This is a genomic window from Paenibacillus sp. Pae15 (assembly GCF_024519685.1).
Classification (GTDB): Bacteria; Bacillota; Bacilli; order Paenibacillales; family NBRC-103111; genus Paenibacillus_G; species Paenibacillus_G naphthalenovorans.
The window spans coordinates 57,672-104,092 of record NZ_JALJRM010000019.1 but is presented as its reverse complement, the minus strand read 5'-3'; the positions used below and the strand labels follow the sequence as shown (position 1 = coordinate 104,092).

Annotated in this window: 48 protein-coding genes and 1 pseudogene (1 of these 49 only partly in view); 13 read left to right on the top strand and 36 right to left on the bottom strand. The window is 51.4% G+C overall.

Annotated elements, in window-relative coordinates:
* The first annotated feature begins 181 nt into the window (after positions 1–181).
* Genes NR121_RS16550 through NR121_RS16540 form a run of 3 tightly spaced genes read left to right on the top strand, consistent with a single transcriptional unit; the run spans position 182 to position 3,172 of the window.
* Positions 182–1,045, top strand: coding sequence for a histidine racemase CntK family protein (locus tag NR121_RS16550; protein ID WP_054818834.1), 864 nt, complete (start codon positions 182–184; stop codon positions 1,043–1,045).
* Position 1,046: 1 nt separating this feature from the next.
* Complete coding sequence (locus tag NR121_RS16545; RefSeq protein WP_054818833.1) at positions 1,047–1,865, top strand: class I SAM-dependent methyltransferase; 819 nt, start codon at positions 1,047–1,049, stop codon at positions 1,863–1,865.
* Positions 1,862–3,172 (top strand): opine metallophore biosynthesis dehydrogenase, encoded by a 1,311-nt coding sequence (locus NR121_RS16540; RefSeq protein ID WP_256831497.1) that lies wholly within the window; start codon positions 1,862–1,864, stop codon positions 3,170–3,172. The genes NR121_RS16545 and NR121_RS16540 overlap by 4 nt, the downstream gene beginning before the upstream one ends.
* A gap of 121 nt (positions 3,173–3,293) precedes the next feature.
* Here NR121_RS16540 and NR121_RS16535 read toward each other — a convergent pair.
* The 10 genes and pseudogenes from NR121_RS16535 to NR121_RS16485 all read right to left on the bottom strand — a co-directional run.
* Positions 3,294–3,536 (bottom strand): annotated as a pseudogene (locus NR121_RS16535) (CobW C-terminal domain-containing protein); the annotation flags it as partial.
* Between the two features lie 448 nt (positions 3,537–3,984).
* Positions 3,985–4,506 (bottom strand): TetR/AcrR family transcriptional regulator, encoded by a 522-nt coding sequence (locus tag NR121_RS16525; RefSeq protein ID WP_256831496.1) that lies wholly within the window; start codon positions 4,504–4,506, stop codon positions 3,985–3,987.
* Between the two features lie 174 nt (positions 4,507–4,680).
* The gene (locus NR121_RS16520; protein ID WP_256831495.1) at positions 4,681–5,541 is read right to left on the bottom strand and encodes a hypothetical protein; all 861 of its coding nucleotides are present in this window, start codon (positions 5,539–5,541) and stop codon (positions 4,681–4,683) included.
* An 81-nt stretch (positions 5,542–5,622) separates the two neighbouring features.
* Positions 5,623–5,949, bottom strand: coding sequence for a sensor histidine kinase (locus NR121_RS16515; RefSeq protein WP_256831494.1), 327 nt, complete (start codon positions 5,947–5,949; stop codon positions 5,623–5,625).
* A complete protein-coding gene (locus NR121_RS16510; protein ID WP_256831492.1) occupies positions 5,922–7,019 on the bottom strand; it encodes a sensor histidine kinase in 1,098 nt (365 codons plus the stop codon). Before NR121_RS16510 ends, NR121_RS16515 begins: the two co-directional genes overlap by 28 nt.
* Positions 7,016–7,669 (bottom strand): response regulator transcription factor, encoded by a 654-nt coding sequence (locus tag NR121_RS16505; protein ID WP_054818831.1) that lies wholly within the window; start codon positions 7,667–7,669, stop codon positions 7,016–7,018. The genes NR121_RS16510 and NR121_RS16505 overlap by 4 nt, the downstream gene beginning before the upstream one ends.
* A 407-nt stretch (positions 7,670–8,076) precedes the next feature.
* Positions 8,077–8,634: an elongation factor P gene (efp, locus tag NR121_RS16500; protein WP_054818830.1), complete on the bottom strand. Its 558-nt coding sequence runs from the start codon at positions 8,632–8,634 to the stop codon at positions 8,077–8,079.
* Between the two features lie 99 nt (positions 8,635–8,733).
* Positions 8,734–9,807 carry a M24 family metallopeptidase gene (locus NR121_RS16495; protein WP_256831491.1) on the bottom strand — a complete coding sequence of 358 codons (1,074 nt, stop codon included), beginning with the start codon at positions 9,805–9,807 and terminating at the stop codon, positions 8,734–8,736.
* Between the two features lie 3 nt (positions 9,808–9,810).
* Positions 9,811–10,257 carry a type II 3-dehydroquinate dehydratase gene (gene aroQ, locus NR121_RS16490; RefSeq protein WP_054818829.1) on the bottom strand — a complete coding sequence of 149 codons (447 nt, stop codon included), beginning with the start codon at positions 10,255–10,257 and terminating at the stop codon, positions 9,811–9,813.
* A 107-nt stretch (positions 10,258–10,364) separates the two neighbouring features.
* A complete protein-coding gene (locus tag NR121_RS16485) occupies positions 10,365–10,877 on the bottom strand; it encodes a YqhR family membrane protein (RefSeq protein ID WP_074729867.1) in 513 nt (170 codons plus the stop codon).
* A gap of 164 nt (positions 10,878–11,041) precedes the next feature.
* On the opposite strand from NR121_RS16485, the gene NR121_RS16480 reads away from it, so the two are divergent.
* Complete coding sequence (locus NR121_RS16480; protein WP_256831490.1) at positions 11,042–11,971, top strand: DUF1385 domain-containing protein; 930 nt, start codon at positions 11,042–11,044, stop codon at positions 11,969–11,971.
* Positions 11,972–12,009: 38 nt separating this feature from the next.
* Complete coding sequence (locus NR121_RS16475) at positions 12,010–12,291, top strand: hypothetical protein (protein WP_062408995.1); 282 nt, start codon at positions 12,010–12,012, stop codon at positions 12,289–12,291.
* A gap of 47 nt (positions 12,292–12,338) precedes the next feature.
* On the opposite strand, the gene NR121_RS16470 is transcribed toward NR121_RS16475, so the two are convergent.
* Both NR121_RS16470 and mntR read right to left on the bottom strand, forming a co-directional pair.
* Positions 12,339–13,346: a patatin-like phospholipase family protein gene (locus tag NR121_RS16470; protein ID WP_062408996.1), complete on the bottom strand. Its 1,008-nt coding sequence runs from the start codon at positions 13,344–13,346 to the stop codon at positions 12,339–12,341.
* Positions 13,347–13,459: 113 nt separating this feature from the next.
* Positions 13,460–13,882 (bottom strand): transcriptional regulator MntR, encoded by a 423-nt coding sequence (mntR, locus tag NR121_RS16465; protein ID WP_054818827.1) that lies wholly within the window; start codon positions 13,880–13,882, stop codon positions 13,460–13,462.
* Positions 13,883–14,098: 216 nt separating this feature from the next.
* Between mntR and splB the strand changes: the two genes are divergently transcribed.
* The gene (gene splB, locus NR121_RS16460; RefSeq protein ID WP_062408997.1) at positions 14,099–15,157 is read left to right on the top strand and encodes a spore photoproduct lyase; all 1,059 of its coding nucleotides are present in this window, start codon (positions 14,099–14,101) and stop codon (positions 15,155–15,157) included.
* Between the two features lie 6 nt (positions 15,158–15,163).
* Here splB and NR121_RS16455 read toward each other — a convergent pair whose 3' ends face one another.
* The 10 genes from NR121_RS16455 to NR121_RS16410 all read right to left on the bottom strand — a co-directional run bounded on the left by NR121_RS16455 (position 15,164) and on the right by NR121_RS16410 (position 25,093).
* Complete coding sequence (locus tag NR121_RS16455; protein WP_062408998.1) at positions 15,164–15,871, bottom strand: cytochrome c biogenesis CcdA family protein; 708 nt, start codon at positions 15,869–15,871, stop codon at positions 15,164–15,166.
* 25 nt (positions 15,872–15,896) lie between these two features.
* The gene (locus NR121_RS16450; RefSeq protein ID WP_062408999.1) at positions 15,897–16,700 is read right to left on the bottom strand and encodes a metal ABC transporter permease; all 804 of its coding nucleotides are present in this window, start codon (positions 16,698–16,700) and stop codon (positions 15,897–15,899) included.
* A gap of 50 nt (positions 16,701–16,750) precedes the next feature.
* Positions 16,751–17,533: a metal ABC transporter ATP-binding protein gene (locus tag NR121_RS16445; RefSeq protein WP_054818825.1), complete on the bottom strand. Its 783-nt coding sequence runs from the start codon at positions 17,531–17,533 to the stop codon at positions 16,751–16,753.
* A 30-nt stretch (positions 17,534–17,563) separates the two neighbouring features.
* On the bottom strand, positions 17,564–18,610 hold the full coding sequence (locus tag NR121_RS16440) for a metal ABC transporter solute-binding protein, Zn/Mn family (protein WP_054818840.1): 1,047 nt from the start codon (positions 18,608–18,610) through the stop codon (positions 17,564–17,566).
* A 277-nt stretch (positions 18,611–18,887) separates the two neighbouring features.
* Entirely contained in the window at positions 18,888–20,867 is a 1,980-nt protein-coding gene (gene metG, locus NR121_RS16435; protein WP_062409000.1) for a methionine--tRNA ligase, read from the bottom strand.
* Between the two features lie 444 nt (positions 20,868–21,311).
* Positions 21,312–21,524: a membrane protein insertion efficiency factor YidD gene (yidD, locus tag NR121_RS16430; protein ID WP_082660780.1), complete on the bottom strand. Its 213-nt coding sequence runs from the start codon at positions 21,522–21,524 to the stop codon at positions 21,312–21,314.
* A 75-nt stretch (positions 21,525–21,599) separates the two neighbouring features.
* Positions 21,600–21,809 carry a hypothetical protein gene (locus tag NR121_RS16425; protein ID WP_054818824.1) on the bottom strand — a complete coding sequence of 70 codons (210 nt, stop codon included), beginning with the start codon at positions 21,807–21,809 and terminating at the stop codon, positions 21,600–21,602.
* Between the two features lie 67 nt (positions 21,810–21,876).
* On the bottom strand, positions 21,877–22,953 hold the full coding sequence (gene mreB, locus NR121_RS16420; protein WP_062409001.1) for a rod shape-determining protein: 1,077 nt from the start codon (positions 22,951–22,953) through the stop codon (positions 21,877–21,879).
* The gene (locus NR121_RS16415; RefSeq protein ID WP_217437283.1) at positions 22,947–24,404 is read right to left on the bottom strand and encodes a sensor histidine kinase; all 1,458 of its coding nucleotides are present in this window, start codon (positions 24,402–24,404) and stop codon (positions 22,947–22,949) included. The genes mreB and NR121_RS16415 overlap by 7 nt, the downstream gene beginning before the upstream one ends.
* A complete protein-coding gene (locus tag NR121_RS16410; protein WP_062409002.1) occupies positions 24,401–25,093 on the bottom strand; it encodes a response regulator transcription factor in 693 nt (230 codons plus the stop codon). Before NR121_RS16410 ends, NR121_RS16415 begins: the two co-directional genes overlap by 4 nt.
* A gap of 694 nt (positions 25,094–25,787) precedes the next feature.
* Here NR121_RS16410 and NR121_RS16405 point away from each other — a divergent pair.
* The gene (locus tag NR121_RS16405) at positions 25,788–26,129 is read left to right on the top strand and encodes a hypothetical protein (RefSeq protein ID WP_054818823.1); all 342 of its coding nucleotides are present in this window, start codon (positions 25,788–25,790) and stop codon (positions 26,127–26,129) included.
* Positions 26,116–26,583, top strand: coding sequence for a type II toxin-antitoxin system VapC family toxin (locus NR121_RS16400; RefSeq protein WP_054818822.1), 468 nt, complete (start codon positions 26,116–26,118; stop codon positions 26,581–26,583). Before NR121_RS16405 ends, NR121_RS16400 begins: the two co-directional genes overlap by 14 nt.
* 350 nt (positions 26,584–26,933) lie before the next feature.
* Here NR121_RS16400 and NR121_RS16395 read toward each other — a convergent pair whose 3' ends face one another.
* The 8 genes from NR121_RS16395 to NR121_RS16360 form a co-directional block, all read right to left on the bottom strand.
* Positions 26,934–27,728 carry an ABC transporter ATP-binding protein gene (locus NR121_RS16395; protein WP_062409004.1) on the bottom strand — a complete coding sequence of 265 codons (795 nt, stop codon included), beginning with the start codon at positions 27,726–27,728 and terminating at the stop codon, positions 26,934–26,936.
* Entirely contained in the window at positions 27,728–28,642 is a 915-nt protein-coding gene (locus NR121_RS16390) for an ABC transporter permease (protein WP_054818821.1), read from the bottom strand. Before NR121_RS16390 ends, NR121_RS16395 begins: the two co-directional genes overlap by 1 nt.
* A gap of 68 nt (positions 28,643–28,710) precedes the next feature.
* The gene (locus NR121_RS16385) at positions 28,711–29,760 is read right to left on the bottom strand and encodes an ABC transporter substrate-binding protein (protein ID WP_256831488.1); all 1,050 of its coding nucleotides are present in this window, start codon (positions 29,758–29,760) and stop codon (positions 28,711–28,713) included.
* 353 nt (positions 29,761–30,113) lie between these two features.
* Complete coding sequence (chrA, locus tag NR121_RS16380) at positions 30,114–31,337, bottom strand: chromate efflux transporter (RefSeq protein ID WP_062409007.1); 1,224 nt, start codon at positions 31,335–31,337, stop codon at positions 30,114–30,116.
* 94 nt (positions 31,338–31,431) lie between these two features.
* Positions 31,432–31,695 (bottom strand): hypothetical protein, encoded by a 264-nt coding sequence (locus NR121_RS16375; RefSeq protein ID WP_139170788.1) that lies wholly within the window; start codon positions 31,693–31,695, stop codon positions 31,432–31,434.
* 182 nt (positions 31,696–31,877) lie between these two features.
* The gene (locus NR121_RS16370) at positions 31,878–32,696 is read right to left on the bottom strand and encodes a YihY/virulence factor BrkB family protein (RefSeq protein ID WP_062409009.1); all 819 of its coding nucleotides are present in this window, start codon (positions 32,694–32,696) and stop codon (positions 31,878–31,880) included.
* Positions 32,697–32,788: 92 nt separating this feature from the next.
* The gene (locus NR121_RS16365) at positions 32,789–33,583 is read right to left on the bottom strand and encodes a C39 family peptidase (protein ID WP_256831486.1); all 795 of its coding nucleotides are present in this window, start codon (positions 33,581–33,583) and stop codon (positions 32,789–32,791) included.
* 158 nt (positions 33,584–33,741) lie between these two features.
* Complete coding sequence (locus tag NR121_RS16360; protein WP_256831484.1) at positions 33,742–35,244, bottom strand: tagaturonate epimerase family protein; 1,503 nt, start codon at positions 35,242–35,244, stop codon at positions 33,742–33,744.
* A 264-nt stretch (positions 35,245–35,508) separates the two neighbouring features.
* Here NR121_RS16360 and NR121_RS16355 point away from each other — a divergent pair, with 264 nt between their 5' ends.
* Positions 35,509–36,444, top strand: a complete 936-nt coding sequence (locus tag NR121_RS16355) for an MraY family glycosyltransferase (RefSeq protein WP_054818820.1) — start codon at positions 35,509–35,511, stop codon at positions 36,442–36,444.
* Positions 36,445–36,546: 102 nt separating this feature from the next.
* Here NR121_RS16355 and NR121_RS16350 read toward each other — a convergent pair whose 3' ends face one another.
* Positions 36,547–37,611 (bottom strand): AbrB family transcriptional regulator, encoded by a 1,065-nt coding sequence (locus NR121_RS16350; RefSeq protein WP_054818819.1) that lies wholly within the window; start codon positions 37,609–37,611, stop codon positions 36,547–36,549.
* 338 nt (positions 37,612–37,949) lie between these two features.
* Here NR121_RS16350 and NR121_RS16345 point away from each other — a divergent pair, with 338 nt between their 5' ends.
* From NR121_RS16345 to NR121_RS16335, 3 genes are all read left to right on the top strand, one after another.
* Positions 37,950–39,065 (top strand): aminopeptidase, encoded by a 1,116-nt coding sequence (locus NR121_RS16345; RefSeq protein WP_062409012.1) that lies wholly within the window; start codon positions 37,950–37,952, stop codon positions 39,063–39,065.
* A 193-nt stretch (positions 39,066–39,258) separates the two neighbouring features.
* Entirely contained in the window at positions 39,259–39,366 is a 108-nt protein-coding gene (locus NR121_RS16340; RefSeq protein WP_082660782.1) for a sporulation protein YjcZ, read from the top strand.
* Between the two features lie 59 nt (positions 39,367–39,425).
* Complete coding sequence (locus tag NR121_RS16335) at positions 39,426–39,527, top strand: sporulation protein YjcZ (protein ID WP_137670296.1); 102 nt, start codon at positions 39,426–39,428, stop codon at positions 39,525–39,527.
* Between the two features lie 252 nt (positions 39,528–39,779).
* Here NR121_RS16335 and ndk read toward each other — a convergent pair whose 3' ends face one another.
* From ndk to NR121_RS16310, 5 genes are all read right to left on the bottom strand, one after another.
* Positions 39,780–40,223: a nucleoside-diphosphate kinase gene (gene ndk, locus NR121_RS16330; protein ID WP_062409013.1), complete on the bottom strand. Its 444-nt coding sequence runs from the start codon at positions 40,221–40,223 to the stop codon at positions 39,780–39,782.
* 79 nt (positions 40,224–40,302) lie between these two features.
* Positions 40,303–42,996, bottom strand: coding sequence for a pyruvate, phosphate dikinase (ppdK, locus tag NR121_RS16325; protein ID WP_062409014.1), 2,694 nt, complete (start codon positions 42,994–42,996; stop codon positions 40,303–40,305).
* Between the two features lie 217 nt (positions 42,997–43,213).
* Positions 43,214–44,509, bottom strand: coding sequence for a UDP-N-acetylglucosamine 1-carboxyvinyltransferase (gene murA / locus NR121_RS16320; RefSeq protein WP_062409015.1), 1,296 nt, complete (start codon positions 44,507–44,509; stop codon positions 43,214–43,216).
* Between the two features lie 34 nt (positions 44,510–44,543).
* The gene (locus tag NR121_RS16315) at positions 44,544–45,311 is read right to left on the bottom strand and encodes an FHA domain-containing protein (protein WP_235594314.1); all 768 of its coding nucleotides are present in this window, start codon (positions 45,309–45,311) and stop codon (positions 44,544–44,546) included.
* Positions 45,312–45,436: 125 nt separating this feature from the next.
* A complete protein-coding gene (locus NR121_RS16310) occupies positions 45,437–46,084 on the bottom strand; it encodes a DUF2087 domain-containing protein (protein ID WP_256831499.1) in 648 nt (215 codons plus the stop codon).
* A gap of 214 nt (positions 46,085–46,298) precedes the next feature.
* On the opposite strand from NR121_RS16310, the gene NR121_RS16305 reads away from it, so the two are divergent.
* Positions 46,299–46,421: the 5' portion of an LTA synthase family protein gene (locus tag NR121_RS16305; protein ID WP_137670292.1), read on the top strand. Its footprint extends 1,392 nt past the window's final position; the window shows 123 of its 1,515 coding nt (coding positions 1–123); its start codon is at positions 46,299–46,301; the stop codon falls past the right edge of the window.

Genomic DNA, 46,421 nt, shown 5'->3' with positions numbered 1-46,421 from the left:
TAATTACTTCGACAAACCGTTAGGAAGATCCTGTTAGTTATTCATGCCGCCGTAGAAAAAAAACGTTGACGCACTGCCAATATTTTACTATGATGATGTCGAGTTTATTCGTAATTATTACTAATTTTCAAATTCTGGACGAAGTCGTCCACATTCTGCACCATATCGGAGGGTTGTTCCAATGAATCAGGAGATTGATTTCGTCAAATGCAGTCCCGCAAGCAACATGACGATTCTTATCATGGGCGAGTTGCCCGCCGATCAGCATGCCCACATCGCCTCCCAGATCATGGACTATAGCCATCTCTGCGCGGAGCAAGTCGGTTTTGTCGAAAAGCCGACCCTTCCCGGCTGTGCCGCCAAACTTCGGATGGCAGGGGGCGAATTTTGCGGCAATGCCTGCCTTGCACTCGCGGCGTGTCTAGCGTCGGAGCGAACGCTGCGGCCAGGCGAAACTCTGGAAATGCCGCTGGAGGTGTCGGGCGCGGAGTTTCCCGTGTTTTGCCGCGTGGAGAAATTGGACAGGGACTATATGTGCGAAGCCGGCATGCCGATTCCAACCGCGGTAGAGAACGCCGTCATCCCTTTCGAAGGTTTGCTGCTGGAGCTGGGTATCGTCCGTTACGGCGGCTTCTTCCATCTGGTCATCGACAACGAGCGCTTCGCGCTTGAGCCGGCTGCAGCCGAACGACTGGCGAAATTGCTTGGCGTCGTGTCGGGGGATAACTTGGTCGGCGTCATGCTGTACCGTCCCTCCTCGCGCGAGCTTGCTCCGCTGATCTACATCCCCGCGCTCGGCAGCTTGATCTGGGAGCGAGGCTGCGGCTCGGGAACGGCTTCGGTGGGTTGTTACCTGGCCTGGAACGGCCGCGACTCTGTAGACGTGCCCGTGCATCAGCCAGGAGGCATCATTCATGTACACGTTAGCTGGAACGGAGGGGAGATCACCGGCGTGACCATCGAATCCGCCGTCGGCATCGTCGCCAGAGGCAAAACTTATGTCGACGATTGCATCCAATATTCATTACAAGGAGGAAACGGATAACATGGAACTTCTATATCGATCATTGCTGCAATTTCGCGACAAATTCGTACAGGCAGCCGCGCAATATGACGGCATCTCCCGCAACAATCATGAGCTGCAGCAAACAATAGACGACTATTCCGCCTTCATCACCGATGCGAACAATCAACGGTTATGGGCGGAGCTTAACCCCGGAGACGTTCAGGAGCTCCATCCGCTTGTGATGCAACTGCGGGACATATCGGCGCGTTGCGTCGCCATTATGGAAAAATATCGCGCGCTCAAGCTGCTGCATGGCGGTGATGACAGGCATGAGTACTTTCATCACATTGAGGCTTCCATCGAAAAGGAATTCGGGAGCTTCACGGTAACCGCCGATTCCAAGATGTTGTTGATTGGCTCGGGTGCGTTCCCGATGACGCCGTTGCTGATCGCCAAACGAACAGGCGCCGAGGTGATTGGTATCGACATTGACCGGGAAGCCGTGGATTTGGGCAGGAAGGTCGTCGAACGACTCGGCCCGTATCTGCCCATCCGGCTGGAGAACGTTCCGCTGGAGCGGCTGCATGATATCGGCACGGTTACGCACATCATTATCAGTTCCACGGTGTCCGTCAAATACGAGCTCCTCGACCTGCTGCATGAGGCGACTCAGCCGGAAGTCGTCGTAGCTATGCGATACGGGAACGGCTTGAAGGCGCTCTTCAACTATCCCATGGAGGAAGTGGATGACGGCAAATGGCAGCTCAATGAAACGACGGTACGGCCGGGACATGTATTCGATGTGGCGTTGTACCGCAAAGCGCCGGCTCCGGCCCCGGCAAGGGAGGTCTTGAGATGAACCTTCTTCGCAGCGTTCTCATCGCAGGAACAGGCCCCGCAGCCGTACAACTTGCCGTGCTTCTCAAGCGATTGCGGAACAGCCACGTGGGCATCGCCGAACGAAAGTCCGTTCTCTCCGCTCCATTCTTCGATGCGCTTCGCTGGAACGGCGGGACGGTTGCCGTCGAAACAAGCGGTCCGCAACATAAAGCGCTTCAAGGCGAGTGCCGCGTGGACGCCGTGTTCCAGGATTTGGGAACCATTGAGGAACAGTGGGATACGCTCATATTGGCGGTAACGGCGGATGCTTATGTGTCCGTGCTCGCGCAGCTACCGCCACGGCTGCTGCACAGCTTGCGCTGCGTTGCGCTTCTCTCCCCGACTTTCGGCTCGGGCGCGCTCATCCGCCATTATCTGAAGGAACAAGGCTGCGACGCCGAGGTGCTCAGCTTCTCCACCTACCTGGGGGACACGCGACGGACGGGCGATAAGCCGCCAACCCATGTTCTGACGACGGCAGTCAAACGCAAGGTGTATGCGGGAGCGGCGGGATGGCCCTCCGAGTCCGTGGAGACGTTCCGGCGATTGTACGAAGATGCGGGCATCGCGCTGGAACCGCTGGATTCGGCGCTTGCGGCCGAGACGCGCAACATCTCGTTGTACGTGCATCCGCCTTTGTTTATGAACGACTTCTCGCTCGGCGTCATTTTCAGCGGCCAAGCCATTCCGAAGTTTGTGTACAAGCTGTTCCCGGAGGGCCCCATTACGCCCACTCTCATACGGGAAATGCTGGAGCAATGGAAGGAGATATCCGCTCTCGCCCGGATGCTTCGCTTGGAGCCGCTCAACCTGCTGCAATTCATGGTCGACGATAATTACCCGGTCAGGCCGGAAAGCTTGTCCCGCCAGTACATTGACGGTTTCCCCGAGCTAGATCCCATCCATCAGCAATATTCGTTATACGTTCGTTACGCGTCCCTGCTGATCGATCCCTACTCGGAGCCGGATCGGGACGGCCGGTACTTCGACTTCTCCGCCGTTCCGCTCCGCCCCGTGTTCGTCAATCAGGAAGGAGCCTGGGATATTCCGAGAATGCCGAAGGAAGATTATTACCGGATCAAAATGATACAAGGCCTCTCTCGCGCAGCCGGCTTGCCTTGCCCGACCATCGACGGGTTCGTCGACCGATATGAGCGGCACTTGCTAAGCGCAGCGGAGTTGCTTACGGGCCGTCCATTGTCGGAAGCCTTTACGCCCCAAAGCTTCGAGGGCGATGTCCGGCGCATCTGTGCGGAGCTGCTTCAGATCGACGCTGCCAAGACCTGAGCCGGAGCGGAGCAACCACACAGAACGAAAGCATGGCCGCCCAGATGGATGAGCGGCCATGCTTTTTGACGTTTTGAGCGTTTCTAGCAGGCTAATGACGACGGTTATCATATCACTTCCATCATGACAGCTCCAAAGCGCGTAAAGCGTTTGCCATATCCTGCTTGGAGAAATGATCGCCGATAAATACGGAAACGTTCGATGTCTCTACATCCGAACGTATCGAAAATATGTCCAGATCGCCATGGGTATATTGGAATAAGCTCGGAAAAGCTCGTCCCGCAAACCGGATCAGCCCCTTGGCCCGGTACACATTCGGCGGCAGCAAGGCAAGGAAGCCTTCAAACGCTTCCCGTTCCACTTCCTTCTCGAAATAATGAGTATATGGTGTTAAACGAAATTAGCGCCCTCACTGATATACTCACACAATAAGTTTTATGGCCTTTTCAGGTTTTCATTATCGAGGTTCGGACATCTAAGGTTGCATATGACGAATTCCTTCGAAGCCGCATTACATAACTATCCCTTTATCCAGATAGTGATTGATCAATTACTATTGATCGCTAAAATAGAACCGTTTCTTCTTTGCAGCGCGCGAACCGTGGCCGAGATTCCCTCTTCAAAAGACGTCGCCCGCACTGGTCCAATCAGCCGCTCATATTTGTCCCCGCTCAGCGAGCCTAGTCTTGCCCTTCCTTGTATGAGGCTGTTTCGGATGCTCCTTTGTAATTGATCAATCACTTACTATATTGCAATGTATCATATAGTGATTGATTGGTCAATCACTAATTTGAATTCAATGTTCCCGCCCCTCACTTTTCCTTCAATTCGGGCATGTCCAGCGCCAGCGCAATGTTGCAGATCATCCCCCGGGCCAGAAACAGCATCGTCCGTTCCTTGGCATTCGGAATGCCAGCTTTGGTGAAAGCGTCCAGCACCATGCGGCGGACTTCCCCGAGTCCATTGCGCATCGCTTCTTGGATCGAGTCTTCCCGGATCGTCTGTGCCTGCATCTGAAGCAGAACCTCATTCTGGTAGGAATCCAGAATATCCTCATAGGCCTGAATAAGGCCGGTCTCTAGTTGTTCCGGCGAAGCGGATTCCACAACCTTGCGGAAGGATTCGATCACCCGCGACCAGGACACCTCCAGCGCCGCAAGTAACAATGTTTCTTTGGTTGAGAAAAACCGGAATATATAGGGCTGCGAAATCTTGGCCCGTTTCGCGACTTGTGCCGTCGTGGCCCGGAAAAATCCGATCTCCGCAAACACTTCGATCGCTGCGGATATGATTTCCGATTTGCGGTTTACCGAGATCGTCTCGGACTTTGACATCGGATTGACGCCTCCTTCGCAAGTTAGTGATTCAGCAATTATGTTATTATACAAGAAAAATACCTTGGTATCAATTCAGCATCATTCCCGACGTTTCAGGAATAGAAAAACGGAACAGGTCCCCAGCGTTCGCCGGGGACCATGCCAATACTTTTCCTTTATTTATTCAAAACACTACTTCAAAACCCTCAGAGTGGGTGCTTCGTTTTCAGGAAGAGCTGACTTTTCAAGCACTTCGATCTTGTCCTGCACCTGCTTGATGAGCTCTTGATTGAATTCCAGTGCGGACTTATATTCCGTATTATAACTGATGCCGAGCAGCGCTTTATCATACCGGGAGAAAGTCATTAAAGCCATTTCCCCATTTTCGCCCGTGATATCCATTGAAATCGTCGGATCATTGTTGCTGTAGCCCTGGCCGTTGTATTCAACCGACTTCACAGCGCTATGAACAACGTTATATTTTTCCGCCAGTTTTTTTGCCAGCTCAACATATTCCTGCGGATTTTTAGCAAGGGCCGAATCAAAGGCTACTGAAACCTTTTCATCCAGCGTTCTGCTGCGGCCTATGGTAAATAATTCACCTGTTACAGAGTCTACGGAGAAATAATAATTGCGCTCGCCGTTGATCAGCACATCCGCATACCACCTCGAACGGGGAAGGCCTTCGTTTGCCTGTTGATAGCCCATTTCAATGACTTGGCCCTCTAAGTTCAGGTCAAATACCTCCCAAAGGGCCTGGGCGCCAATCTCCGCTGCTTCTTCTTTTGTTAAATCCTTGCTGGTTGGCGTTTGGTTGCGGTAGTTTTCAAGGTCAATGGCTCCCACCATATAATTGGCTTTTTTGTAGCCATCCGGCAAGCTGTTTGGTGCCGCTTGGAACGGACCGGCTGCAGCATTCGCATATTTTGTAGGGATCACATGGGTTTGTTTGAACTCCGATACCGTTACTGCCTGTGTAAATCCCTGGAACAGTAAGGTGTTGGCCCCAATGATCACTGCGGATGCGAATATGGTTTTTTTCAAGCTTTTCATTTGAATCACTCCTTCATCGTTATGTTTGTGATCACATTAAGCAGTGTAAAATGGCCGGATTATCGAATCATCATCAAGTTATTATGAAGTTGTAAAAATGATTTTTGCTGTCGTTCCTTCGCCGGGTTGGCTCGTAAACTCCAGTTCCGCGCCATGACGCAGAACAATCTGTTTACAGATAGCAAGGCCTAATCCGGTGCCGCCGTCCCTGCGGTTTCGTGAATTCTCCGCGCGGTAAAAGGGCTCGGTAATATGCCGGAGTACTTCGGAGGTCATCCCTTTACCGTTATCCTGGATGTAAACCGTTTTCTTTCCGGCTTCCACGACGGCACGCACGATAATATGACCGCCCGTACCGCACGCCTTTATCGCATTGTCGATTAGATTGATAAACAGACTTTCCAGCAAGCAGGCATCTCCCCAAAGAACATCCATTTCACAAAGAAATTCCATTTGTATTTCTTTTTCCGTAAGCTTATTATGCAGTGTCTGCTTGACCGATTGAAAAGAGCGGATACGTTTTGCGCTTCCCAGGCGATCTGATCATTCTTAAGATTTGCCAGTTCGAGTAATTGATTGGCCATGATCTGCAATCGCCGGCTTTCCGACATAATATAGCTGATCGCGGATAGCCTGTCATCCTCCGTCAGGGCCGCCTTTTGCATATATTCCGCATATCCGTAGATTGCGGTCAAGGGTGTACGGAGCTCATGGGCAAAATTATCAATAAACTGTTGCTTTTTTTCTGCGGCGGTGATCAGCTCCGTCATTTGACGCTGGATTTCCTCAGCCATATGATTGAAGCTTTGAGCCATTTCGGAAAGCTCATCATGACCGGATACCGGAAGCCTGGTTTCGTATGCGCCGGCCGCGATCTTGCGGGAGGTTTGAGAAATCTGCAACAAGGGCTTGAATATTCGATTCAGAATGAAAAGAAGACCTGAAGCATGCAAACCGGAAAGAATCAACCCCGCGAAAAACAGCATGTTTTTCATTTGTTCCCATGCGGTGATGGCATCCGACGCATCGTAAAGATAAACCATAGTATAGACCTCATACGGCGCAGGAAGCTTTCCCGAAACAATGACATAGGTGCTGTCATCTGATTTTTGTATAGAAGCCAGTCGGTTTCCGTCCTCCGGCGGCTCCATGAAACGGCTCTGCAATACGATTTCCTGCCGATTGGAATAGACAAGCTGATGGCCCTTGTAAAGCGCCAGATAAACCTTTTTATCCCCGGACAGATAACGGTATGGCTGGAGCAGAGAATCTAAAGAGCTCTTAATATCAATTCCGCGGCTTTCCACAGCATGAAAATCCTTTGTAAGCGCTGAGGTGATAAAATAGTGTTCGCGCAAACTTCTTTCTTCCGCACGATGAACCGTATCTTTGAATGTAGTGACACAAATGATGAATATTCCAAGATTGAAAGATAACAGAAAAAGGACAAGTGTTGTCAAAAAGGTCCGGTGTTTCATTGGTTTACCTCCAGGCGGTAGCCCAGCTTGTAGACCGTTTTGATCATATTCTCCCAGCCCAATTTTTTACGCAGCTTTTGGATGTGAACATCAATCGTACGGGTATCGCCTTCATAATCATAGCCCCACACTAGCTCCAGAAGTCTTTCTCTGGACAATGCAATATTGCGGTTTTTTACCAGCACCTCTAACAATTCAAATTCTTTAGGGGTGCATTCCACAAGCTGTCCCATATAGAATACCTGGCGGCTGTCAAAATCAATCCTCACAGCCCCCGCTTCAAAGCAACTTTTATTTTTTTGGGTTCGCCGCAGCACTGCTTCTACGCGAGCCAATAGTTCCAACATTTCAAAGGGCTTGGTCAAATAATCGTCAGCCCCCATAGAAAAACCCTTAATGCGATCGGATAAACTGCTGCGTACCGTTAAGAAAATCGTGGGCGTTTCGTGTACTTTTTTAAACACTTCAAACCCGTCAATTTCAGGAAGCATGATATCTAAAATGATCAGATCATAGGTATGGCGTTCTATTTCAGAAATGGCCGTTTTTCCATCAAAAACAGAAGTGCAGTGATGCCCTACAAGCTGCAAATTCCTTTTGACCAGTTCATTGATCGATATTTCATCCTCAACAATTAAAATGGCCGCCAATACGGCTCGCCTCCTTTTTCTGCAATCATATTATTATTGTTTTGTTATAGAGTTGTAAAAGCGGGTCATGGCGATTGGCACCACAACAATATTACCGTTGGATAGGTTTGCGTCCATTCACTCTATTATGACGATCGAAAAGGAAGGATTTCTCCAGCATTCTGAACTTAAACCAATCAAGGAGTGAATCCATTGAAGCAGGAGGAACGCAGACAGCAAGCCATACAATTGCTTCTTGATTCAACGAAAGCGTTAATACGAGAAAAAGGGTCAATGCCCGAGATACACTTTACGTGTTGTTGGCTGTGACCCCTCAGCCCCCCAACAAAATAAAAAAAGATCCTTATCTCTAGTCATCTATGGACCAATGAGATAAGGACCTTATGCTTTAAGCTCCTAAATGAATCTTACGCGCGGGAAATGTATTTGCCTTCACGCGTGTCGATCAGGAGGACGTCGCCCTCGTTGATGAAGAGCGGCACCTGTACGTTCAGGCCGGTTTCGACCTTGGCGTTCTTGGTCGCGCCGGTTGCGGTGTTTCCTTTGATGCCCGGTTCGGTTTCAACCACTTTCAGCTCAACGCTGTTCGGCAGGTTAATACCGAGGATTTCGCCTTGGAAGCTCATGATATTGATCATCATGTTCTCGCGGAGGAAGTTCAGCTCCCACTCGATTTGCTTCTCGTCCAGGGTGATTTGATCGAACGTTTCCGTATCCATGAATGTATGCTCTTTGCCGCTGGCATACAGGTATTGCATTTGACGGTTCTCGATGTGGGCGCGGCTGACGTTCTCGCCGGCACGGAAAGTGCGCTCAACGATGTTGCCGTTACGCAGGTTTTTCAGCTTGGAACGGACGAACGCAGCGCCTTTGCCCGGTTTTACGTGTTGGAAGTCAATAACGGTGAACAAATCTCCGTCTACTTCGATGGTCAAGCCTGTTTTAAAATCGTTAACTGAAATCACTACAAATACCTCCCTGAAAATGTGAGCAGACGGCAGTCCCGAAGAAAACGCGGAAAACCCCGCGGCACAAACAGCTTGCCGCTACCTAGATGAATAAAGTTATGGAATCACGATCAAGTCTTTGCTTGATTGTGTTAACCTACGATTGCCTGTGTCTGTAATGACGATATCATCTTCAATGCGGACGCCTCCAAAGCCAGGTATATAGATACCGGGTTCCACGGTAACGGTCATTCCCGGTGCAAGAACCGTATCTCCTGTTATGGAGAGCCGCGGCGCCTCATGAATTTCCATACCCAAGCCGTGTCCGGTGCCGTGACCGAATAAATCGCCATAGCCGTAGCGCTTGATCACGTCACGTGCGATAGCATCCGCCTCACGTCCGGTCATGCCGGGGCGAATCCGGTCCAGCGCCTCCAGCTGAGCTTCCAGCACGATGTTGTAGATCTCCCTGTGCTTGTCCGTAGGCTTGCCGAGTACGACCGTACGAGTAATATCGGAGCAGTAGCCTTTATAGTAGGCTCCAAAATCCAGCTTGACGAATTCATTCGTACCAATGACTTTTTTGCTGGCCTTGCCATGAGGCAGGGCGGAGCGTTCGCCAGAGGCCACGATCGTTTCAAAGGATGTCGAGGCAGCGCCATGGGCACGAACATACATCTCGATTTCAAGCGCAATATCGAGCTCCTTCATGCCTGGCTTCAGTATACCGAGGATGTACTCAAACGTCCGATCGGCCAATTCTGCCGCTTCCTGCATGACCGCAAGCTCGCCTTCGTCCTTCACCATCCGAAGAGTTTCAACGACGAAGTCCGTCGGAATGAGCTCTACGCCGCCAAGAATCCCGGCACAAGCCTGATACACACCGTAGGTCATGTCGTTTTGCTCGAAGCCGAGCTTGGTCAGGCCCGCATGAGCCAGAAGCTCTTTGACCGTCTCCATAGCTTTAGGCGCATGCTCAATAACTTCGTAGCCGACCGCCTGCTGGGGCGCCTGAGTCATGTAGCGGAAATCCGTAAGCAGAATAGCCCGGTCTTCCGTGATCAACACGTAGCCTGACGATCCGGTAAACCCTGTCATGTACATGCGATTGGTTGCATTCGTAATGAGCAGCGCCTGAAGCCCTTGCTCCTGCATCAGACTGCGAAGCCGCAGAATCCGTTCCTCCTGCATCCGCTATCCCTCCGAACGTTCAATATATTGGACCAATGCGTTGAGACCCAATTCATAACCGTACGCGCCGAACCCTGCAATTTGACCGATCGCTACCGGAGCGATCACGGAAACATGACGGAACGATTCCCTTTTATGAATGTTGGAAATATGTACTTCAACCACCGGTATATTGACAGCACTTACGGCATCGCGGATGGCATAGCTGTAATGCGTAAAGGCACCCGGGTTGAACAGGATACCGTCCTTTGTCCCGTAAGCCGCGTGAATGCGATCAATCAGTTCGCCTTCATGATTGGACTGGAACGCTTCAAGCCCTACTCCAAGCTCTTCCGCCAGCTTGGACAGCCGGTCCGTTATCGATTGAAGCGACAGCGCACCGTAAACACCCGGTTCCCGAATACCGAGCATATTCAAATTGGGCCCGTTCAATAACAGTATTTGTTTCATCCGATTTCCCCCCAACCGATCAAACAGCACATACCTATCTATTTTACCATACTTTTCTCCGGTTTGAGAACTTTCATCAATCCCCGCGTTAATGTGATAAATAACCGTTAATGGGGTGTCGGCTGATTACGTTTATTGTCGAACGGTTCACGTATCCGCTCATCTGTAAATTCAAAGCTGATGGAATACCCTATGAACAAGCCCCACAGTAAAAACAAGCTGCAATCGGTCAAAATCGTATTCCAACCCAGCAAGGTGATCCGGTCCATCATACCGGTGAGCGGTCCAATGAACAAATACAGGACAGCCCACCATACGAGGCCGTAGCCCAGACCATACCAGGGGCCCTTCGCTTTGGCAAGCAGCAGCGTATACAGTATGGCCGCGGCTATAGAGAAAAGGATATAAGCCCCCCACCCCAGAAGAGTGCCCTGCCATGTCATAAGGTAGGAATGCCTGTAGAAGGGCTCGATCAAAAAAGCCGGAGACAGCGAGGTAAAGTGAAAATAGTGCTGGACGATTTTCAAGCCGCCCCAGAACAATCCTGCAAAAAAACCGATGTACAGCGAAAAAAACCACTTATTGGTTACGGGTTTCGTTTCATTATCATTCGCATGCATTCCGCTGAGCCTCCCGTTGTACATTCCGAATAATCCTTAGTATGTTCAAAAGTCCCATGGATAAACAAGTAGCATTATCCGATCCGATTCGTTACAATAAAGCTGAAGGATTCCTGTTCCTACACCATTCCTAACTTATTCAAATCAGAAGAAGGTGCATCGTTTTGTCGGAAAAGCAGCAGAATGCGATTTACGGCGGCCAAGCCGTCATTGAAGGCGTCATGTTTGCAGGTCAAAAGGTTCATGTAACGGCAGTACGCCGTAAAGATAACACCATTCATTTTCTAGAAGTTCCCAAAAAAGAAATCGGCTGGGTCCAGACGCTCAAGAAAATCCCTTTCATCCGGGGCATTGTAGGAATCATCGAGGCAAGCGCAAAAGGCTCTCAGCATTTGAATTTCTCTGCTGAAATGTTTGCGGAAGAAGACAGCGGCACAAAGGAAGAAAAGAAGGAAACGTTCGCCAGCAAAATGACAATGATTCTTGGCGTCGCGTTCATAGGCATTCTTTCCTTTTTATTCGGCAAATTTGTTTTCACGCTTGTTCCAACGGCGATCGAACAGCTTTTGTTCGGTAAGATGTTCGAGAATCAAATCGGTCACAATCTGATTGAAGGCCTGATCAAAATCATTTTATTGATAGCTTATATTTATTTCATTTCCCTGACTCCCATGATCAAACGCCTGTTCCAATACCACGGGGCCGAGCATAAAGTAATCAGCGCTTACGAAGCCGGTGTAGAATTAACGGTAAGAAACGTACAAAAGTTCAGCACGCTGCATTACCGCTGCGGCAGCAGCTTTATCGTTTTTACAGTGATTGTCGGCGTGGTGATTTACTCGTTCTTTCAATATGATTCGTTCGTTGAGCGGATCATTCAGCGGATCGTTCTGATTCCCGTGGTTATTGGCGTCTCCTATGAGCTTCTGCGTTTTACCAACAGCTTGCGCGATGTTCCCGTACTGAGGTACCTCGGTTATCCTGGACTTTGGCTGCAGCTTCTTACGACCAAAGAACCCGATGATTCGCAAGTGGAGGTATCGATCGCTTCATTCAACCGCATGAGGGAACTCGATAAGCAAATGCAGGGTTAAACGCTTTTACAGTTCCATCAACAAAAGGAGGGTTTGGAATGAGACACCGCAACAGCACGATAGCCTATGTCATCTTCGCGTTGGTCGCCATCGGCATTTTGTTCACCGTTCTAACCAGACCGGGTACCCTGATCATCCCGCTTCTGGTCTTCGGGAGCATCTTCTTGCTGTACAAATACCCGCCTAGCCGCTGGCGCAGCAGATCGAAATCGTTCAGTCCGCCCCGGTTCAGCAGCAGTAAAACCAAGCGCAGAAACGCCACCTTCCGGGTGATCAACGGCAGCAAGGACAGTTCCGACGAACCGCCCAAATACCACTAAAATACAGAGTCGTTACCCTGCAGCAGGTCATTTGAACCTGCTGTTTTTTATGCGCGGGCTCTCGGATCAGCATCTTTATTTTGCCGCATCATCCGGCATACGTGGGTCACATAGTTCTGCTTGTAGTCCGTAAGCTTCCACTTGCCGAAGAAAGCGCGCGTTGCTTGCAGGCCGGATTCGAACAGTTCCAAGCTTTGCTCGGGAGTAATATCGAAGTCGGTATTGCTTACACCCAGCGTCGGGATTTTAACCGTACGGAAACGGTTATGCTTTTGAATATACCGTTCGTCACGGGCATCCAGCATCGTCGAGAAAAGCGCGCGCATCATACTAAGCGGACCGTAAATTTCATTCGGCTTACCCGAACCGCGGCCTACAAGCTGAAATCCGAGGGTAGGGATCATCTGATCCAAAGACGGCTCCTCCTCTGAATCAAACAGCCAAAGCGGAAAGTTGCTAAGCAGCCCTCCATCCACTATGTAAACGAATTGATCCGCAAAATTTTTATCGAAGCGCATCTTTCGGTTGGCCGCTTTACGTATGATGACAGGATCGAAAAAATAAGGGATGCTCGTGCTCATCCGGACGGCTTTAGCCACCAGAAAACGTTTCGGATCCACCCCGTATTGGGCAATATCATCCGGCAGAACAAGCAGCCTGCGGCTGGAAATGTCAGAAGCAATAATCCGCAGTTGATTGTGTTTCAAATCCCCGAACGTTCGAATGCCTTTAGCCAGCAGCAGCCCGTAGATCCAATGCTCAAGCGATTCACCGGAAAACAGCCCTTTTTTTATAAACAATCTGGACAAGGGACCAATGAATTTGGTATCGAAAATGGCCGACCGCTTCAAAAAAAAGCGGAATGGTGTAGCCTCGATCACTTCCCGCAACTCCTCAGCCTTATATCCGGCCGCTACCAAAGAAGCGACGATGGCACCTGACGACGTTCCCGCCACCTGATAAAATTGGTGACCCAGCTCCTCCACACCGGCTACCGCACCGGCCAGAGCAATACCTTTTACTCCCCCGCCTTCGAATACGGCATTGATTCTCACCCCGCATCCCCTCTTCCCGCAAACAGTCTCACAGAGTATGTATGAGAGTACAGATTGTACATATGCGGGCGTCCAATAAAATAAGCCCCGACAACATTATGTCGGAGCTTTTCTTACGCCTCTTCCAATTCTCTTTTGAGCCGCATTAAATCCTCGGCCCGGGAGGCATCCCGTTTAAAATATTCCAGCAGCGTCTCGATGCAGGTGATGGATTCCCAGCTGAGATGATGCTCAATACCTTCTACATCTTTATAAATATGCTCATCGGAAACGCCGATCAGCGTCAAAAACTCTTCCAAAAGATGATGTCTGTCTACCAGCCGCTTGCCGACTCTCTGTCCTTTGGATGTCAGTACCAGACCGCGGTATTTCTCATAAATCAGATAATTATCTTTATCCAGCTTCTGAATCATCTTGGTTACTGAAGAAGGGTGAACCTCCAGCCCCTCGGCAATGTCGGATACGCGAGCATAGCCTTTCTCATCAATTAATTTATATATTTTTTCCAAATAATCTTCCATGCTCGGTGTGGCCATTGACGTTCCTCCTGTACTCCAAGACAATCTCGTTTATTTTAATGATACACTGTTTCTTTTTCACAAGGCAAGTCCCTTAGAATGTCCGACTCACTCGTCATTTCCCATGTGTGAGAACTGGCGGGAAGGGTACCCTAAGGTCATTATAAGCGTTCTTTACTATATCACAGCAGCCATAGTGAAGCAAGCCCAAGATCATTTTGAAGGAGGTAAACCATGGCAACCGTGCTGTCTCCGCCCGTTCGGGGAACGCAATTGTTTATTCCCGAGCTCGTTTACTTTGAGCCGGATGCATTGGAATATCCCAAAGGGCAAAAAATCCTTGAATGGGCCAAGAAAGAAGGCTTGCCTATTCATATGACTACTTCGCACAACCGGATTACGAACCTGCCGGGCGAAGGCGAACTGGAGAAATACCGGATCGCCAAAAGAACGCTGGTCGTCGGGATCCGCAAAACATTGACATTCGATACGTCAAAGCCGTCCGCGGAATATGCCATCCCCATTGCGACCGGCTGTATGGCGCATTGTCATTACTGCTATTTACAAACCACCCTGGGAGCCAAGCCTTATATTCGCGTTTATGTCAATATGGATGATATTTTAAATCAAGCCAAGCGGTATATCGATGAACGGGCGCCGGAGATTACCCGGTTTGAAGCCGCATGTACTTCAGATCCTGTAGGTCTGGAGCATATCAGCGGATCCTTGAAGGAAGTCATCGAATTTATGGCGAAGGAACCGCTCGGCCGGCTTCGTTTCGTCACCAAGTTTCATCATGTCGAGCCGCTGCTTGACGCCAGGCATAACGGTCACACCCGTTTTCGGTTCAGTGTAAACGCTGATTATGTCATCAAGCATTTTGAACCGGGTACCTCGAGCTTCCAGGATCGGATCACAGCTGCGGGCAAGGTGGCTAAAGCAGGGTATCCGCTTGGCTTTATCATCGCCCCGATCATTTGGCACGACGGGTGGGAGGAAGGCTACGGCGAGCTTTTACGCAAATTAAAAGAAACCCTTCCGCCGGAAGCGACCTCTGATTTGACCTTTGAATTGATCCAGCACCGGTTTACCAAAACCGCCAAAAAAGTCATCCAGCGCCGTTATCCCAGGACCAAGCTGGAGATGGACGAAGAGAAGCGAAAATATAAATGGGGGCGCTGGGGACAAGGAAAATACGTATATCCTGACGAAAAAGCGGATGCGCTCAGAGCATACATTACCGAGCAAATCTTCACCCATTTTCCGCAGGCGAATATCGATTACTTTACCTAAAAGAACTCAGCCCATCCAGGCGGGGGTAATTTGCTGCAGCCAAATCGTAATCCTTGTCATTTGGTCGGTATAAAGCAGAATCCCGATGAAAATCATCAGCCCCCCGCCCACTTTCATCAAGGTGGAGGAATAGCGCAAAATCCAACGGGTCGAGCCGATAAAAAATGCCAGGATAAAAAACGGAATGGCAAACCCCAGCGAATAGGCGGTAATGAGCGGAAGCCAGGAATCAGGCTCTGTTGCCGCCAGCATGAGGATCGAGGACAGAATCGGACCAATGCACGGGGACCAGCCTGCGGCAAAGCCGATACCGATCAAAAGCGACCCGATATAGCTTGCCGGCTTGGTTCTTACCTTCATCTTATGCTCCCTCAGCAGCCACTGCGGCTGAAAGATACCCAGCATAAACAAACCCATGGCAAAAATAAAAATAGCGGACAGCTGCCGCATCAAATCGCGGTAGTCGATAAACAAATTGGCAATGGCGCTCGCGCCGAGTCCCAAGCTGTAAAACACGATCGAAAAGCCGACGATAAAGCTTAACGTATGGGTAACCATTTTAAACCGAATTTCACGCGTCGTTTGATCGCTTTTTAACTGATTGACCGAGACACCTGTAATGTAGGACAAATAAGAAGGATACAAAGGCAGACTGCATGGTGAAATAAAGGATAAAAAACCTGCCCAAAGCGCAATCCAGATATTCAATTCCACAGGTCATTCTCACCCCTTTACGGTACTAAGACCTTAATCCTCTTTTGACAAACAAAATGCAGATCAGCATGAAAATCAATACAAGCACGACCGTAGCCCCGGGAGCCAAATCCCAGATGCCCGCCGATGCCAAGCCGATCAGAACCGCCGTCTCCGCGAATAAAATCGACCAGAAGATCGAGTGCTTGAAGCTTCGTGCGACAAACAGGCTGCATGCGACCGGAATGGTCAGCAAAGAGGATACCAGCAGCGCGCCGACAATCTTGATCGAGACGCTGATCACCAGCGCCGTCAGCATCGTGATCATGATGTTATAGAAGCGCAGCGGCAGACCGCTGACTCCCGCCGCATCCTCGTCGAAGAACAGCAGAAACATTTCTTTATAGTTGATCAGCACAAACGCCGCGACAAGAACAGCTACGCAGCCGACCACCCACAAATCGGTGCTGTCCAACGTATAGATGCTGCCGAAAAAGTAGCTCATGACGTTAATGTTAAAGCCTTTGCCTATCGTAAAAAGAAACGTAGCGAGAGCTATACCTCCCGACATGATAATGGCAATCGACAGCTCCGCGTACGTTTTGTAGGCCTTGCGCAGCCATTCGATAGCAAAAGAAGCAAGCAGCGCAAATAACAGCCCTACTCCAATCGGGTACACGTTGATCAAGAACCCGAGGGCCACTCCGGCAATGGACACGTGAGCGAGCGTATCCCCGATCATAGACAGACGGCGAAGCACCAGAAATACCCCCATAAGCGGAGCCGTCAATCCGATCAGCAGGCCGCCAAGCAGCGCCCGCTGAAAAAAATATTCCGTAAATATATCCAACCCTTTTCTCTCCTATCTTCTGAACCAAACCTGCCGCCGCGCCGCAATGCTTATGTCAGTACTTCCATCGTTTCTCTGAGCTGCTGCATAGAGTGGGTCAGATCCGTTTCCCTGCAATTCTCCGGCTCATGCGTGTGCTTGACATAGAAAGACAATCCGCCGTTCTTCTGGGCCGGCTCGCTCCCGAGATACGATTTCATCATATCCATATCATGTGAAACCATAATAAATGTAATATGATGATGCTGGTGCATATGACGGATCATACGGAAAAACCCGGCTTGCGTCTCCGCGTCGATTCCCACAGTAGGCTCGTCCAAAATGAGCAGCTCCGGATTATTCACGAGCGCCCTGGCGAGAAATACCCGCTGCTGCTGGCCTCCGGACAATTGACCGATCCGACGGTCAGCCAGATCCTCGATCCGCATCGCATACAGCGCATCGTCGCATTTATTCCGCTGCTGCTTCGTCAGCCTCCGGAACATGTTTTTCTTTCCGAACAGGCCGGAGGTGACCACCTCCCGGACGGTTGCCGGAAACAGCGGGTTAAGCGCATTCTTCTGCGGTACATACCCGATCCGTTCCCAATCCCGGAAATCCTTGATCGACTGGCCGAACAAGCGAATCTCGCCGGAGGTGGGCTTCAGCAGGCCGACGATCATTTTGAGCAGCGTCGTTTTGCCGGCTCCGTTAGCGCCGATCAGGCCGACAAAATCACGCTCGAGAATCGAATAACTCAGGTTTTGAATCACCGTTTTATTTTCATAAGAAAAAAAGACGTCATCGATCGTAACGATCTCCTGATGACATCCGGATTGAGCATTGTTCAGCATAGCAAAGCTCCTTAGTCGAAGGTCTCCCTTCTATTGTAATGCTTTTAATAAATTATTCAAATTGTTTTGCATAATTGACACATAATCCTCACCTTGCTTGACCTGTTCCTCCGTCAGTCCTTCGATCGGATTGAGGACAAGCGTTTCCACTCCCGCATCGTTGGCCAGCGTCCGGGCCATCTTGTCGGAGACCAGTTCCTCAAAGAATATATATTTGAGCTGGTTGTCTTTTATGAATTTAAGAATGGCCTGCATATCCTTTGAGGTAGGCTCGGCGTCCGCCGTCAGGCCCATGATTGATTTTTGTACCAGGCCGTACTCCTTGGCCAAGTAGCCAAACGATTGGTGCGTCACGACGATTTCTTTCTTGGAGGTGCCTGCCAGCTTCTCTTTGTATTGGTTATGCAGCTCATCCAGCTGATCCGCGAGCTTTTTGAAGTTGGCTTCATAGTCCGCCTGATTCGCCGCATCCACTTTGATAAGAGCGTCTTTCACATTTTGCGCGATGATCTTGGCATTAACCGGGCTTAACCAAACGTGAGGATCCATTCCCGACTCATTATGTTCGTCTTGATGCTCATCCTCGTGCTCGTCTTGGTGCTCATCCTTATGGGCATCCTGCGCAGCGTCGTCATCATGTCCATCGCCTTTTTCCTCATGGCCATGATCATGTCCGTCCTCCGTACCCGGGATGAGCGTAATCCCTTTGCTTGCTTCCACGGCAGTCATACCGGACTTCTGATCCAGGCTGCTTAGCGTCTGATTGACCCAGCCCTCGAAACCCGCTCCCAAATAGATAAACAGATCCGCCTTGGACAAATTGGACATATCCTGACCCTTAGGCGACCAGTCATGAGGTTCAACTCCTGTAGGAACCAGATTGATGACATTCACATGCGCTCCGCCGATTTTGGAAGCAAAATCATACAGCGGATAGAAGCTTGCAACAACATTGATTTTCCCGTCCTCCATGGCTTGCTTCGGCTGGCTGCCGGTGCAGCCCGATAATGCGATGGATAGCATGAGAACAAGAATAAATGGTACAACCGTGCGTTTGTATATCTTTTGAAAAGACATCGGCAAGTCACTTCCCCCTTATGTAAATCGTAATTATTTTTATTATGAATCGACAACGATGATTATACCCCCCTCCCTGCCGGGTTGTCAACGGTAAATGTAGAAATTACGATTGAGCGGTCATATAAAAAAAGACCCTACGGCCGGCTGATCTAACCGGTCCGTAGCGTCAATTGATCGGAGAATGATTTATTCAATTTCAACCGTTCGCCGCTGAACCTTCAAGCAAAGTCCGGGCGCTTTGATACACGTTCCCGGATTCCGGTGATGAACAACCTTATTTGACCACGGACCCGTTCGGAATCGAATCGGAAACTGTCGCTAAAGTTAATTGATCCCCTTGAGAGGCTGCCAAAATCATCCCTTGGGACAGCTCCCCGCGCAGCTTGACCGGCTTCAGGTTGGTTACACAGATGACTTTGCGTCCGATCATCTGCTCCGGCGTGTAATATTGGGCAATGCCGGAGACGACCTGCCGCTGCTCGAAACCGAGGTCCAACTGCAGCTTCAGCAGCTTGTCGGCTTTCTTTACCGGCTCCGCAGCGATGACCTGCGCCACCCGCAGCTCCACCTTGAAGAAATCGTCGATGGAGATTTCCGGAGCCTTTTCCTCTTCCGCTTCACCCGTTGACGAGGTTGAGGGCGTTTCCGGTTCAGCCGCCTTCGTCCCTCCGCCCATCGAATTGGCGATATAAGCGATCTCTTTCTCCGCTTCAAGGCGCGGGAACATGACCTCGCCTTTGACCACTTGCGTGCCGGAAGGCAATGTTCCGAACTTGTAGATGGTCTCCCAACCGGTGAGGGACTCTCCTTCGATACCCAGCTGCCGCCACATTTTGCGGGGCGTTTCGGTCATGAACGGCTGCAGCAGTACGGAAACGATGCGCAGGGACTCCGCCAGACAGTACAGCACCGAACCAAGCACAGGCCGCTTGGCCTCGTCCTTCACCAGCAGCCACGGCTGCGTTTCGTCGATATATTTGTTCGTACGGCTGATCAGCTGCCAAATCAGGGTCAATGCCACGGAGAATTCAAGCTTCTCCATCGCTTCCTCCACTTTGGCGACCGAAGTGCGGACGGTCTCAATCAGGTTTTTATCGTATTCCGTAGCTCCCTCAATGTAAGGCTGCACGATGCCGTTAAAATATTTGTCGATCATCACGACGGTTCTGCTGAGCAGGTTGCCGAGGTCGTTCGCCAGATCAAAATTGACTCTTTCCACGAAGCTTTCCGGCGTGAATGTCCCGTCGGCTCCAAACGGCACTTCCCTCATCAGGTAATAGCGCAGCGCATCCAGGCCGTAGCGGTCAATAAGGGTGACCGGATCGACGACATTCCCTTTGGACTTGGACATTTTACCGTCCTTCATTAGGAGCCAGCCGTGGCTGAATACCTTTTTGGGGAGGGGCAGGTCCAGCGCCATCAGCATGATCGGCCAAATAATCGTGTGGAAACGTACAATTTCCTTGCTCATCAGATGCACGTCCGCAGGCCAGTACGTTTGAAAACGGCTTTCGTCCCCGCTGCCGTACCCAAGCGCCGAAATGTAGTTGGACAGCGCATCGATCCACACATAAATCACGTGCTTCGGATTACCCGGTACACGGATCCCCCAATCGAAGGTGGTGCGGGACACCGCCAAATCCTCAAGTCCCGGCTTGATAAAGTTATTGATCATCTCATTACGGCGAGATTCCGGTTGAATAAAATCCGGATTTTCCTCATAAAATTGGACCAGCCGGTCGGCATATTTGCTCAGCCGGAAGAAATAGCTTTCCTCCTTTACCCATTCCACCGGACGTCCGCAGTCGGGACATTTGCCGTCCACCAGCTTATTTTCCAGGAAGAACGATTCGCACGGCGTACAGTACCAGCCCTCGTAATGGCCCAGGTAAATGTCGTCCTGCTCCATCAGCCTGGCGAATATTTTCTCTACGGCTTCCTTGTGCCGCGGTTCGGTCGTGCGAATGAAGTCATCATAGGAGATGTCCAGCTTTTTCCACAAATCCTTGATTCCCGCGACGATATCGTCTACGAATTGCTGTGGCGTTTTGCCCGCTTCTTGAGCTTTGCGCTCAATTTTCTGCCCGTGCTCGTCCGTCCCCGTCAAGTACATGACGTCGTAGCCGCGTAGCCGTTTGTACCGTGCGACGACATCACCGGCCACCGTGGAATAGGCATGTCCAATGTGCAGCTTGTCACTCGGGTAATAAATCGGCGTTGTGATGTAAAAACTTTTTTTCTTCGTTTCGGACATGAAGGTTACCTCCCAAAATAGTAAATTGCAATCTTATTCTCTGCGGCAGCTTTATTTGTACAAAAAAAGCCCTCATCCCTTTGGGACGAGAGCTTCTGCTCACGCGGTACCACCCAACTTTCCCCGAACATGTTCGTTAGCAGACGGATGACCATCCGCTGCACGCCGTTCGAGGCTCAGCGGTCGTTGACGACCTTCCGTTAACGCCGGAATTACGATGAAAGCTAGCCAGAGGCATCTTGTCATGACCTGCGCACTTGTACGTGCCAAGTGGCGGTACAGGCGATACGATCCATCGGCTCACCTTCATATCCTCCAGGACCATTTTCCTCTGCATCGGCCCGCCGGTTCTCAGCTCCTCCGGCTCTCTGTGCGGCTTCACGCAAAAGTACTTATCCGTTCATGGGATGTTAAGCCAAATATATCGAAAATCCCCTGCCCGTGTCAAGGCACATGATCTACGCCCCCTGGATGAAACGGGTGGCATTTGCATATCCGTTTGACAGCAAGCCATGACCCGCGTGCCGCCCCATGGCGCTCCAGCGCTTCCAGCGCGTAGGCGGAACAGGTGGGATAGAATCGGCAGGTCGGCGGCTTCAATGGAGAGATGAACTTCCTGTAGAACAGCACCCCGCCCCGCAAAACTTGCTTCACCATCGGCGCAGCTCCTTTGCTTTAGGACCGGCAATCGGCCAACGTATAATTTCATGATGCCGCATGATGGGTGCCATGTCAAATCGATCGTTTAAGGATCCGGCGGCATCTTTTCTTCTGCATCACTAAGCTGAAAATCAGCTTAACAGGCTGCGATGCCGCCATTTTTCCCGCTGTTAGATTGATTTTCAGCTTCACAGAGCCCGATCCCGGAATAATTAAGCACCGGATATTTACAGTTCCTTCCACATCCAGGCTGACGCCAAGCCCCAAGCCGCTCCAAGACAAGCCGTCCTCTCATTCGAATGCAGCCCTCTGCTCCGCCTCTGCCAGCTGCTATTATACCTGGCCGTTTCTAGGCCTCGCTCCTTACCGTTTCCTCTACCGCTTTGCCTGCCGCAATCTCACGCAACGCAACCCGGCTGCTCTTGCCCAGGCGCCCGTTTTGGTAATCCAGCATCCGGCCGGCGCCTAATGCCGTGCAGTCCATCGGCTGGTCCGCAATATGCACCGGCACTCCGGTTTCCTTCTGTATCCGCTCGTCCAGTCCGTGAAGCAGCGCACCGCCGCCGCAGAGCAATATGCCCCGATCCATCACATCGCCGGCCAGCTCCGGCGGGCATTTCTCCAATGTCACCCGGATCGCTTCGAGAATGGTCATCAAGAAATCGTCCATCAATGAAGAGATTTCACTAGAGGTCAAGTGAAGCGAACGCGGAAGCCCGTCGATCAGGTCGCGTCCTCTGATATCCATACCTTTCTTCTCGCCATCCGGGTCCAGCACCGATCCGATCCGTATCTTGATTTCTTCAGCCGTCCGCTCTCCGATAGCCATATTATAGGTGCGCTTAACATAATCGATGATATCCTTGTCGATGGACATGCCTGCCCGCCGCACGGTATGACTCACTACAATCCCGCCTAGCGAAAGAACCGCCACCTGGCTTGTTCCGCCTCCGATGTCAAGCACCAAGCTGCCGATAGGCTCGTCCACCGGCAACCCGGCGCCCAGCGCCGCTGCAAGCGGCTCCTCCACCGCTACCGCCTTCTTTGCCCCTTTATGTATGACCGTTTCCTCTACGGCACGTTTTTGCACATTCGTAATCCCGCACGGCACCGAAATATACACCTGCGAGCTTCGAAACCAGGGAGCGCGCCCCTGAACCTTTTTCACAAAATGCTGCAGCATCGCGCTGGTCACATCAAAATTGGCGATCACACCGTCCATAAGAGGGTAAATAATATCGAGGTTGCCCGGCGTACGCCCGATCATCGCCTGCGCTTCTGTTCCAACCGCAACAATCTCTCCCGTATCCTGACGAATCGCCACCACGGACGGTTCACGCAGAACAATCCCTTTCCCCTGCTGATAAATGACCGTGTTGGATGTACCCAGGTCTATTCCATAAAGCATATCAAATCGTTTTAACATGACGAATTTCCTCCTTCAAGGGCTGTATGAATGGTGGGCAACCGGAGCTCGAATACGGTGCCTTTGCCGATTTCGCTTCGTACGGAGATGGTTCCCCCGTGTAAATCCACGAGCTCACGAACAATCGCAAGCCCCAGGCCGGTACCCCGGTTCTTTTTGCTGCGTCCCCGGTCTACCTTGAAAAACCTCTCCCAAATCATCTCCTGATCATCCGGCGAAATGCCGATGCCCGTATCCGAAACGCAAAGCTGAATAAACCCCGGTTCACTCCGGGCCTTTAACGAGATGCGGCCGTCTTCCGTAAATTTGACCGCATTTTTCACCAGATTTTTCAAAATTTGCTCCAGCCGGTCAGGGTCCGCATAGGCTTTGGGCAGCTCCTCTTCCGCGGACACCTCAATGACCGTGTTTTTTTCGGCGGCCTCCGGCTCAAAAGTCGATGCCACATGCGACATCACCCGATAAACATCGACCGGGCTTCGGGCCAATGTAATTTCGTTATTTTCCAGCTTGATCAGATCCATGATATCGTCCACCAGCCGGTTCATATGCAGCGTTTCTTTATAAATGATATCGTAATATCTGGGCTTGGCCGCATGATCGATCAGATCGTCCTGCAGCGCCTCCAGAAATCCCTGCATCGCCGTCAGCGGCGTCCGCAGCTCATGGGATACATTAGCGAGAAAATCCTGCCGGATCTGCTCCAGCTTTCTTTTTTCATAATCGATCTTCTCCAGTTTTTCTGCCATTTGATTTATCGTCGCCGCCAAATCGCCGATTTCATCCTTCGACGGAATATTGATCCGCTCGCCGTAGTCGCCGAGTCCGATTTTGGACGCAACCTTATCAATTTCACGCAAAGGACGGGAAATCGACCAGGACAAATAGGAAGCGATCGCTGCGGACAGCATCATTCCAAGCAGCGTAACCCACAGAATCGTCTCCCTCATGCTTGTAATGGTCTGGTTCATGCCGACAACCGGCGCATGCAGAACGATCCCCCCATAGACGACATCGTCCTTTCCCCAAGGGACGGCAACCGACAGCATGGTTTCTTTCAGGCCTTCAAATTGCAGATTTAACGTGGCATCCTCGCCTTGGAGCACTTTCCGAACAATGGAAGGCTCCACGGATTTCCCGATATATACTTCATCTTTACTGGATGTAGCTACAATGCGGCCGCTGCGGTCAAAGGTCCAGATTCGCGTATCGAACGACTGGTCAAAAAAGATCAGCAAATCCTTCATGCGCTCATCGGATTGCTGAAAATTTTGAATGGTCAGATTCACGCGCTTGGCCTTGCGAAGCAGTTCCTCCCGCTGAGTGTCGACAATATAATCCTTGGTCCAAAAAGATAAAAGCAATCCGACCGCACACAGTCCAAGCAGTACCGTAAGCATGTAACTGAACAACAGCCGCCGAAAAATGCTCTTATGTACGCCGAAAATCATCGTTCCGCCTCAAATTTATACCCGACGCCCCATATCGTCTGGATACAATCCTTTTTATACGGATTAAGCTTCTCCCGCAGTTTCTTGACATGCACGTCTACCGTACGGATGTCACCGATAAAGTCATAGCCCCACACCTGTTCCAGAAGCTGCTCCCGGGTGTACACCGTTCCCGGAGATTTGGCCATGTGCGTAAGCAAATCGAACTCCTTCGGACGCAGCATAATTTTTTCTTCCCCTACCAGCACCTCGCGACGATCCGGATGAATCGACAAACCGTCAAACGTATAGGTTTGTTCCTGTTCCTCCGAACTTTTTCTAGGCTGCATGCGCCGAAAAATCGCCTTAATGCGCGCGACAAGCTCCCTCGGGCTGAACGGCTTCGTAACATAATCGTCTGCGCCAAGCTCAAGTCCGAGCACCCTGTCGATCTCCTCGCCTTTAGCCGTCAGCATGATGATCGGAATATCATAGCGTTTCAGTATTTCGCGGCACGCCTCGTACCCGTCCATCTTGGGCATCATGACGTCCAATATAATAATGTCCGGAGATTCTTTTTCTACCATCTCCAGCGCGGCTTCTCCGTCCTGGGCTTCCACCATCTCGATATGCTGCTTTTCGAAATAGAGCCGGATGATCTCCCGTACATTTGGATCGTCATCGGCTACAAGCACCTTCCAGGGATTCATCAATTCAGCTCCTTTTATATATATTGAAGTCCCTATCCTATAGGATTCTCTTGAGCCTTTGAATTTGCGGGGGGAAACAAGAAAAAGGAAGCTATTTCCTCATGTCGGAACATGATGGAAACAGCCTCCAGGGGATCTTACTTGGCTTGTGGAGATTCCGTCGTACCAGCGTCACCGGCACCATCATTCACTTCCGGTGCCGTGGACGGAGAGTCTGTGCTTAAGTCACCTTTGTTGGAGTCCGGTGCAGGTGCGGGGGTCATTGTTCCTGTATCGCCAGACGGCGTTGAGTTCGAAGGAACGTCGCTACTTGTTCCCCCTTCGCCTGAGCAGCCGGAGAGCAGCCCTAATATCAACATTCCGCCCAGCACACATACAAACCATCGTCTCATGCTCTAGCTCCTTTCCAGAATCGGTGATCGCCTTACAAGCTTTAATATAAGATAAAAACATGTTCAAACTGTGTTGAAACCTTGACCGGAAGTTTAAATAAGTATGATCAAACGGTGAACATTTCGTCCAGACGACAGAATTTGAGCATTTCTAACGAATTCTATAAAAGTGACGATCGAGCGATTTGCTCCAGGACTAACGGCTGCGCAGTATGATATGGGGACTTAGAGGAGCTGAATGCTCTCAATACATATTTCCGAATCACAACATCATAACCACATTGTCATGGAGGGTGAAGACCGTGAACAATTCCAAAGATTTCGTAAAAAATCAATTGAATAAATGGAAGAACGCCGCAGCAGGGCTCCTTTCATCGGGAGGGGAAGCCATGGATACGCATGCCGTTGAACTGGAGCCCGAATATTACGAGAAATGCCGGCAAATGGCCGAAGTACAGAACACAACCGTATCCGCTGTAGTCCATTATATGATTGAGCAATATTTTGCCGGCCGTTCACAAGATACCTTGTTCCAAACAACGGCAGATCAGAAAGACAAAAATCCGCTGCTCCAGCTCGACGCGCTAACCAGGCGTAAAGCACCTTATACCCCAGAGGAGGCACAGGAATATGATCTTACATAACGATGCGAATCTTAAGCAGGACATCTTCTTGGAGCAATCCGCCCTGATGGCATTTATGAATCCGGAAGATCCTTATTATTTGAAGGCGCGCACGATTTTCTTCGATATACACGATTTGGATCGGCGTCTGGCGACGACCAACTATGTTATCTTTGAAACGCACCAATGGCTGCGAAACCATTTTGATTTTGCCGATGCGCAATTTTTCCTGAACACCATTGACAAAGCCGTGCAGCAGGGCGTGCTGACCGTCATTCCGGGAAGCCCGGAGCTCGAGCAGGAATCCAAGCGGCTCATCCTTGACTTTCCGAAATCCCAGTTCTCGCTGAATGAAGCCATGACGGCTGTCGTGATGCTGTCTTACCAGTTGAAACGGATTTTCACATTTAATCCAAACTACGCCTTTCTGACCACACTGGACCGGGAGATCAGGCTGCTCCCCAGCATGTGGTAACGTAAATAAGCGCCGCCCCCCGATTCACAGTCTTGCACTGTGACCGGGGGCGCTTTTTATTTACAGCCGCAGTCCCGCCGCAGATCTTTACAAAATAAATATCATAAAATACAGGAACATTATGGCATATTTTGCGTCTAAATGAACGTCACAGCTTTAACGGAAGGTATGCTATCCTTTATGGCAAGTTTATCAATGACCATGAATTGAGGCGAAGTGGAGAACGCCATCGGCGGCTTGCGGAAGTATTCACGGCTGCTGCGCTGAATTCAGCTTAGCAGCTCGCCCTGCCACCGCTGCCGTCGTTCAAACGGCAAAAAGACCGCGTCCCCCAAAGGAGACGCGGTCTTTTATCCCAGTACGACGCGGTCGTCGGCGAATTTCGCGCCGCGGATGCGCTCGAATTCGTGCAGCAGCCCTTCTACGGTGAGGCCCTGCTTCTCCTGCTCCGGCACATCCAAAATGATGCGGCCCTTGTCCATCATGATCAGCCGGTTGCCGAGCCGGATGGCCTGCTCCATGTTGTGCGTGACCATCAACGTCGTCAGCTTCAGCTCGGAGACGATCTGCTCGGTCAGCGTGGTGATGAGCTCCGCCCGCGAAGGATCCAACGCGGCGGTATGCTCGTCAAGCAGCAAAATGCGGGGCTCCGTGAAGGTCGCCATGAGCAGGCTGAGCGCCTGACGCTCACCGCCGGACAGCAGACCGACCTTCGCGCTCAACCGATCCTCCAAGCCAATGCCGAGCCGGCTAAGCTGCTCCTTGAACATCTTCCTCTTCTTCACGTTCACGCCGATCGAAAGTCCTCTGGGCTTGCTGCGCGCGTAAGCCATGGCCAGGTTCTCTTCTATCGTCATCGTTGGAGCGGTGCCTGCCATCGGGTCCTGAAACACGCGGCCGATCCATGCCGTACGGCGATGTTCCGGCAGGGCTTCGACTTGCTTCCCGTCAATCCATACTTTCCCCAGATCCGGTGTCATGACTCCGGATATGATGTTCATCAACGTAGATTTGCCGGCGCCGTTGCTGCCAATGACAGTAACGAAGTCTCCGTCCTTCAAGTTCAGGTTAATCCGTGACAAAGCCACCTTCTCATCCGGAGTTCCCGGATTAAACAGCTTCGATACGCCTTCGATCTTCAGCATCAGATGCCACCTCCCCGCGCAACATCGGCAGAGCTGGCCTGGTCCAATTCAGCCGCTCTTTTGCGGACAAGCGCTTTTTGGCGCATCGATGCGCGTATCATCGGCAGCGTCAGAGCAATAATGACGATCAAAGCGGTCATCAGCTTCATGTCCGTTGCCTCTACCCCGATTCGCAGCGCCAGCGCTACGATGAGGCGGTAAACGACAGCTCCTAACGCGACCGCAAGCGTCGCGCGAACCACGGTCCGTGCGCCGAACAGCGCTTCACCGATGATGACCGAGGCCAGACCGATAACGATCATCCCCACACCCATCGTAATTTCGGTAAAAGCCGAGTACTGCGCGATCAATGCGCCGGACAAAGCTACAAGTCCGTTGGACAAGCTGACTCCGATGATGATGGTGTTATCCGTATTAACTCCGAAGCTGCGGATCATCCGCGGATTGTCACCGGTTGCCCGAAGAGCAAGACCAATATCCGTACGCAAAAACCAATCGAGTGCCAGCTTGATGACCAATACGGCAATCGGCAGGACGATCAACAGCTTCACGTTCGTAAGCAGCGTATCCATACCGAGCATAGGGATATTGGATTTATCCATAATCCGGAGATTAATGGAATACAGCGCAATCATCATCAAAATCCCGGCAAGCAGTGCGTTAATTTTCCCTTTCGTATGCAGCAGACCTGTACAAACTCCTGCGATCAGCCCACCGAAAAATGCCGCTATCGTAGCAATGACAGGCGAACCGCCGCCAGTAATCATGACTGCGGCAATGGCCCCGCCGGTAGTAAAGCTCCCGTCAACCGTCAGGTCGGGAAAATTCAAAATCCGAAACGTAATGTAAACCCCCAGAGCCATAATGGCGTAGATCATACCTGACTCCAGAGAGCCTGTTAATGCAAGAAGCATTGATCCATCCCCCTGTAAAGAATGAAGAGTGACCCCCAAATGAATAAAAGGTCACCCGGTGCTTTGAATTATTTTGCAGAACCGCTAAGCAAATTTTCCTTGTTCTGCATTTTGCTTTTCATCGAATCCGTAATTTCGACTCCCTGGGCCTTGGCTGCATCTTCATTTATAATCAGATCCAGCTTATCCGGATAGCTCACTTTCATATCCTGCGGCTTGGCTCCGTTTTTGAGGATCTCGACGGCCATTTGTCCAGCTTGGTAACCATGGTCGTAGTACTTAAATCCGTAGGTAGCCAAAGCACCTTTCTCTACCGTATCCCGGTCGCTGGAGAAGAACGGAATCTTCCTGTCGTTGGCAATCTTGATGATCGTTTCTACCCCGCTGACCACCGTGTTATCCAGTGTGATGTAGAACGCGTCGACGCGGCCCACAAGCGATTCGGCCGCTTGCTTTACTTCCGAGCTGTTGGCAACAGCTGCTTTGACGAGCTTGATGTTATGCTTGGCAAGCGCCTTTTCGGCCGTATTCACCATGAATTCGGAGTTGGGTTCTCCTTCATTGACGACGACCCCGACCGTTTTCACTTTAGGGAATTCCGCTGCAATAAAATCCATCAGCCTCGGTACGGCATCCGGATGCGTATCGGCCGCACCGGTCACATTCGCACCGGGCTTATCCAAGCTGGCCACCAGCTTTGCGCTGACCGGATCAGTAACCGCCGCGAACAGCACCGGCGTATCCTTCACGTTCTGCACCACCGCTTGTGCGGTCGGAGTAGCGATGGCGACAACGAGATCTTTCTTATCCGCTGCAAATTTTTGAGCAATGGTCAAATTCGCTGCAGCATCGCCTTGCGCATTCTGATAATCCACCTGCAGATTTTCTTTGTCAACGAAGCCGGCGTCCTTCAGCGCAGCCAGGAAGCCCTCGCGCGTAGCGTTAAGAGACGGATGCTCGACAATTTGGGCTATCCCGATTTTATACACCTTTTTATCTTGTGGATTGGAGGCGCTTCCCGCCGGATCAGATTCTGCGGGCTTTGAGCCGCATCCTGCTGCAGTCAAAACCAAAGGCACGGTTAGAAGCAACGATAAGAGCTTAGTGGATGTTTTCAATGATTATTAAACCCCCTAATATACCGCTATTATGCTTAAATCAATATTGTTTAATTTTATTATGGCTGTTCCAATTCGTCAATGAACAATTATACCTTGGTTCAATATCCCGAGTAACCATTAACAGTATAATGGATAAAATTCCAGATAACTATAGTATTTTTTTCCAAGCCATCCGACGATTAATCCCTAGACCAAAATCGTCATTTTCGTGCTGCTCCCGATTTATCCATACCTTTCTGAAATAGATAGCGCGCGCTTTCACATCAGCGATCTGCAGGCCACCCCGCTCATCGCACCTTACAATCCTGCATCGCTTGCAACGGCTTCCAAGATCACCCAGCAGGATACGTTCAACCTGTGAAAAGCTGAAGGATCGCGCCCATGACAGCACCGACGGCTACAACGTACAAGGCGGGCAGCTTCCAAAAGACCAGCATGCCGAACAGCACCGCCACGACGGCAAAATCTTCATGACTCAGCACCGCAGTCGTCCAGATGGGATCGTACAGTGCAGCCAGCAATATGCCGACAACGGCAGCATTCATGCCGGCAAGCGCACCCTGCATTCGGGGATGCGTCCGCAAAACGTTCCAGAACGGCAGAGCGCCGACGATAAGCAGGAATGCGGGCAAAAAAATGGCGATCGTCGCGGCCACTCCACCCGTCAATCCTCCGGCTATGGTTCCCGCATAGGAAGCAAACGTAAACATAGGTCCCGGTATCGCTTGTGCGGCCCCGTATCCGGCGAGAAATTCCTCCTTGCTAATCCAGCCCAGCGGTACCATTTCACGCTCCAGCAGCGGCAGGACGACATGACCGCCGCCGAAAACAAGAGAGCCGGCCCTGTAAAAGCTGTCGAATATCGCCACTCCCAGATTGTCCGAAAGCTGCCGCAGGATCGGTAAACCCAACAGCAGAACGGCAAAGAGCATCAAACAAAACATTCCTGCAGTTCGGCTAACCGGGATCTGAAGGCGGTACGGTTCTGCCGTGTTACCGTCGCGGTACCGCCAGGCGCCGAGCAGAGCTGCGGCAGCAATCAGCAGCACTTGCGTCATCACCGTCTGCCAGAGCAGGCAGACGGCGGCAGTCACAATGGCCAAAGTGGCTCGTGGCCGATCAGGCGCCAGCTGACGGCCCATGCCCAGAACAGCGTGTGCCACGACCGCTACGGCCACCAGCTTCAGCCCGTGAATCCATCCGGCTTCGCCAAGCCCGAAGCCCTGCATGGCGTAAGCAAACACAACGAGGGCAATCACGGACGGAAGCGTAAACCCGAGCCAAGCGATCAAGCCTCCGAGCAGCCCGCCGCGAATCACGCCGATGCCGATGCCGACCTGACTGCTGGCTGGCCCGGGAAGAAATTGACCGAGCGCCACCAAATCGGCATACGCCCGTTCATCCAACCATTTTCGGCGAACGACATATTCTTCCCGAAAATAACCCAGATGCGCGATCGGCCCTCCGAAGGAAGTGATCCCCAGCTTGGCGGATATTCCCAGAATTTCAATGAGGGCAGCAGCCTTGGACTTGGGAAGGTCCGTTTTTACTTTCGTGTTGGCAGATGAAGACATACAATTAAGTTCTCCTTTGGACTTGATGGATGATCATCGTTTTTTTCATCGAAACAAAATTTGATAGGGGTGTTGCCAAGCCAAGTATAGCGCTTTACTCTACTCCCTCTGCCGTTTCAATCCGGGATCGCGGCAGTTTCGGCCCCGATTTCCCGCAAGCGGCAATAAGCATAGGCGATTTTTCAGAGATTCGCATCAGGCTTGCTGGCTCATACGGCAAATGAATCCCTCGCTTGATAAGCAGCACCGGCGCCGACACACTACAAGTATATTCCAGAAACAGAGCGTTGCAAATCGGAAAATTGGCAGACCTGCATACGTTCAGGTAAATGTCCAATGAAGCAAATCTAATTTTCACATGACGTCCCTGGTCGTTTCTTACAAAGAACAGCACCGCCGCCTGCAGCCTAAAAAAAGACCGTCCCTCTTTGCACGGGACAGTCTCATGGGTTTCGCTGAGCCATTGATCCTTTCGCCTTCACCGATGATGAAGAAACCGACCGGACAATCCTTGAGCCAGACCGTTCCCCCATCTATCTCTTAAGTCCGTTCCTTAACCAGATAAGCCAGCGCATTCAGTTCCCCGCCTGCGACAATCAATAGCGCGGAAATATAGAACCAGGAAAGCAGTACAATGACTCCCCCCAAGCTCCCGTACGTAGCGCTATAATGGCCGAAATGGTTCACATAATAAGAGAAGCCCCAGGACGTAAGCTGCCAGCCGACAGCAGCCATGATGGCTCCCGGAAGCACATCCTTGCAAGTAAGACACGTATTGGGAGCTATATAATAAACGGCGGTCAGCACCAGAAATAAAATGACAAAATGAATGACCCAGCGCAGCACATTCCACAGTTGGATCTGGCTCCAGGGCAGATGCAGGCGGGTATTCATCCATTCGCCGATGAGCTGGCCAAACACGCTGAGCAGAAGCGCCGAGGCTACAACCATCAGCATGCCCGCCGTCAGAGCGATGGCCAACATGCGCGAATGAATGAAGCTTTTGCGCGGAGGAAGGCCATAGGCTTTATTGACAGCGAGAACAATGGCGTGCATCGCCGCGCTTGCCGTGACAAGAGAGAAAATGAGACCGAAGGACAACACGCCTCCCCTCTTGAACTCCAGCACATCCTTTAGCTGTTCTTCGATCCCCGCCGCCGCCCCCGACGGAATATACTCTTTGATCAAAAGCAGCACGTCATGCGCGGTGATCGGCAAATATCCCAGAAGACTCATGATAAAAATGAGAAAAGGAAACAGGGAAAAAAGAAAATAATAGGCGCATTGGGCGGCCAGGCTCAGAACGTCATCCTGCACCAATTGATTCCAAAACTCCACGAGAAAATCCCGGACCTTCATGTGCTTTGCCCTCCTGTCTGACACCGCAAGCCGTTCCGTTCACACCTGTCAACCGGGCAGCAAAAAGACTGCGGCATATCACCGCCAAGAGTTTATCGGTAAGTTAACGCCTGTTTGCCCATCGTGACCCAGGTGTCGATAAACGTCTGTTTGTTTACTTTTTGGGCTTTCCGGCCGGTTAACGGATCGTTCACAAAGACATGACCGGGATTAAATCCGACGACGACGACGGCATGCAAATCAAGCGGAGTCCTGATTTCTTCCTGTCCATGCTTCCACGATTCCCATCGGTCGGGCAATTTATAGTCGCCGGTCGTCCATACAACCACCGGTTTGCCTTCCCTAAGCTTGGCGATCACATCGTCGAAAGAGCCGCCGGTTAAATTTACAGTACGATCGGGCAAATACTTCATCATCAGCGCTTCAAGCGGCTTTACATAAACGGCATATCCCTTTGTCCGGCCCGTTATATCTCCCACAAAACCATGCTCCGGATTGCCCCAATGGGTAATATCCCCGGATTTTGATTTCACTACCGGATCGTTATCTTTCGGCAATTCAGCCGCCAGCTTCATCTTGTCGGCTTGGATGCCCGCATGCCGCAGCAGCATGGTTAAACTGGTCACTTCACAGCCGAATTTCAATTCCGGGTTTTGAGCAATGATCGGAACATCCAGCATCACTTCATCAGCAGAAGATTCCTGCCCCTGCTGTTTCGTTTCCGGACCGGAAGTTTGGTTGTTCTGTTGACTTTGAATGAGCGCTCCTCCATCGGGGGAAGGATTCGCATGGTTTGTACCGCCCGGATCTGAAGCCTGCTCTTTCGGCTGCTGCGCAGTACAAGCAGTGATCAATATCAAAAGGAGCAAACCTAAAATCTGCTTCATCAGGAAACCCTTCCTCCATCTTCATTTTTTTATAGGATAAGCAAAAAGGACCGGATTCATCCGATCCCTGATCCTGATATGAGGGTGGCAACAGTTCGCAATCGCTCTTTGGTTTGAGCCGCAAACCCAACCCAGAGCCCTCCTGCAGGCGTTGTCGTTTACTTGCCCAGCCATTCGATATGTTTGCCGATATGGGAGATGAGCGATTGCTCGTAAGCTTCTTCCTGCTCGCTGAGCGTCCGGTACAATTCGTCCTTAAACAAGGTGCCGCCCCGCTCATCCTTTGCCTGCAGCAAAATACCGTACGTAATATGGATCAATTGACGGGCATTGTCTTCATTCATATACGTATCGGCCAGATCAGCGTCAGACACTTGATCCAGCGGAACGATTTTGCTGATATCGGTCGTCACATGATAGTAGGCTGCCGCTTCTTCAAAATGCTCCAGCGCATACCGGTGCATACGGCGGTAGAGGGAAGGCTTCACTTTGGCTGCGGTACGGACCGCTTCTAGCCAGTTGGTGCCCGCCGTCTTGACATGAAAACGGCCGCCGGTGTATTTTCCGATCATCGGGAACACGCTGAATTTGTCGCTGCCGGAGTGAATGCTCAGCTTGTAGCCGAAATCGTCCGCAATGCCGGCATGGATGGGCATTTCTTTTTCGAACTGTTCGATATCGCCGATGTAGTCGATCCCTTTTTGGAACTCGCCGCAAAAACGGGGCGCCAGACTGTAAATCGTCACTCCTCTGCCGTAAAGCTCCTTCGTAACGAAAAAATGAGATTCAGGCCCCGTCGGGGCGGCCGTCTCATCAATCGAAATTTCGAAGTCAACCTCGCTGTCAGCGTTTTTGATGTACGTGTTGTACACATGCTCCATAAAATCGATGGCCGACCCATAAACCAGCACATTCTTGATCAGCGTTTCGCGGTCGAACGTGATGGAAATCCCCGCAACCCTGAACGTTTGTCCAAGATAAAGCGTTTCGTAATGACTGCGGACATCCGGCCGGAGCCCGGCATACTTGGCTTCCCGCCCGGCAGCGGACAAGTTTTCAATCGAATGATCGATCTTGTCGGAGCAGTCGAGTGTCAGCATGGTAAACCCGAGATCCAACGCCATCCGAATGTCTTCTTCTTTCTTCAAGTGGTCGCCGTCCGCTCCGAATCCGTCCTTGTACCCTTCCTGGAACACGGCATAACAGGCGGCATCCAGCACCTGCTTATAATCGCGTCCCGTCAGAGTCACCTCACGGATGCTTTGCTGCGCCAAAATCGGACGCACATCCTTTCCTTTGACGGCCTTGATGTGACCCGGAGAAGCGATCCCAAGCCGGTCGCCCAGTCCGAGGGTGGAGAATTGCGTGCCGAAAGCGCGCGGTTTCGTATAATCAAAGTAACGGTTCAAGACCAAACGGTTATCATGTGTGAGCGGACACAGCTTGGCTCCGTCCTCTATGATCCCCTGTAATTCGTCGAACAGCCGGCCTTTACCCACAGCAAGCAAATATTTCGTATGATCCGCCAGGTCTTTTACCATCACCAGCTTGGTAGAATCCGAGGCTTCCAATGATTGCGTATACACTTTGATATCGCCGCTCTTCGCCGGAACCGCATGACCTGCCGCCAGCGCTTCAGCGATCCGTACAAATTTACCCATATCAGAGCTCCTCCTTATTCCCCTTCTTCTTTTAGAGCATATCGCAAAAATAGTATATAATCTCATCTTTTTTTGCTTATTTTATTGGTAACTATGCATATTTTGCTGTGAACAACCAGAGATGAGAAGGCTGACGAATCCCTGATAAAACGGTGACTAAACTTGTAACTCTATCTTCTGATAAGATATAATTGGTAATCATTGAGACTCGAATTTTGACGGATTTCGGGGGCGATTGTTATTCTTTATTTTGCCGCATTTCTCATGTCCTTTCTCTTGGTCTTTCTGCTTATTCCTCCGCTGCGAAAATTGGCTCTCCGCATCGATTTTGTGGACAAGCCCAAAGAAAATAGCGAACGAAAAATTCATAGAGAACCGATTCCTTTAACCGCGGGCTTGGCCATATTCGCCGGGATTCTCTCAACCTATCTGCTGTTCGTTCAGGATGACTGGAAACGCTCCTTAGCGCTTTTCGTCGGCTCGACGCTCATCCTCGCCATCGGCATGGTGGACGACTGGTACAAAACGCACGGCAAGGAGCTGGCCGCCTGGCCAAAGCTGATCGTCCAGCTCTCGGCGGCAGTCATCGTATATGCCTCGGGCGTCGTGTTCTACGGCTTCAACAATCCGTTCACTGGTCAAGATATTCTTCTTCCGGTATGGCTTCAGTTCTTCCTGACGGTCACATGGATATTTGGAGTGACAACCGTCATTAATTTTACCGACGGCATGGACGGTCTGGCGGGCGGATTATCGGCGATTGCCGCTGTGACGCTGTTTATCGTCGCCTTAACCAAAGGCCAGCAGGATTCCGCCGTCATGGCGATTATTCTCGTGGGCGCGGCCCTAGCCTATTTGCGGTATAACAAGCCTCCGGCCAAAGTGTTTATGGGCGATGCGGGCGCCACCCTGTTTGGTTTTCTTCTCGGAGTTATCGCGCTGGACGGAGCCTTCAAGCAGGCTACCGTACTGTCGCTCTTGATCCCGATACTGGCGCTCGGCGTGCCGATCTTCGACAACCTGTTCGTGGTCTTCAAGCGGCTCATGAACGGCAAGCCGATCTATCAGGCCGACGCCACCCAAGCGCACTACCGGCTGCTGCGCAGCGGGTTGAATCCGAAGCAGGTCGTGCTGTTCCTTTGCCTGATCAACGTATGCTTTGGATTAACCTCGATCATATTGCTGCTGTTGACCGTATAAGCCAATAACCCAAAAAAGACCCGAGCCCTATCCCGGATAGGAGCACGGGTCTTTTTGATGGATTTACCGCTGACCATAAGGCGTTCGTCCCGCTTCACGGCATTAATCATGCTGTCTTACATGGCGGCGGAAGCCCCAACGAAGCAAGTACGGGACGATAAAAAGGATGAATAAGATACGGAACATCTGGTAGGCGACAACGATGGAAACATCGCCTTTTACCGCTGCCGCCGTTACGCCCATTTCGGTCATCCCGCCAGGCGAGGTGCTGAGAAAGGCGGTGACGAAGCTGATCGGCAGCACTTGACTATAGCCAAAGGAAAGCGCCAAGGACAGCAGGACGACGGCGAGTCCGCCTGCGAACGAATAAGGCAGCAGCAGCCGCCAGCCTGCCAGAGCGCTCAACCGGATTCCGAGGCCGAGATAGATGCCGAGACTCCACTGCGCCGCGAGAACCAGCGGTGTCGGCAGATGCGGAGGTGCCATGCCTGCCGCGGTCAGCGCCGCTGCGACAATGATCGGGCCGAGAAACCACGGTGTCGGCATCCTCAAGCGCACAGCGACCAGCGCCGCTGCGATAATGACAGCCACAATGACCGGCACCGACCAAAACGGAAAACCTGCCGCCAATACCTCCGCAGGCGGAGGAAGAACTCCCGCTCCGGGAGCTGTCGATTCGGCCAGACCATGCACGGCAAGGAACGGCACAACGAAGATCACCGTCAGCAGACGGATGGTCTGCATAAAGGAGACCACCGTATGATCCGCCCCTTCAATTTCTTCGCTGAGCACGACCATCTGCGACAAGCCCCCGGGAATACTGCCGATCATGCTGCTTTGGAGCGTAATGCCCGTTTGTCGGGCGGTAAACCAGGCACAAGCCAGGCTAAAACCGACAGTGATTACCGTGGCCAGCAGCATGGATGGCAGCTGACCGGCAATTTGACGTGCGCTTTCAGCGGTAAACGAAAGCCCCATGCTGTAGCCCAGCAGAAGCAATCCCGCGTTCCGTAACCCGACCGGCCACTTCAACTCCCTCTTCAGCAGTCCTTGCCACAGCATCACGGCCGTGAGCGGGCCCAGCATCCAGCTGAGCGGAACGTGGAGCAGCGTGAACAGCAGTCCTCCCACAAAGGTGACCGCCAGCGTTTCCGTCAGTTTCAACATGATGAAAACCTTCTTTCACTTAATGGAACATAAAGAAAACCCGTTCAATATCCTCTATATAAGAATAAACTGGATACGGGTTTTGTCAACGGCCGATTACCTCGAACCTCACAAGCTTCGATACCTATATCCTTTGCCCCCTTACGATTCGGCGACCGCCAATGCAGCGAATCATGGCAGAAACCTCGTGTCCGTACCTTCCATTTCTTGGTTACCCCGGACCGTCCGTCTCCGATGCTGAACGATGAATTGACAGAGTTGAGAATAAAGTAGGATTATTGGAAAAAAAGAATATAATATAGATAGGTCAAAAATCCAAATGAAGGGTGAATCCAATCATGTTAGATCCAAGAATAGAACGATTAGCGGATGTTTTGGTTAACTACTCGACCAAGGTTCAACCCGGAGAGAATGTTCTCGTTGAAGCCTTCGGCATCGAAAATCCGCTGGTTAAATCCATTGTCCAAAAGATACATAAAGCCGGAGGCCGGCCTTTTGTCAACCTGCGGGATCATCAAGTGACCAGGGAACTGCTGATGAACGCAACGGAAGAACAAATCAAAACATGGGCGGACTTCGACGCGTATCAAATGACCCGGATGCAGGCCTATATCGGTGTGCGCGGCGGAAACAACATTTATGAGCTATCGGATGTTCCCGACGAGAATATGAAGCTTTACAACAAATTCTACAACCATAACGTCCACTCCACGATTCGTGTGAAAAAAACGAAGTGGGTCGTGCTGCGCTACCCGACGCCGTCCATGTCCCAGCTGGCCTCCATGAGCACGGAAGCTTTCGAAAAGCTTTACTTTGACGTATGTACGATGGACTACTCCAAAATGAGCAAAGCAATGGATGCGCTGGTCGATTTGATGAATAAGACGGATAAAGTCCGGTTAATAGCTGATGGGACGGATCTGACCTTCTCGATTAAAGACATTCCCGCGATCAAGTGCGCAGGAGAGATGAACATCCCGGACGGCGAAGTCTTTACTGCTCCGGTCAGGGATTCCGTTAACGGAGTGATTTCTTATAATACCCCAAGCCCTTACAACGGCTTTGTATTTGAGAATGTAAAGCTGCGTTTTGAGAACGGCAAAATTATTGAAGCGACAGCGAATGATACAAAGCGGATTAATCAAATTTTCGATACGGATGACGGGGCGAGGTTTGTCGGAGAGTTCGCTATCGGCATCAATCCATTCATATTAAATCCGATGAAGGACATTCTGTTTGATGAAAAAATAGCCGGAAGCATTCACTTTACCCCTGGCCAAGCCTATGATGAAGCCGATAATGGCAACCGATCCTCGATCCACTGGGATTTGGTACTGATCCAAAGACCGGAGTATGGCGGAGGAGAGATATACTTTGATGACCGGCTCATTCGCAAAGACGGGCTTTTTGTTATCCCGGAGCTGATCCCTTTAAATCCCGAAAATCTGAAATAAGCGGCTCAACCTTAATGCATGCGCAATGCGTCTTGAAGATTTCCCGGCGGAACATGGAATGATCTGGAAGCCCTGTCCGCCCCTCAAGGGTTATTCAACCCATAAGGGCATCTGACTATTTTCGTAGCGTCCAATCCCTGAATCTTTAACCCGCATATGATACAGAAGATCAAGCGGAAGGAGGATGTCATCGATGAGCTGCGTAAAAGGATTTGGATTTGGCGGCGGCTTCACTTCTACTGGTGTTATTCTTGTACTCTTTATTCTTCTTGTCATTGTTTCTACTGCATGGTTCATCTAAAATAACCGGACCATCGGCGCTTTGACATTTTTGCCCGATTCTTGATTCGGGAGGTGAATATGGTGAGCCACGCACTTGGTTTTGGCTGGCGTACGTCGACAGGTGTTATTCTGGTTCTCTTTATTCTTCTGGTTATCGTACTTCGTGCTTACTGGATCTAATGATTCTACGGAATCGTTAGAAAAGGAGTTCATAGAACTCCTTTCTTCTCACAACTTCAGAACACATCGTTAGAGGAAGGGCAGCCATACCTTTGAAATCTATAAATTCCAATTCAAACCCGGCTGCCCATGGCCTCGCCCCGCTCCCGGAAAGGGATACATACACTCATTGGATCGCTTCCCGAAACGGTTAGTATAAGGAAACGCAAATCGGCCCTGCTCGCAATAAAAGCGAGTCAGGGCCGATTTTTTTTAAATCCAGCTTTGAATCGAACGCTCATAGGAAAGCAGTTCTTCCGGTTTGAAAAAATGAGCGATTTCCCGTGCCGCACTCTCCGGAGAGTCGGAACCGTGAATGATATTATTTCCCGTTTGTACTGCAAAATCGCCTCGGATCGTTCCCGGGGCCGCATCCAACGGATTGGTCTTGCCCATCATCGTACGGGACAATTGAATGACATTGTGACCCTGCCATACCATCGCAAATACCGGACCGGACGTAATGAACTGCACGAGCTCGCCGAAGAACGGTCTTTCCTTGTGTTCAGCGTAATGGTACTCCGCCTGCTCCTTTGTGATTTGAATCAGCTTCGCTCCGATGAGCTGAAACCCTTTGTCCTCAAAGCGCTGCACGATCTTGCCGATTAATTGGCGCTGCACTCCGTCCGGCTTGATCATTAAGAACGTTTTTTCCATGCTGTTATACACTCCATCTCATTATGTTGTCATCAATTAAGTATATCATCTATTACATCAAGTTTCCATTGTTTACCGGTTATGCGCTTCGTTCCGGTATAAGACCCGTCTCCTCGTTTTTTTGAGCTTTACCCAAAGCCAACTGCGCCTGCGCTGCAGCGATACGGGCGAGAGGTACCCGGTAAGGGGAACAGCTGACATAGTCCAGTCCTACCGCATGACAGAAGAAGATCGATTGCTTGTCGCCGCCATGTTCGCCACAGATACTCGTTTTGAGCTGCGGCTTCACGGATTTGCCCTGTTCGACCGCCCACTCAATCAATCTTCCCACGCCATCCCGATCCAGCACCTGGAACGGATTGTCCGGCAGCAGATTCGATTCCACATAATGGGTAAGAAACTTGCCTTCCGCATCGTCGCGGCTGTAACCGAACGTCATTTGAGTCAAATCGTTCGTGCCAAAAGAGAAGAAATCCGCATGAGCCGCAATTTGTGCCGCCGTCACGGCAGCACGGGGCACCTCGATCATCGTGCCGATCCGGTAACGGAAGGTGCGCGCGGCATCGCCCAGTACCTCCTCGGCTTTGCGCTCGACCAGCTCGCGCATCCGCTTCAGTTCATTGGCATGGCCTACGAGCGGAATCATGATGTCGGGCCTGGCCTCCACCTGTTCATTCAGGCAGCTGAGCGCAGCGCGGAAAACAGCCTCCACCTGCATCTCGTAAATCTCAGGCAGCACCAGCCCTAGGCGGCAGCCCCGGGTTCCCAGCATCGGGTTCATCTCGTGAAGCGCTCTCACCTTGCGCAGCAGCTTGTCGAGCTGTTCTAGCTCTGCCGGATCCGCATCCGGCTGGTAGCGCAATCTCTCCTGCTGGACGATCAACTGCTCCAGGTTTGGCAAAAACTCATGAAGCGGCGGATCCAGCAGCCGGATCGTCACAGGAAGACCGCTCATCGCTTTAAAAATGCCCGCAAAATCCTCCTGCTGCATAGGCAGCAGCTGCGCCAACGCCTTACTCCGTTCCTCTTCCGTTTCAGCCAGAATCATCTCCTGTACGACGGGAACCCGCTCGGCGGACATAAACATATGCTCCGTCCGGCACAGGCCAATGCCTTCGGCACCGAAGCTTCGTGCTTTGGCCGCATCGTCCGGCGTATCCGCATTCGTGTAGATCTGCAGCTTCCGGATGGAGTCCGCCCAACCAAGCAGCTGCTGCAGCTCCGCAGTGATTACCGGCTCCCTCAGGCTGACGCCCCCCAGAATGACGCGTCCCGACGCACCGTCAATCGAGATGTCGTCGCCTTCCCGGACAATCCTCAGTTTACCGTCGACCTCAACGCTAAAGATACGATCCTCGATACGAATCGACTCGCAGCCGCAGACGCATGGCTTGCCCATTCCGCGCGCGACAACGGCTGCATGGCTCGTCATACCGCCTCGGCTTGTCAGCACGCCTTCGGCGGCCAGCACACCGTGAATATCTTCCGGCGTAGTTTCCGTACGGATCAGGATCACTTTACGGCCTTCCCGCGCCCAAGACTCCGCCGTATCGGCATCGAAGACAGCAGCGCCCGTTGCCGCACCCGGGGAAGCCGGTAATCCGACAGCAAGCACATCAAGCGGTTTGTCGGTATCAATCGCCCTGTGCAGCAGCTGATCCAGATGAAACGGCTCGATCCGCTCAATCGCTTCCCCCCGCTCCAGAATCCTTTCGTGCACGAGATCCACCGCAATCTTGACAGCTGCCTGCGCAGTCCGTTTACCATCCCGCGTTTGCAGCAGATACAGCTTTCCTCGCTCGACGGTAAATTCAATGTCCTGCATATCCTTGTAGTGCAGCTCCAGCGCTTCCGCGGTACTCAGCAGTTGGTCAAACACTTCCGGCATGTCATTCTTCAGTTCGGCTATCGGTACCGGAGTCCGAACACCGGCGACAACATCTTCCCCCTGCGCGTTCATCAAGTATTCGCCGTACAGCGACTTCTCCCCGGTGGACGGATTGCGGGTGAACACTACGCCCGTACCGCAATCGCTTCCCATATTGCCGAAAACCATCGACTGAATATTTACAGCCGTGCCCTGCTCATCCGGGATATGGTGCACCTTGCGGTACACCTTCGCACGAGCATTGTTCCACGAACGGAAAACAGCTTCCACCGCCAGCTCCAGCTGTTCCTCCACCTTCTGCGGGAACGGGCGTCCCGTTTCTTTGAGTACGACCGCTTTGTATTCTTCAATTAACCGCATCCAGCCCTCAGCACTCACCTGGCTGTCATATTCAGCGCCGGTTTGCTGCTTCAGACGATGAAGCAGGCCTTCAAAATGATAGGACTCCAGATCAAATACGACGTTGCCGAACATTTGAATCAACCGCCGGTAGCAATCATAAGCGAAACGCGGGTTACCGGTTAAAGCCGCAAGCCCCCGGACGGTTTCGTCATTCATGCCCAGGTTTAGGATCGTATCCATCATGCCGGGCATCGAGGTGACCGAACCGGACCGTACGGATACCAGCAGCGGATTCTGCGGGTCGCCGAATCGCTGGCCTTTCGCCGACTCTAACTGTTTCAACGCTTGCGCTACCTCGTCCATAAGCCCCTTGGGAAGCTGTCCGCCTGCGGCATAATACGCTCGGCACACTTCGGTAGTAATTGTAAATCCGGGGGGCACCGGCAATCCGACCTTGGTCATTTCCGCCAGATTGGCTCCTTTGCCGCCGAGCCATTGCTTCATACCGGCATGACCCGCTTCGAACGGAACTACACTTCGCATAATAAATACCCTCCTATGGTGGAATAATCGGGAATATGATTATTAAATAAAACATAACATACGTCTTAAATTTTGTAAATAGTATGTAATATTAAAAAATTAATACGTATTTAATGTGAAAAAAGCTTCAACATTTCATTAAACAAAGAAGGCATCGACGCTCCCCATCGAGCGTGATGCCTTCTTTGTTTATCCTGTTCCTATCCTGTTCCATAGATCAATTCCGTCCCGCCGCTTCCTCCGCCGTCTCCGCGTGTTGAGTATCCCGCAGCGATATTCGGGCACCCAACGATCTGAAGCTGCCGATGACATCTTCGTAGCCGCGCTCCACATGCTCCACCCCGGTAATGCGCGTACAGCCCTCGGCGGTTAGTCCGGCCAAAATCAGGGACGTTCCCGCCCGTACGTCCGTAGCATGCACCCAATTGCCGGCAAGCGGACGGCCTCCGCGGATAAAAGCACTTTCTCCACGCACCTCAATCTCCGCCCCCATCCTCCGCAGCTGCGGTACATGGTTAAACCTGTTGGGATATACTTTTTCCGTGATGATGCTTTTGCCCCTGGCCTGTGTCAGCAGCGCGGTCATCGGCTGCTGCAGGTCCGTCGCAAAGCCCGGATACATGGAAGTCCGGATACGCGTTGCCTTAATGGCATCGGTTCCGTACGCCGTAATGCCCGATTCGGTGCATTCCACCGTCAATCCCGCTTCAATGAGCTTGGAGATGCAGGAACCCAGATGCTCGGGAATGACATCGGTCACCGTAACGCGCCCTCTTGTTATGCCCGCCGCCATCAAAAAAGCGCCGGCCACAAGCCGATCCGGAATCACGGTATGGTATCCTCCGTTTAAATACGGAACCCCTTCAATCCGTATCCGGTCCGTTCCGGCACCGTAAATTTTGGCCCCGAGCCCGTTCAGGAATGCGGCCGTATCGACAACCTCCGGATCGACGGCCGCATGGTACAAGTTCGTTCTGCCGTGGGCCCGAACGGCTGCCAGCATGCTGTTGATTGTCGCACCGGATGTTACCGTATCAAAGTAAATGTCGGCGCCTTGGAGCCTTCCTGCTTCCACCACATAATAATCCTCATGAAATATAACCTTGGCGCCCAGCGCCTGAAATGCTTTGATATGCTGGTCAATCGGCCTGGAGGAGAAATCGTCCCCTCCGGGAAAACCAACGGTGACCCTCCCGAACTTAGCGAGCAGCGCACCGGCAAAATAATACGAGGCACGGAACGAAGACGCTTTGCCCGGGTCAATGATCGCGCTGTGAATATAGCGGGGATCGATAACCATGCTGCCGTCCGGCATGCGCTGCAGCCTCAGCCCGATATCATCCCCGATACGGGCGATTACTTTAACGTCGTAAATATCAGGAATTCCCTCCAGTATTACTTGACCATCCGCTAAACAGGCGGCGGCAAGCAGGGCAAGAGAGCTGTTCTTGGAGCCGGGTATCGATATGGAGCCTTGAAGCGGCCCTGCAGGTTCAACTTGAATAAATCTCATTCACGTAACCCTACTTTCCACATGTGCACGCACGCTATTTCGAATCCCACTCCAATACGTAACCGCTGCCGCGTACAGCACTAATCAGAAACGTGTCTTTGCCGTACTTTTTGCGAATCCGGTACACGAGCGCATTCAGTTCATCCATGCTGACATCGGGTACACCGTCCGTTCCCGACAGACGTTCAGGCCACACGCTTCGCTTGATCTGCTCTATCGGCACCAGCCGATTAGCCTCCTCATAAAGAAGCTTCAGGAACAAATACTCTTTCTCAGACATCGACAGCCGTTTGCCGTCCACCACACATTCCCTTTTTTCCCAATGGATCACCGGTTCGCCATCCGGTTCGTCCCCATGCTGGGTTAAGCTGAGCGGCTCGAATTCCAACGTCTGATCGGCGAATATATATGAAAAATGAAGTACCGTCATTCCTCTAGCAAGCTTGATGATGTCCGTCGATTGCAGCGGATAAGGCTGATGCGGCTCCACCTTGACTCCATTAATTTCAGTGCCGTGCCGGCTGCCCAAATCATATAGTACGGCCTTGCCGCCTTCCTGCCGAATCAACAGGTGCTTGCGCGAAATAAAGGCGTTCGTGAACGCAAAATCCGGCGAATACGTTTTGGACGCTCTGCCCAGCACCGTATCGGCAGCCGACAGATTGAGGCACGTTCCGGATCGATAAGGTTCCCCGCGAATCACATAAAGACAGGCGAAAGTTTCCAGTTTCTTTCCCTCCGTATGCTGTTTTGCGGCCCTTTGTCTCTTGTGGACAAGCGAGTATGAATTCCATACCATCATAACGTATTCCGAAACGAATGAAAATATCTGTTCGGTGACGAGTCAGTTATTTTTCAGTAACAATTCAAGATCGGCTGCGCAAAACAACCCATTAAGTTCTTTATCGTCAAAACACATCGGCCCCATTAGTCCCGATTTTTGGCCGGATTCGGCGCGTCGTGGTACCCCCGCTCTCCGTAGGGCTGCAGCTGTTCCATCCATTTGGCTTCCAAAACGGCAAGCTCATGGCGAACATCTTGATAACCGTCCTTGCGCTGCTTCAACCGTTCGAGCACCTCGAATTGAAATTCCGCTTTCCCGACTTCATTGTAGTCATGCTGCATGGCTTTGCTTCGGAACATGCCCATGTTCAGCTCGAATTGATGGCGCTTTGCGATCGCGTCCAGGTCCGGACTGCTTTCGATCCACATCTTTCCATTCCTGCGGTTCGTGATACAGTACACTCCCATCGGGCGCTCTGTCTCCATATAGGCTGCAACCAGTTCTTTGCGTTTTTCCCTGTTCATGCTTTTCTTCCCCTTTTCTTGCGATTCATCGTCTTTGACCGGTTCAACCCAATAGGAGCTGCCGTCATCCAACCGCTCCATGAATCCATAATCCACCATATACCGCCGCAGTGACGCATAATCCGGGTGGGCCTGCTCCAGAATGCGGTTCACCTCCGGCTCGGTATACCGTTTGCCCGGTTGAAACCTGCGCTGCAGCAACCTTGCTATGTCCACGCGCCGGGCTCTCTTTTTTCGGCCAGCTCCGCAGCGGGCCTTCGAGCCCATCAGGAAAATAGCGCAGCAGTTCCGCATCGTCCTCATCGCTGTTGATCTGATATTTAGTTTATTTATAGTCAAACAAACATCAATTTCGTTTGGCCATTCTCATTTTGTGAAATCTAATCTGCGTTTCGTGTCGCTATCTGTATCCGGCAGCGCATGATATAATAAACCTATTTCTAGCATTCAACGAAAACGCAGCCGTTCGGGAGTGTTTATTATGCGCCTGTCCATCCGCCTGTTCACAGCTTTGATGGGGTTGCTGCTCATTTTGCCGATTCCATCTTCGGAGTTCACTCGTCCAGACCCTTCCTCTTCCGTTGCGCCTGTAAGTGTGGAGCCG

Bases quoted from the DNA above. Each gene is read 5' to 3' on its own strand.
- NR121_RS16540 (WP_256831497.1), top strand. From the start codon at position 1,862: ATGAACCTTCTTCGCAGCGTTCTCATCGCAGGAACAGGCCCCGCAGCC.
- splB (WP_062408997.1), top strand. From the start codon at position 14,099: ATGGCAACCGTGCTGTCTCCGCCCGTTCGGGGAACGCAATTGTTTATT.
- NR121_RS16370 (WP_062409009.1), bottom strand. From the start codon at position 32,696: ATGAAGGTCCGGGATTTTCTCGTGGAGTTTTGGAATCAATTGGTGCAG.
- NR121_RS16445 (WP_054818825.1), bottom strand. From the start codon at position 17,533: ATGCTGAACAATGCTCAATCCGGATGTCATCAGGAGATCGTTACGATC.
- NR121_RS16335 (WP_137670296.1), top strand. From the start codon at position 39,426: ATGGTGAGCCACGCACTTGGTTTTGGCTGGCGTACGTCGACAGGTGTT.
- NR121_RS16410 (WP_062409002.1), bottom strand. From the start codon at position 25,093: ATGAATCCCTGGAAGGTGCTTGTAGCCGATGACGATCCAAATGTACGG.
- NR121_RS16310 (WP_256831499.1), bottom strand. From the start codon at position 46,084: ATGGGCTCGAAGGCCCGCTGCGGAGCTGGCCGAAAAAAGAGAGCCCGG.
- NR121_RS16360 (WP_256831484.1), bottom strand. From the start codon at position 35,244: ATGGGTAAATTTGTACGGATCGCTGAAGCGCTGGCGGCAGGTCATGCG.
- yidD (WP_082660780.1), bottom strand. From the start codon at position 21,524: ATGGTGAAGCAAGTTTTGCGGGGCGGGGTGCTGTTCTACAGGAAGTTC.
- NR121_RS16345 (WP_062409012.1), top strand. From the start codon at position 37,950: ATGTTAGATCCAAGAATAGAACGATTAGCGGATGTTTTGGTTAACTAC.
- metG (WP_062409000.1), bottom strand. From the start codon at position 20,867: ATGTCCGAAACGAAGAAAAAAAGTTTTTACATCACAACGCCGATTTAT.
- NR121_RS16315 (WP_235594314.1), bottom strand. From the start codon at position 45,311: ATGATGGTATGGAATTCATACTCGCTTGTCCACAAGAGACAAAGGGCC.
- NR121_RS16415 (WP_217437283.1), bottom strand. From the start codon at position 24,404: ATGATTTTCGGCGTACATAAGAGCATTTTTCGGCGGCTGTTGTTCAGT.
- NR121_RS16495 (WP_256831491.1), bottom strand. From the start codon at position 9,807: ATGCAGGAGGAACGGATTCTGCGGCTTCGCAGTCTGATGCAGGAGCAA.
- aroQ (WP_054818829.1), bottom strand. From the start codon at position 10,257: ATGAAACAAATACTGTTATTGAACGGGCCCAATTTGAATATGCTCGGT.
- mntR (WP_054818827.1), bottom strand. From the start codon at position 13,882: ATGGCCACACCGAGCATGGAAGATTATTTGGAAAAAATATATAAATTA.
- NR121_RS16545 (WP_054818833.1), top strand. From the start codon at position 1,047: ATGGAACTTCTATATCGATCATTGCTGCAATTTCGCGACAAATTCGTA.
- NR121_RS16510 (WP_256831492.1), bottom strand. From the start codon at position 7,019: ATGAAACACCGGACCTTTTTGACAACACTTGTCCTTTTTCTGTTATCT.
- NR121_RS16520 (WP_256831495.1), bottom strand. From the start codon at position 5,541: ATGAAAAGCTTGAAAAAAACCATATTCGCATCCGCAGTGATCATTGGG.
- NR121_RS16340 (WP_082660782.1), top strand. From the start codon at position 39,259: ATGAGCTGCGTAAAAGGATTTGGATTTGGCGGCGGCTTCACTTCTACT.
- ndk (WP_062409013.1), bottom strand. From the start codon at position 40,223: ATGGAAAAAACGTTCTTAATGATCAAGCCGGACGGAGTGCAGCGCCAA.
- NR121_RS16365 (WP_256831486.1), bottom strand. From the start codon at position 33,583: ATGAAGCAGATTTTAGGTTTGCTCCTTTTGATATTGATCACTGCTTGT.
- ppdK (WP_062409014.1), bottom strand. From the start codon at position 42,996: ATGCGAAGTGTAGTTCCGTTCGAAGCGGGTCATGCCGGTATGAAGCAA.
- NR121_RS16440 (WP_054818840.1), bottom strand. From the start codon at position 18,610: ATGTCTTTTCAAAAGATATACAAACGCACGGTTGTACCATTTATTCTT.
- NR121_RS16350 (WP_054818819.1), bottom strand. From the start codon at position 37,611: ATGTTGAAACTGACGGAAACGCTGGCGGTCACCTTTGTGGGAGGACTG.
- chrA (WP_062409007.1), bottom strand. From the start codon at position 31,337: ATGTCTTCATCTGCCAACACGAAAGTAAAAACGGACCTTCCCAAGTCC.
- mreB (WP_062409001.1), bottom strand. From the start codon at position 22,953: ATGTTAAAACGATTTGATATGCTTTATGGAATAGACCTGGGTACATCC.
- NR121_RS16525 (WP_256831496.1), bottom strand. From the start codon at position 4,506: ATGTCAAAGTCCGAGACGATCTCGGTAAACCGCAAATCGGAAATCATA.
- NR121_RS16390 (WP_054818821.1), bottom strand. From the start codon at position 28,642: ATGCTTCTTGCATTAACAGGCTCTCTGGAGTCAGGTATGATCTACGCC.
- NR121_RS16475 (WP_062408995.1), top strand. From the start codon at position 12,010: ATGAGACACCGCAACAGCACGATAGCCTATGTCATCTTCGCGTTGGTC.
- NR121_RS16550 (WP_054818834.1), top strand. From the start codon at position 182: ATGAATCAGGAGATTGATTTCGTCAAATGCAGTCCCGCAAGCAACATG.
- murA (WP_062409015.1), bottom strand. From the start codon at position 44,509: ATGAGATTTATTCAAGTTGAACCTGCAGGGCCGCTTCAAGGCTCCATA.
- NR121_RS16485 (WP_074729867.1), bottom strand. From the start codon at position 10,877: ATGCATGCGAATGATAATGAAACGAAACCCGTAACCAATAAGTGGTTT.
- NR121_RS16400 (WP_054818822.1), top strand. From the start codon at position 26,116: ATGATCTTACATAACGATGCGAATCTTAAGCAGGACATCTTCTTGGAG.
- NR121_RS16355 (WP_054818820.1), top strand. From the start codon at position 35,509: ATGTCCTTTCTCTTGGTCTTTCTGCTTATTCCTCCGCTGCGAAAATTG.
- NR121_RS16395 (WP_062409004.1), bottom strand. From the start codon at position 27,728: ATGCTGAAGATCGAAGGCGTATCGAAGCTGTTTAATCCGGGAACTCCG.